General features: G+C 64.0%; 45 protein-coding genes (1 of these 45 cut by a window edge). 25 read left to right on the top strand and 20 right to left on the bottom strand.

Features of this window, described 5'->3' with window-relative positions:
- Positions 1–114: 114 nt before the first annotated feature.
- Positions 115–750 carry a J domain-containing protein gene (locus tag IVB27_RS17810; protein ID WP_247340098.1) on the bottom strand — a complete coding sequence of 212 codons (636 nt, stop codon included), beginning with the start codon at positions 748–750 and terminating at the stop codon, positions 115–117.
- Between the two features lie 159 nt (positions 751–909).
- On the opposite strand from IVB27_RS17810, the gene IVB27_RS17805 reads away from it, so the two are divergent.
- A complete protein-coding gene (locus tag IVB27_RS17805) occupies positions 910–1,185 on the top strand; it encodes a BolA family protein (protein WP_247444677.1) in 276 nt (91 codons plus the stop codon).
- Between the two features lie 142 nt (positions 1,186–1,327).
- Here IVB27_RS17805 and IVB27_RS17800 read toward each other — a convergent pair whose 3' ends face one another.
- The 3 genes from IVB27_RS17800 to IVB27_RS17790 all read right to left on the bottom strand — a co-directional run bounded on the left by IVB27_RS17800 (position 1,328) and on the right by IVB27_RS17790 (position 4,493).
- Positions 1,328–2,632: an HlyC/CorC family transporter gene (locus IVB27_RS17800; protein WP_247444676.1), complete on the bottom strand. Its 1,305-nt coding sequence runs from the start codon at positions 2,630–2,632 to the stop codon at positions 1,328–1,330.
- Between the two features lie 92 nt (positions 2,633–2,724).
- The gene (aroB, locus tag IVB27_RS17795) at positions 2,725–3,873 is read right to left on the bottom strand and encodes a 3-dehydroquinate synthase (RefSeq protein ID WP_247444675.1); all 1,149 of its coding nucleotides are present in this window, start codon (positions 3,871–3,873) and stop codon (positions 2,725–2,727) included.
- Complete coding sequence (locus IVB27_RS17790) at positions 3,870–4,493, bottom strand: shikimate kinase (protein WP_247444674.1); 624 nt, start codon at positions 4,491–4,493, stop codon at positions 3,870–3,872. Before IVB27_RS17790 ends, aroB begins: the two co-directional genes overlap by 4 nt.
- A gap of 174 nt (positions 4,494–4,667) precedes the next feature.
- Here IVB27_RS17790 and IVB27_RS17785 point away from each other — a divergent pair, with 174 nt between their 5' ends.
- The 7 genes from IVB27_RS17785 to IVB27_RS17755 all read left to right on the top strand — a co-directional run bounded on the left by IVB27_RS17785 (position 4,668) and on the right by IVB27_RS17755 (position 10,418).
- Positions 4,668–4,814: a histidine kinase gene (locus IVB27_RS17785; protein ID WP_247340106.1), complete on the top strand. Its 147-nt coding sequence runs from the start codon at positions 4,668–4,670 to the stop codon at positions 4,812–4,814.
- Positions 4,815–4,831: 17 nt separating this feature from the next.
- The gene (gene xerD, locus IVB27_RS17780; RefSeq protein ID WP_247444673.1) at positions 4,832–5,812 is read left to right on the top strand and encodes a site-specific tyrosine recombinase XerD; all 981 of its coding nucleotides are present in this window, start codon (positions 4,832–4,834) and stop codon (positions 5,810–5,812) included.
- Between the two features lie 313 nt (positions 5,813–6,125).
- Positions 6,126–7,088, top strand: a complete 963-nt coding sequence (locus IVB27_RS17775; RefSeq protein ID WP_247444672.1) for an acetyl-CoA carboxylase carboxyltransferase subunit alpha — start codon at positions 6,126–6,128, stop codon at positions 7,086–7,088.
- 462 nt (positions 7,089–7,550) lie between these two features.
- A complete protein-coding gene (locus IVB27_RS17770) occupies positions 7,551–9,089 on the top strand; it encodes a L,D-transpeptidase family protein (RefSeq protein WP_247444671.1) in 1,539 nt (512 codons plus the stop codon).
- Between the two features lie 96 nt (positions 9,090–9,185).
- Positions 9,186–9,680 (top strand): hypothetical protein, encoded by a 495-nt coding sequence (locus IVB27_RS17765; RefSeq protein WP_247444670.1) that lies wholly within the window; start codon positions 9,186–9,188, stop codon positions 9,678–9,680.
- A gap of 106 nt (positions 9,681–9,786) precedes the next feature.
- Entirely contained in the window at positions 9,787–10,017 is a 231-nt protein-coding gene (locus tag IVB27_RS17760) for an AbrB/MazE/SpoVT family DNA-binding domain-containing protein (RefSeq protein ID WP_247444669.1), read from the top strand.
- A complete protein-coding gene (locus IVB27_RS17755) occupies positions 10,014–10,418 on the top strand; it encodes a PIN domain-containing protein (protein WP_247444668.1) in 405 nt (134 codons plus the stop codon). Before IVB27_RS17760 ends, IVB27_RS17755 begins: the two co-directional genes overlap by 4 nt.
- Positions 10,419–10,456: 38 nt before the next feature.
- Here the strand turns inward: IVB27_RS17755 and IVB27_RS17750 are convergent, their stop codons facing one another.
- From IVB27_RS17750 to IVB27_RS17720, 7 genes are all read right to left on the bottom strand, one after another.
- Entirely contained in the window at positions 10,457–11,152 is a 696-nt protein-coding gene (locus tag IVB27_RS17750) for a branched-chain amino acid ABC transporter ATP-binding protein (protein WP_247444667.1), read from the bottom strand.
- Complete coding sequence (locus IVB27_RS17745) at positions 11,145–11,879, bottom strand: ABC transporter ATP-binding protein (protein WP_247444666.1); 735 nt, start codon at positions 11,877–11,879, stop codon at positions 11,145–11,147. The genes IVB27_RS17750 and IVB27_RS17745 overlap by 8 nt, the downstream gene beginning before the upstream one ends.
- A complete protein-coding gene (locus IVB27_RS17740) occupies positions 11,866–12,972 on the bottom strand; it encodes a branched-chain amino acid ABC transporter permease (RefSeq protein ID WP_247444665.1) in 1,107 nt (368 codons plus the stop codon). Before IVB27_RS17740 ends, IVB27_RS17745 begins: the two co-directional genes overlap by 14 nt.
- A 6-nt stretch (positions 12,973–12,978) precedes the next feature.
- The gene (locus tag IVB27_RS17735; RefSeq protein ID WP_247444664.1) at positions 12,979–14,199 is read right to left on the bottom strand and encodes a substrate-binding protein; all 1,221 of its coding nucleotides are present in this window, start codon (positions 14,197–14,199) and stop codon (positions 12,979–12,981) included.
- 2 nt (positions 14,200–14,201) lie between these two features.
- Entirely contained in the window at positions 14,202–15,059 is an 858-nt protein-coding gene (locus tag IVB27_RS17730; protein ID WP_247444663.1) for a branched-chain amino acid ABC transporter permease, read from the bottom strand.
- A gap of 36 nt (positions 15,060–15,095) precedes the next feature.
- The gene (locus IVB27_RS17725) at positions 15,096–16,610 is read right to left on the bottom strand and encodes an amidase (RefSeq protein WP_247340135.1); all 1,515 of its coding nucleotides are present in this window, start codon (positions 16,608–16,610) and stop codon (positions 15,096–15,098) included.
- A gap of 160 nt (positions 16,611–16,770) precedes the next feature.
- Positions 16,771–17,955, bottom strand: a complete 1,185-nt coding sequence (locus IVB27_RS17720) for a substrate-binding domain-containing protein (protein WP_247444662.1) — start codon at positions 17,953–17,955, stop codon at positions 16,771–16,773.
- Between the two features lie 178 nt (positions 17,956–18,133).
- On the opposite strand from IVB27_RS17720, the gene IVB27_RS17715 reads away from it, so the two are divergent.
- A complete protein-coding gene (locus tag IVB27_RS17715; RefSeq protein ID WP_247444661.1) occupies positions 18,134–18,568 on the top strand; it encodes a MarR family winged helix-turn-helix transcriptional regulator in 435 nt (144 codons plus the stop codon).
- A gap of 174 nt (positions 18,569–18,742) precedes the next feature.
- On the opposite strand, the gene secA is transcribed toward IVB27_RS17715, so the two are convergent.
- A complete protein-coding gene (gene secA / locus IVB27_RS17710; RefSeq protein ID WP_247340140.1) occupies positions 18,743–21,583 on the bottom strand; it encodes a preprotein translocase subunit SecA in 2,841 nt (946 codons plus the stop codon).
- Positions 21,584–21,938: 355 nt separating this feature from the next.
- Between secA and IVB27_RS17705 the strand changes: the two genes are divergently transcribed.
- Both IVB27_RS17705 and argJ read left to right on the top strand, forming a co-directional pair.
- A complete protein-coding gene (locus IVB27_RS17705) occupies positions 21,939–22,892 on the top strand; it encodes a peptidylprolyl isomerase (protein ID WP_247340148.1) in 954 nt (317 codons plus the stop codon).
- A gap of 128 nt (positions 22,893–23,020) precedes the next feature.
- Positions 23,021–24,262 (top strand): bifunctional glutamate N-acetyltransferase/amino-acid acetyltransferase ArgJ, encoded by a 1,242-nt coding sequence (gene argJ, locus IVB27_RS17700; RefSeq protein ID WP_247340150.1) that lies wholly within the window; start codon positions 23,021–23,023, stop codon positions 24,260–24,262.
- A 95-nt stretch (positions 24,263–24,357) separates the two neighbouring features.
- On the opposite strand, the gene IVB27_RS17695 is transcribed toward argJ, so the two are convergent.
- Positions 24,358–25,707: a TadE/TadG family type IV pilus assembly protein gene (locus tag IVB27_RS17695; RefSeq protein WP_247353126.1), complete on the bottom strand. Its 1,350-nt coding sequence runs from the start codon at positions 25,705–25,707 to the stop codon at positions 24,358–24,360.
- A gap of 136 nt (positions 25,708–25,843) precedes the next feature.
- Between IVB27_RS17695 and IVB27_RS17690 the strand changes: the two genes are divergently transcribed.
- Entirely contained in the window at positions 25,844–26,254 is a 411-nt protein-coding gene (locus IVB27_RS17690) for a (deoxy)nucleoside triphosphate pyrophosphohydrolase (RefSeq protein WP_247444660.1), read from the top strand.
- Positions 26,255–26,388: 134 nt separating this feature from the next.
- Here the strand turns inward: IVB27_RS17690 and IVB27_RS17685 are convergent, their stop codons facing one another.
- Positions 26,389–27,237, bottom strand: a complete 849-nt coding sequence (locus tag IVB27_RS17685; protein ID WP_247444659.1) for a methyltransferase domain-containing protein — start codon at positions 27,235–27,237, stop codon at positions 26,389–26,391.
- Positions 27,238–27,380: 143 nt separating this feature from the next.
- On the opposite strand from IVB27_RS17685, the gene IVB27_RS17680 reads away from it, so the two are divergent.
- From IVB27_RS17680 to IVB27_RS17665, 4 genes are read left to right on the top strand one after another with little or no spacing between them, the layout of a single operon-like run.
- Positions 27,381–28,175 carry a ComF family protein gene (locus tag IVB27_RS17680; RefSeq protein WP_247444658.1) on the top strand — a complete coding sequence of 265 codons (795 nt, stop codon included), beginning with the start codon at positions 27,381–27,383 and terminating at the stop codon, positions 28,173–28,175.
- A 47-nt stretch (positions 28,176–28,222) separates the two neighbouring features.
- A complete protein-coding gene (gene grxC / locus IVB27_RS17675; protein WP_247444657.1) occupies positions 28,223–28,498 on the top strand; it encodes a glutaredoxin 3 in 276 nt (91 codons plus the stop codon).
- Positions 28,495–29,373 carry a carbon-nitrogen hydrolase family protein gene (locus IVB27_RS17670; protein WP_247444656.1) on the top strand — a complete coding sequence of 293 codons (879 nt, stop codon included), beginning with the start codon at positions 28,495–28,497 and terminating at the stop codon, positions 29,371–29,373. Before grxC ends, IVB27_RS17670 begins: the two co-directional genes overlap by 4 nt.
- Positions 29,370–29,852, top strand: a complete 483-nt coding sequence (locus IVB27_RS17665; protein ID WP_247444655.1) for a DUF1178 family protein — start codon at positions 29,370–29,372, stop codon at positions 29,850–29,852. The genes IVB27_RS17670 and IVB27_RS17665 overlap by 4 nt, the downstream gene beginning before the upstream one ends.
- Here the strand turns inward: IVB27_RS17665 and IVB27_RS17660 are convergent.
- The 3 genes from IVB27_RS17660 to IVB27_RS17650 form a co-directional block, all read right to left on the bottom strand.
- Positions 29,849–30,748 carry an EamA family transporter gene (locus IVB27_RS17660; protein ID WP_247444654.1) on the bottom strand — a complete coding sequence of 300 codons (900 nt, stop codon included), beginning with the start codon at positions 30,746–30,748 and terminating at the stop codon, positions 29,849–29,851. The two genes, IVB27_RS17665 and IVB27_RS17660, sit on opposite strands and share 4 nt — an antisense overlap.
- A 172-nt stretch (positions 30,749–30,920) precedes the next feature.
- Complete coding sequence (ubiG, locus tag IVB27_RS17655) at positions 30,921–31,694, bottom strand: bifunctional 2-polyprenyl-6-hydroxyphenol methylase/3-demethylubiquinol 3-O-methyltransferase UbiG (protein ID WP_247444653.1); 774 nt, start codon at positions 31,692–31,694, stop codon at positions 30,921–30,923.
- A 13-nt stretch (positions 31,695–31,707) separates the two neighbouring features.
- Positions 31,708–32,175: a PH domain-containing protein gene (locus tag IVB27_RS17650; RefSeq protein ID WP_247444652.1), complete on the bottom strand. Its 468-nt coding sequence runs from the start codon at positions 32,173–32,175 to the stop codon at positions 31,708–31,710.
- A gap of 149 nt (positions 32,176–32,324) precedes the next feature.
- Here IVB27_RS17650 and IVB27_RS17645 point away from each other — a divergent pair, with 149 nt between their 5' ends.
- The 3 genes from IVB27_RS17645 (at position 32,325) to prfA (ending at position 37,275) form a co-directional block, all read left to right on the top strand.
- A complete protein-coding gene (locus tag IVB27_RS17645; protein WP_247444651.1) occupies positions 32,325–33,581 on the top strand; it encodes an aspartate kinase in 1,257 nt (418 codons plus the stop codon).
- Positions 33,582–33,864: 283 nt separating this feature from the next.
- Entirely contained in the window at positions 33,865–36,132 is a 2,268-nt protein-coding gene (ptsP, locus tag IVB27_RS17640) for a phosphoenolpyruvate--protein phosphotransferase (RefSeq protein WP_247353110.1), read from the top strand.
- 57 nt (positions 36,133–36,189) lie between these two features.
- Positions 36,190–37,275: a peptide chain release factor 1 gene (gene prfA / locus IVB27_RS17635; RefSeq protein WP_247444650.1), complete on the top strand. Its 1,086-nt coding sequence runs from the start codon at positions 36,190–36,192 to the stop codon at positions 37,273–37,275.
- Between the two features lie 36 nt (positions 37,276–37,311).
- On the opposite strand, the gene IVB27_RS17630 is transcribed toward prfA, so the two are convergent.
- Both IVB27_RS17630 and IVB27_RS17625 read right to left on the bottom strand, forming a co-directional pair.
- Complete coding sequence (locus tag IVB27_RS17630) at positions 37,312–37,788, bottom strand: MarR family winged helix-turn-helix transcriptional regulator (protein WP_247444649.1); 477 nt, start codon at positions 37,786–37,788, stop codon at positions 37,312–37,314.
- A gap of 113 nt (positions 37,789–37,901) precedes the next feature.
- Positions 37,902–38,486 carry a hypothetical protein gene (locus IVB27_RS17625; RefSeq protein WP_247444648.1) on the bottom strand — a complete coding sequence of 195 codons (585 nt, stop codon included), beginning with the start codon at positions 38,484–38,486 and terminating at the stop codon, positions 37,902–37,904.
- A 269-nt stretch (positions 38,487–38,755) separates the two neighbouring features.
- Between IVB27_RS17625 and IVB27_RS17620 the strand changes: the two genes are divergently transcribed.
- From IVB27_RS17620 to IVB27_RS17605, 4 genes are all read left to right on the top strand, one after another.
- The gene (locus tag IVB27_RS17620) at positions 38,756–40,090 is read left to right on the top strand and encodes a substrate-binding protein (protein ID WP_247444647.1); all 1,335 of its coding nucleotides are present in this window, start codon (positions 38,756–38,758) and stop codon (positions 40,088–40,090) included.
- A 98-nt stretch (positions 40,091–40,188) separates the two neighbouring features.
- The gene (locus tag IVB27_RS17615; protein ID WP_247444646.1) at positions 40,189–41,064 is read left to right on the top strand and encodes a branched-chain amino acid ABC transporter permease; all 876 of its coding nucleotides are present in this window, start codon (positions 40,189–40,191) and stop codon (positions 41,062–41,064) included.
- A gap of 11 nt (positions 41,065–41,075) precedes the next feature.
- Positions 41,076–42,923, top strand: a complete 1,848-nt coding sequence (locus tag IVB27_RS17610) for a branched-chain amino acid ABC transporter ATP-binding protein/permease (RefSeq protein ID WP_247444645.1) — start codon at positions 41,076–41,078, stop codon at positions 42,921–42,923.
- Entirely contained in the window at positions 42,920–43,618 is a 699-nt protein-coding gene (locus IVB27_RS17605; RefSeq protein WP_247444644.1) for an ABC transporter ATP-binding protein, read from the top strand. Before IVB27_RS17610 ends, IVB27_RS17605 begins: the two co-directional genes overlap by 4 nt.
- On the opposite strand, the gene IVB27_RS17600 is transcribed toward IVB27_RS17605, so the two are convergent.
- Entirely contained in the window at positions 43,615–44,034 is a 420-nt protein-coding gene (locus tag IVB27_RS17600) for an HIT family protein (RefSeq protein WP_247444643.1), read from the bottom strand. The genes IVB27_RS17605 and IVB27_RS17600 overlap by 4 nt on opposite strands.
- 90 nt (positions 44,035–44,124) lie before the next feature.
- Here IVB27_RS17600 and prmC point away from each other — a divergent pair, with 90 nt between their 5' ends.
- Entirely contained in the window at positions 44,125–45,021 is an 897-nt protein-coding gene (prmC, locus tag IVB27_RS17595) for a peptide chain release factor N(5)-glutamine methyltransferase (protein ID WP_247444642.1), read from the top strand.
- Positions 45,022–45,480: 459 nt separating this feature from the next.
- Positions 45,481–46,016 carry the 5' portion of a DUF4167 domain-containing protein gene (locus tag IVB27_RS17590; protein ID WP_247444641.1) on the top strand. 250 nt of this gene lie beyond the right edge of the window, so only the first 536 of its 786 coding nucleotides appear in the window; it begins with the start codon at positions 45,481–45,483; the stop codon falls past the right edge of the window.

Raw genomic sequence — 46,016 nt, 5'->3', positions numbered from 1 at the left:
TGCGGCGCTGCGCTAGCGCAGCGCCGCAGCCGACCAAATCATGAACCAGTGTCACCCATCCATCCGGGCTGTTCTGTTACCCATCCATCCGCTGGACAAAAGCGAGCGCGAGGCCTACGCCTCGCGCACCACGGTCTTCAGATAATTATACGCCTTGATGATCTCGATCAGGCGATCCTCTGTGGAGCGGTCGCCGCCGTTGGCATCGGGGTGGTGCTGCTTCACCAGCGACTTGTACTTGGACTTGACGTCGGCGAGCGAAGAGTCGGGGCCGAGGCCCATCACCTGGAGCGCCTTGCGCTCGGCGTTCATGATCTTGCGCGTCTCGGCCTTGGGCGCGGCCTGCGGGCCGGCGCGCCAGCCGGAGCGGCCGTTGAGCTCCTGGAACATGCTGAACGGATCGAAGGCGCCGTCGATCTCGGCCTCCGCGCCTTTCTTGACGCCGCCATTGGCGCCCATCTTCCAGGTCGGACGGTGGCCGGTCAGCGCATCTTTCTGATAACGCGCGACCGCGTCGGCATTCATGCCGGAGAAGAAATTGTAGTTCTGGTTGTACTCGCGCACATGGTTCAGGCAGAAGTGCCAGTATTCACGCTGGTTGTCGCGACCCTTGGGCGCACGATGGGCGCCCTTGTTCTGACACCCGGTCCATTCGCAGTTGGCCACGGCGTCGCGCGGCTTCACTTCCGGCTGCTTGCCTTTCGGCTTGACCCGGATGGAGTCGAAGAACTTTGATGAATCGATCGGCATGACTGACTTTGACTACGCAATGCAAAAACCTTCAAGTCTTGACATTGCAATTAGCTGAAAACACATAGCCAAAGCTCGGCTTCGGCGTTCTCAAGAACGGTCGCCAGAGGCGGCCTGCGCAAATAACGGAGAGCGATCTCGCACCTTAATGGCACATCCATGGCTATGACAGATACTATCAGCAACAAGTTGCAGGAAGCTTTCACGCCGGAAAGCCTGCAGGTCGTCGACGAGTCACATTTGCATGAGGGCCACGCCGGCCATCGGCCGAGCGGCGAGACGCACTTTCGCGTATATATCGTGTCTCAAGCCTTCAAAGGGAAGGGCCGCGTCGATCGTCACCGCATGATAAATGCGGCGCTGGCCGCGGAACTCTCCGGCAGCGTGCACGCGCTGGCCATCCACGCGCAGGCGCCGGGGGAAGGCGCGACTTAGCTCGCCAATTCTCATCCTGAGGAGCGCGCATTTGCGCGCGTCTCGAAGGATGCAGGCCGCCGTTGCGGCGTCCTGGCCTGCATGGTTCGAGACGCGCCTTGCGGCGCTCCTCGCCATGAGGGGCAACAGGGTCACGCGAATCCTAAAACGACGTCCCGGCCCTTCTCGGCTTCGCCTCGTCCACCTCCGACTCGCGCGGCACCGGTGAAATACGGAGCGCGGTGATGCGGTTGCGTTCGCGGCGGAGGACGCGGAAGCGGAAGCCGTGGAAGGTGAAACTCTGGCCGCGGTCGGGGATCGAGCGCGCCTCGTGAATGACGAGGCCGGCAACCGTGGTTGCCTCTTCGTCGGGCAGATGCCAGTCCAGGGCGCGGTTGAGGTCGCGGATCGGCACCGAGCCGTCGACGACGACCGAGCCGTCCGGCTGGGCGCGCACGCCCGCAACCACGACGTCATGCTCGTCGGAGATGTCGCCGACGATCTCTTCCAGAATGTCTTCCAGCGTCACAAGACCTTCAACTTCGCCGTACTCGTCGACGACCAGCGCGAAATGGGTCTTGCGGCGGCGGAACGCCTTGAGCTGCTCGGACACCGGCCGCATCTCCGGCACGAACCAGGGCGGCAGCGCGATGGTGGAGACGTCGATGCGCGAGGTGTCGCCGTCCGAGGCGCGGATCGCGCGCAACAGATCCTTGGCGTGGAGCACGCCGATGATGTTTTCCGACTTCTCGCGCCACAGCGGGATGCGGGTGTATTCGGTCGCCAGCACCTCGCGCACCAGCTCTTCCGGCGGCAGATCGGCGTTGATCATCATCATCTCGGTACGATGGATCATGACGTCGGAAACCTGAAGCTCGCGCAGATCGAGCAGGCCGCCGAGCATGTCGCGATCCTGCTTCTCGACCTTGCCCTCGTGATGCAACAGGTCGACCGCGCCGCGCAGGCGTTCGGTCGGCGACAGGATCGCCTGGTGCTCGCCAGCGAGGCCAAACATGCGCATCAACAGACGCACGATGACTTCCACGATTCTGAGCAGCGGCCCCAGCACGTACATCGTCATCCGCATCGGGCGCGCCACCGCAAGCGCCATGCGGTCGGGCGCGTTGATGGCGATGGTCTTCGGCAGCACCTCGGCGAAGATCACCACCAGCACGGTCATCACGCCGGTCGCATAGAGCACGCCGACATCGCCGAACCAGGACGTGAAGATGCTGGTGGCAAGGGCGGATGCACTGATATTGGCGATGTTGTTGCCGAGCAGCAGCGCGCCGATCAGGCGCTCGCGCATGGCGAGCAGTCGCGAGACCACGCCGGCGTCGCGGTTGCCCTGCTTGGAGAGCCGCAACATGCTGGCGCGCGAGGCGCCGATCAGCGCGGTCTCGCTCGCGGCAAAGAAGCCCGAGACGAGCAGGCAGAGGACGACGATGGTGAATCCGAGCCAGTCCATGAACCACTCTGGTTTCTTGTTTTGACGCGTTTTCTTGACGCGAACCGGTACCCACTTCGCTCGAAAACGCTCTCACGCCGTTCAGCCGCGTATCACGCCTTGAGGGCGAGCTTGTCCTTGAGGAAATCGCGCACCGGAGCCGGCTCGACGTCCTTCGCGATGACGGCGCGCCCCACGGCCTCCAGCAGGATGAAGGTGAGCTTGCCGCGCTCAACCTTCTTGTCCTGTGACATCAGCGCCATCAGCGCATCGGCATCGGCAAGCCCTTCCTGCGCGAAGCCCGCGATGTCCTGCAAACGCGTCGGCAGTCCGGCCTCAATCAGATGCCGCTCGACGCGCGCCGCATCGGCTTCGCCGATCATGCCGAGCCTGGCCGAGAGCTGCGCTGCCAGCGTCATGCCGATCGCAACGCCCTCGCCGTGGAACAGACGATCGGAGAACCCAGTCGCCGCTTCCAGCGCGTGACCAAACGTGTGGCCGAGATTGAGCAGCGCGCGCTCGCCGGTCTCACGCTCGTCGCGCGAGACGACGCCGGCCTTGGCGCGGCAGGACGTCGCGATCGCATGCTCGCGCGCCGCGCCGCCCCTGGAGATGTCGGAATGGTTGTTCTCAAGCCAGGTGAAGAAGGCCTCATCACCGAGCACGCCGTATTTGGCGACCTCGGCATAGCCGGCGCGGAATTGCCGCGGCGACAGCGTGTCGAGCACGGCGGTGTCGGCGACGACAAGCACCGGCTGGTGAAAGGCGCCGAGCAGATTCTTGCCCTGCGGCGAGTTGATGCCGGTCTTGCCGCCGACGGAGGAATCGACCTGTGCCAAAAGCGAAGTCGGGACCTGCACGAAATCGACGCCGCGGCGCAGGATCGCTGCCGCAAAGCCGGCGAGATCGCCGACAACGCCACCGCCGAGCGCGATGACGAGATCGTTGCGCTCGATCTTTGCGGCGATCAGGGCCTCGCTGACCTTTTCCAGGCCAGCATAGGTTTTCGAGATCTCGCCTTCCTCGACGACGATGCGCGATGTCGGAATGCCGGCCGCTGCGAGCGAAGCCTCGGCGGGTTCGAGCCAGTATTTTGCGACGGTGCGATCGGTCACGACCGCGGTGCGCACGCCGGGACGTAAACGCGCGACCCGTTCGCCCAGCGAGGCCAGCACGCCGCGGCCGATGACGATGTCATAGGCGCGATCGCCGAGCGCGACCTCGACGTTGACGGGGTCGGAATGTTTCAAAGGCGCGGTCATCGTGCGGCACTCGCGACGTCGGCTGGTGGCGGGGACGCCTGTTCGCCGCAGAGATGGGCGCGCAGCGTCTCGATGGTCTCCTCGACGATCTTGTCGTGCGGCACGTCGCGCGAGGCGATGGTGAGGTCGGCATGGCCGTAGACCGGCTCGCGTTCGATGAGCAGGCGCGTCACGGTTCCTTCGGGATCGGCGGTCTGGAGCAGCGGACGGTCGGCGCGCCGGCGCACGCGGCGCACGATGACGTCAGCATCGGCCTTGAGCCAGATCGAGATCGCCTTCGCCGCGATGCGGCCCCGCGTCTCCTCGCGCATGAAGGCGCCGCCGCCGGTTGCCAGCACGATGGGGCCGCCGTCCAGCAGACGCGCGATCACACGGGCCTCGCCGTCGCGGAAATGCGGCTCGCCGTGGCGCTCGAAGATTTCCGGTATGGTCATGCCGGCCGCCGCCTCGATCTCGGTGTCGGCATCGACGAAGGGCAGCTTGAGCCGGATCGCCATGCGGCGGCCGATGGTGGATTTGCCTACCCCCATCATGCCGACGAGCACGATCGAGCGCGCGCCCAGCGCCGACAGGATGTCGGCCTCGGGCGAAGCTTGGATCGGCAACGCGGCGTCGGACATTTGTCTCGCTCGAATGGGTCTCGCTCGAACTGCCGCCAAAGGCGGCATGCTTTGGCCACCTATACGACCCCAAAGGGGGCCTCGCCAGAGGACTCTTGCCACGAAACGGCGAACATGTTGGATGATTTCATTGGTTAATTCGGCCGCCCGAGACCCTCTCCGAGACCTTGCCCGATGCCCAGCCTGTTCCGCTTCCTGACGGTCGTCGCCGTGATCGCCGGCATTGTCTATGGCGTGGTCTTCGCGCTGGCGAACTTCGTCAATCCCAAGCCGCGGGAAATGACGGTGACGATCCCGGCGGACAAATTTCTCAAGAAATAGGAGCTAGGCTGCCGGGCATGCGTGCCAGATCTTCCGCTAACAAGCCCTCAGATGCCAAGCTCACCGGCCTGTTCCTCGACATGCTCGCCGCGGAACAGGGCGCCGGCCCCAATACGCTCGATGCCTACCGCCGCGACCTCACCGATTTCTCGGAATTTCTCGGCCGCGTCGGCCATACATTTGCGGACGCCGAGACGCAGACGCTGCGCGACTATCTCGCCGACCTCGACACGCGCGGCTTCAAGTCCACCAGCGTCGCGCGGCGGCTGTCGGCGATGCGGCATCTCTACCGTTTTCTCCTCAACGAGCGCATCCGGACAGAGGATCCCGCGGCGATCCTGTCCGGCCCCAAGCGCGGCCGCGGGCTGCCAAAGGTGCTGTCGATCGCGGATGTCGACCGCATGCTCCGCCGCGCCATGGAATTGAGTACGGCGGAAGATGCCTCGCCCTCGAAACGACTGCGCGCTTTGCGGCTCTATTGCCTGCTCGAGGTGCTCTACGCCACCGGCCTGCGCGTCTCCGAACTGGTGGCGCTGCCGCGCACCGCCGCGAAGCGCGACGCCCGCATGATCGTGGTACGCGGCAAAGGCAACAAGGAACGGCTGGTGCCGCTCAACGAGGCCTCGCGGCAGGCGATGGCCGATTATCTCGCCGCGACGGAAGCCGCCACGGAAAACAACAAGACGGACAAGAACAGCGTGGCGGCCTCGAAATGGTTGTTCCCCTCGTTCGGCGAGAGCGGGCATCTGACGCGGCAGCATTTTGCCCGCGACCTGAAGGAGCTCGCGGTCGCTTCCGGCCTGCAGGCCCGGTTGGTCTCCCCACACGTGCTGCGCCATGCGTTTGCCAGCCACTTGCTTCACAACGGTGCCGATTTGCGGATCGTGCAGACGCTGCTCGGCCACACCGACATCTCGACGACCCAGATCTACACCCACGTGGTCGAGGAGCGGCTGAAGAGCCTCGTTCGCGACCTGCATCCGCTGGCGGAGAAATAGGGCTCGTGCCCCGGACGCAGCGCAGCGTGAAACGGTGCGCTGCAGAGCCGGGGTCCATGCCGCTTGCTGGGTCCGGGCTCTGCGCAGCAGCGCTATAGAAGCGCTGCAGCGCGTCCGGGACACGAGAGCCAGCCGGGACGACGATGAAACCGCCTTGACTTCGGCCACATCTCCGCAGAAAGAGCCGGGGCCTCACGATTGATTTGGCGGGCGGCCTAAGAGTGCACAAGCCAACTCATTGAAGAAGCTACACTTCTTTCCGAAGGCTCGAATCTGCTTCGCCGCCTCGCCCCGCCCTCCCTATATTGAGTTGATGCCAGACCAGATGCGCAGCTATCTCGATTTCGAAAAGCCCGTCGCCGAGCTCGATTCCAAGCTCGACGAATTGCGAACGCTTGCGGCCTCCGGCAGCGACATCACTGATGAGATCGGGCGAATCGAGGACAAGGCAGCGCAGGCGCTGGCCGACCTCTATCTGAACCTGACGCCGTGGCAAAAGACGCTGGTCGCGCGGCATCCGCAGCGGCCGCATTTCAACGACTTCATCAAGGGCCTGATCACCGAGTTCACTCCGCTCGCCGGCGACCGCAAGTTCGGCGAGGACGAGGCGCTGGTCGCCGGCTTCGGCCGCTTCCGCGGCGAGGCCATCTGCGTGATGGGCCAGGAAAAGGGCGATTCCACCGAGAGCCGCATCAAGCATAATTTCGGCATGGCGCGGCCCGAGGGCTATCGCAAATGCGTGCGGCTGATGGAGATGGCCGAGCGCTTCGGCCTGCCGGTGCTGTCGCTCGCCGATTCCGCCGGTGCCTATCCCGGCATCGGCGCGGAAGAGCGCGGCCAGGCCGAGGCGATCGCGCGCTCGACCGATGCCTGTCTGGCGCTGACCGTGCCGAACGTCGCCATCATCACCGGCGAGGGCATGTCGGGCGGCGCCATCGCCATTACCACCGCCAACAAGGTCCTGATGCTGGAGCACGCGATCTACAGCGTGATCTCGCCCGAGGCAGCCTCCTCGATCCTCTGGCGCGACGGCTCCAAGGCGCAGGAAGCCGCCAACAACATGAAGATCACCGCCCAGGACATGCTCCGGTTCGGCGTAGTCGACAGCATTCTGAAGGAGCCGGTCGGCGGCGCCCATCGCGATCCCGCCGCCATGATCGCCACCACGGGCGACGCCATCGCCAAGGCTTTTGACGAGCTCCGCGGCCTCGACGGCGGCGCCGTCCGCAAGCACCGACGGCAGAAATTCCTCGATATCGGCCGGAAACTGGGCTGATTGGGGCGATTTTTCGTGTCCCGGACGCGGTGCCGCTCCGCAGAGCCGGGACCCAGAAAGTTCCGGAGATCGCCTCAAGCATGGGCCCCGGCTCCGCAACGCACCGCTGAAGGAGCGCTGCGCTGCGTCCGGGGCATGAGAGACCTGTCCCGAGCCCCCGGTAACCCCGCATTAACCCTTTTTTTGCCCAAATCGGCGATCTCAGTACCAGTTTGGCCTGAGGGCCCAAGTAAAGCCTGAAGTTTAAGTCTTCGTTGACCACACCTTTGGGCCAACGGGCTCGTGATCCCCGCTCGGGTTGCGACCACATGCCCCAGAGGTTAGAATTTTAATCAATGGCTTCCGGGCATAAGCGCTGGAGCGTGATTTCGAAAAAGCCCGTTGCGACGGGCCCGGATGGCCGGTCGGATCATGCTTCAAGATTGGGGTTTGCGCGATGCCCGGCACGGTGTGGGGTCCATCTTGATTTCTCGTTCGCTTGCTCGCGCGGTTTTGGCTTCGGTTGCGCTTGCCGCCAGCATTGTGCTGGCTGGCTGCGACACCGATCAGGTCTCGCTCGCGACCAACGCCAAGGCCAACCAGCCGGTCCCGCCAAAACTTCTCGCCGCGATGGTCGAAAAGGACATGGACCTGCAGTCGCCGATCCTGGTGCGCCTGTTCAAGCAGGAGGCCGAGCTCGAGATCTGGAAGCAGGCCCGCAACGGCCAGTTCGCGCTGCTCAAGACCTATCCGATCTGCCGCTGGTCGGGCGATTTAGGGCCGAAGGTCCGCGAAGGCGACCGCCAGGCGCCAGAGGGATTCTATTCGATCAATCCCGGCCAGATGAATCCGCAATCGGCCTATTACCTCTCGTTCAACACCGGCTTTCCCAACGCGTTTGATCGCGCGCTCGGCCGTACCGGCTCGCAGCTGATGGTGCATGGCGATTGTTCTTCGCGCGGTTGCTACGCGATGACCGACGAGCAGATCGCCGAGATTTATTCGCTCGGGCGCGAGTCCTTCTTCGGCGGCCAGAAAGCGTTCCAGTTCCAGGCCTATCCGTTCAAGATGACGCCGGTGAACATGGCCAAGCACCGGAACAATCCGAACATGCCGTTCTGGAAGATGATCAAGGAAGGCTATGATCATTTCGAAGTGACGCGGCAGGAGCCGAAGGTCGATTTCTGCGAGAAGAAATACGTCTTCGACGCAACCAAGGCGCCCGACGCCAAGCGTGATCCGGTGTTCGACGCCTTGGCAAAATGTCCGGCCTATGTGATCCCCGAGGACATCGCCCGCGCCGTGCGCGAGAAGGATGCGCGCGACCAGGCCGAGTACAACAAGCTGGTTTCGCGCGGCACACCGGTGGCGCGCATGAACACCGGCATCGACGGCGGCATGAACAAGATCTTTGCCGCGAAGATTCCGGAAGGCTCGACCGGTCTGTCCGAGGGCGCCGAAGGCACGACCTTGCAGATGCTGGCGATGGCGAAGGCGCCGGGCACGATCCCCGGCCACGTCAATCCGCCGAAGCCGAATCTCGACGCAGCCGCGCCCTCGCCGCAGGCAGAGCCGGTCGTCGCCGTCAGCGCGCCCGCCAACGCCCGTGTCGCCAACGCCGCGCCGGCTGAGAAAGCCGGCTTCTTCTCCAACCTCGGCCGCAAGATGGGCATGGGCACCGCCGATACCACGGCGACCACGCCTCCGCCGCAGGCCACCGCGTCCGTCGCCCCGGCCGCGCCGTCGACAACGCCGCCCACCGCAGCGTCGAGACTGAAAGCCGCAGTGACCCGGTTCGTGCCGGGACACGACAAATCCAAAGATACGGCCAAGGAGGCGCCGAAGCCGATCGTGGCCGCCAAACCCGCCGAGCCGGCGAAGCCCGACACCCGCCTCGCCGCGACGCGCCCGGGGCTGAAGCCGTCGGTATCGGATGGTGCAGGTGAAGCGACACAGATCATGGGAGCTGCGCCGGTGGTGTCATCGAACTCGTTCGACAGCCGCTTTGGGGCGGTGAAGTAGGACGAATCTAATCGCTTACAACGGTTTCCTGCATTTTAGGTGCCGCCGTTGCGCCAGCAGCGTGCCTGATACTATTCAAGTCCAAGAAGCTGAGACTTGGACCGGGAGCAAACCGAGGAGATCGCTGGCACACTTTGGACGGAGAGCGAGATCTCCGCAGTGGTCGATAGCTATTTTCAGATGTTGACCTCCGAGAGGGCGGGCGTTGCCTACAGCAAGGCGCAGAATCGGCGCCAGCTCATGACGACCGTGCATCGGTCTGAAGGCTTGATCGAACGCAAGCTTCAAAACATCTCCGCCGTTCTCGATATGCTCGGAACGCAGTGGATTAACGGCTACAAGCCGTTAACGCACGATCAGGATGCTTTGGTGGCTGCCATCGAGCGTAACGTCGGACGAGCGCCGGATTTTCTTTGCCCTGCGAGCATCGACATTCAACCGCTGACGCTCAACGATGATGCCGTCTTCGTTGCTCCGCCATCTGTTGCAGACTTCGATAAGACAATGACACCCGCCGGCTGGTCGGAAAGTTGGTCCCAGCCGAGCGCGATGCCAGGAATCGTCAATTGGGGAAAGCCCCCTGGCGGATGACGTTCGCTGGGTTTCCGACCAGCGTTTTGGCTCATGTCTGGGCTACTTGCACTTGATGATATCCTGCTTAAGATATACAAATATATTGTATATCGTGGAGCAAGCAATGTTGGTTTCCAAATGGGGCAACAGCCTTGCGGTTCGCTTGCCCAAGAGACTCGTTGAAGCCTTGAACCTCGCCCCCGGCGACGAACTCGACGTCGTGAAGGCCTCGAAAGGCCAGATCGCGGTGGAGAAGATCGACAATCGGGCAGAATTTCTCAAGCAGGCGGAACAGTTCCAATTTCCCCTGCCCGAAGGCTACGAATTCGACCGCGACGAGGCGAACGAGCGGTGAGCGCTTTCTTCGACAGCAACGTCCTGATCTATGCCTTTTCGACCGACGTCCGGCGGCAGCGCGCATTGACCACGATTGCCGGCGGCGGTGTCATCAGCACACAGGTGCTGAACGAGTTCACCAACGTGTTGCGCAAGAAGCAGAAACAGGATTGGCCTGTGATCGAAGCTGCGGTGCAATCGATCCGGTTTCGCTTTCCGGATACTGCACCGCTCACCGCCGACACGCACGCCGCGGCGCTTGCGCTTGCCCGCGACCACACGCTTGCTTTTTACGACGCGCTGATCATTGCCGCTGCGATCGAAGCCGGATGCGACACGCTCTACAGCGAGGACATGCAGCACGGCCGCAGCATCGGCGGACTCATCATTCTCAATCCGTTTCTCGGAAGCACGCCGTGAACGCCCCACACCAAGCGATCTGACAGTCCGCAAGTTATCTACGGCGCCAGATACCGCAGCAGCTCCGGATTACCCCTCACCTCACCTGCCTCGCCTTGCAGCGCGACGCGGCCGCGGTCGAGCACGTAGGCGTAATCGGCGACGCGCAGCGCGAGATCGAGGTGCTGCTCGACGATGATGATAGCGATGTTTTTCGCGAGCTCGATCAGGCGTTCGGTGATCTCCTCGATCACGCCGATCCAGACGCCTTCGGTCGGCTCGTCCAGCAGCAGCAGTTTTGGATCGCCCAGCATGGCGCGGCCGATCGCGAGCATCTTGCGCTCGCCGCCGGAAAGCGTGCCGGCGGGCTGGTCCAGGCGCTGGCCGAGCTTCGGGAAGATGGTCAGCACGTGGTCGACCGCGTCGGCCTTCCTGCTCGCAAGCGAGCCGACCGCAAGATTGTCGCGCACCGACAGGCGCGCGAACACCGAATGCTCCTGCGGCACGTAGCCGATGCCGGCGCGCACGCGCTCCTGGGTGGCGCGGCGGCTGATGTCGCGGCCGTCGAAGGCGAGTTCGCCCTTCCACGCCGGCAGCTCGCCGACGATGGTCTTCATCAACGTGGTCTTGCCGGCGCCGTTGCGGCCGAGCACGGCGACGCCGCCGCGCCAGGGGATGCCGAGGTTGACGTCGAACAGGACCTGGCTGCGGCCATAGCCCGCGTCGAGATGCTTGATGTCCAAAAATTCAGGCACGGCGCAGATAGATCTCCTGGACGGATTTGTTGGCCTGGATCTCCGACACCGTGCCTGACGCCAGCACCTTGCCCTGGTCGAGCACGGTGAGACGGTCGCAGATATCGCGGATGAAATCGAGGTCGTGCTCGACGATGACGAGCGAGCAATGCTTTTTGATCGGCTGCAACAATTCGCCGGTGACGCGGCGCTCCTCCAGGCTCATGCCGCCGGTCGGCTCGTCGAGCAGCAGGAGTTTCGGCTTGCCGGCAAGCGCCATCGCGATCTCCAACCATTGCTGCTGGCCGTGCGACAGCGCCGCCGCTGCATCGAAAGCGCGGTCGGCAAGGCGAAATTGCGTCAGCATGGTCATGACCTGGTCGTGCAGCGCGCCCCGGGTGCGCGAGAAAACGAGGTCGAACAGCGAGGACTGCGCCTGGAGCGCGAGCAAGATGTTGTCGTAGAGCGTCAACGACGGCAGCACGCTGGTGATCTGGAATTTCAGGCTCATGCCGGCGCGGGCACGCTCGGTCGGCGTGAACGCAGTGATGTCGGTATTGACAAAGGAGACCTTGCCCTGCGTCGGCACCTCGGCGCCGGCAATGCACTTCATCAGCGTGCTCTTGCCGGAGCCGTTCGGGCCGATCAGGCCGTGAAACTCGTTCTCGCCGACGGTGAGCGCGGCGCCATCGAGCGCAGTGAGCTTGCCAAAGATTTTTTTGACGCCGGCGGCTTCAAGGAGCGGCATTGCGCTTCTCCTTTTCGGTCTCCCTGGGCCTTGCGCCAAAACTGCCGACCCGCTCGCGCTCGCCGAGCACAAAGCTGATCAGGCCGAGCGGCCGGAACAGAATCACGAGCAACAGCAGCACGCCAAGGATAATCGGCCAGACCTCGCGGTAATTGTCCGACAGCCAGAAGCTGACACCCTCGACGATGACGGCGCCGATGACGGCGCCGATCAGCGTGCCGGAGCCGCCGAACAGCACATAGAGCACGACTTGCGTCGAGACCACGACGCCGACCATGTTGGGCCAGACAAACCCTTCGTGGAAGGCATAGAGGCTGCCGGCGAGCCCCGCGACGGCGCCGCCGATCGCGAAGATGATCGCCTTCAGATGCTGCGCCTTGTAGCCGAAGAAGGCGATCCGCTGCTCGTTTTCGCGCAGGCCCGCCAGCGCAAGGCCAAACTGCGAGCGCACCAGGAAGCGGCAGAGGAGATAGACCACAATGAGGATGCCGAGCACGAGATAATAGAAGGACGGCCCTTCCGAGAATTCGTAACTGCCGAGCGTCATCGACGAAATCGAGGGGATGCCGTTCTGGCCGCCAAGATAGTACCAGCCGCGGGCGAGGCGATCGGCGGCGTAGGAGCCGGTGAGCGTGCCCAGGGAGACGAAGATCACGCTGGAGGGATGCCGTCCCAGCAGCAGGAAGCCCCCGAGCAACAGCGCGAAGGTCAGGCCGATCAGCGTTCCCGCGGGCAGCACCAGGAAGATGTTGGTGATATCGAGGTCGCGCGCGAGCAGCGCCACACCGTACCCGGCTGAGCCGAAGAACAGCGCCTGGCCGAAACTCATGATGCCGGCATAGCCCCACACCAGATCGAACGACAGCGCGAACAGCGCGAGGATAATCACGCGCGTAGCGAACACCGTGAGGTAGTCCTGCAGCACCAGCGGTGCGAGCAGCGCCGCGACGAGCACGACGCCCTCCACGATCGGCAGGACCTTTCGTCCCGAAGCGGCCTGCCCTGCCGTCCCGCTGCTACCCATTGCGACGTCCGCCTCCCCGCCGATCTCAGCGGGGATCGCCTGTTTTACTGCGCCCATCGATTTCGGCATTCGACCTTAGCATTCCTTGGGATCGACGAGCCCGTCGCTGCGTCCGACGATCTCGTAGTTTCCAGCCTTGGCGACCGCGGTGTACATCTTCATCTTGCAGTGCCGCTTGCCCGGCACCATCTCGGCCGGTCCGCCCGGCCCTTCAGCGATCTTGGCGTGGTCGAGGGCTGCGGCCACCGAGTCGCGGTCGACCTTGCCGGCCTCCTTGACGGCCGCTTCCCACAGCTTGAGGCCGCGATAGGTGCCGGTCGCGGCACTGCCGGCCGCGAACAGGAAGTTACCCGGAAAATCCTTCTCATAGGCCGCCTGGATCTTTGCGTCGAACGGGTTATCCTTGGTCAGCACCTTGAAATAATCGAGACAGCTTGCGAGCCCCTCGATCTCGGCGGCCTGGTTGATGTTGAGCGTGTTCTCGTCATAGTAGACGCAGGCGAGACGCCCACCGTTCTTGAGGAAGCCCGCTTCATAGAGCTGCTTGAAGAACGGGCCGACGCCGGGCGGAATGACGGTGTTGAAGACGACGTCGACCTTGTTGGAGATGATGCGGTTGACGGTCGAAGAGAAATCGACCTGGTCAAGCGGGTAGTATTCCTCGAACACGACCTCGCCGCCGTTGGCCTCGATCACCTTGCGGGCGTAGACGTTGAGCGTGTGCGGCCAGACATAGTTGGCGCTCGGCAGCGCGAATTTCTTGCCGCCGTTCTTGATCAGCCAGGGAATGAATTCGTCGCACTGCTGCGCCGGCGTCGGCCCGGTGCAGAACAGATAGGGCGTGCACTCCTTGCCTTCATAGAGCTGCGGATAGATGTAGAGCGTCTTGCCGCGCGCGACGATCGGATCCTTGATCGCGTTGCGCATCGACGAGGTGATGCCGCCGAGCACCATATCGACCTTGTCGCGCTGGATCAGCTTTCGGACGTTGCCCACCGCGACCGATTCGTTCGACGCGGTGTCCTCGATGTAGAGCTCGAGCGGACGGCCGAGCAGGCCGCCGGCATCGTTCATCTGCTTGACCAGCATCTTGGCGACGTTGGCGTCCGCCGTGCCGGCGTACGCAATCGGGCCGGTGAGGTCCGTCGCTATGCCGACCTTGATCGGACCTCCCGCTGCATTGGCCCAGGGCGCCGGAATCACCCAGCTGCCGACACCGGTCGCGACTGCGCCGGTTGCGAAGGCGAAATTGGAGAGGAAACGACGTCGGGTGAGATTGGTGCGTTCTGCAAACATATTTAAACCCCTCTTCCAGCGATGAGGCCCTGTGGCCGGAATTTGATGAAAACAATGGCGAGCACGAAGACGAGAACATCGGCGACGACGGGCGCCATCACCCAGGGCAACGCGGCGCTGAGCGTACCGATGACACCGGCGCCCGCGACCGGCCCGATGAAGGAGCCGACGCCGCCGACCATGACGGCGACAAATCCCTGGATCAGGAAGCGCAGGCCGAGATCGGCGTAGAGACTGAACACGGGGACGATCAGTGCACCGGCAAGGCCGGCAAGCGCGGAGCCGAACGCGAAGGTGGCGCCGTACATCAGCGGCGTTGAAATGCCCGAGGCGCGCGCCAGCGACGGGTTTTCCAGCGTGGCGCGCATGCGCAAGCCGAAGTTCGTGCGCGACAGCAGGAGATAGCAGCCCGCCATCACCAGCAGCGTGATGACGATGATGGTGAAACGCCAGGCCGAGATGTGCATAGCGCCGATGTCGATCGAGCCGCCGATCGGCTCCGGCACGGTGAGATAGAAGCCGCCGATCAGTCCGCGCACGGTCTCACGGATGATCAGGCCGAGCGCATAGGTGCCGAGCATGGCCACGATCGGCGCGGCGTAGAACCGGCGAATGATCAGCGCCTCCAGCACGAAGCCGAGCGCGCCGACCACGAAGGGCGCCGCGACCATGCCGGCCCAGATCGGCAGGCCCTTGGCGTAGGCGAGATAGGTGATGTAGGCGCCGAGCAGGACGAACTCGCCCTGTGCGAAGTTGAAGATGCCCATCATGCTGGCGATGATCCCGAGCCCCAGCACGATCAGGACGATGATCGCACCAAAGCTCAGGATCTCGAACGCCGCGACGAACGCGTTAGCCATGCGCTAAAATCCCGCTCGTCTGCATCCATGCCTCGCTCACATCTTCTTCCAGTCGCCGATCTGCTCGAAGGCGTGGGCGGCGCGGTAGATGGTGGTTTCCTCGAACATGCGGCCGACCAGCATCAGGCCGACGGGCAGGCCGTCGACCATGCCGCAGGGCAGCGACATCGCGGGATGGTGGGTGATGTCGAACGGCGCGGTATTGGAGATCATCTCCAGCGCGCGCGCGACGTAGTCTTCGCGGCTGGCCGTGGGCTCCGGCAGCTTGGTCGCCTTCATCGGTGTGGTCGGCAGCAGCAGCAAATCGTAGTCCTTGAAGGCCTTGTCGTAGGCCGCGGTCAGGCGTCGGGAGATGTTGAGCGCCTTGCCGTAATAGCGGGGACCAAAAGTGTTGTTGATGTAGGTGCCGAGCAGCAGGAACAGTTTTGTGGTCTCGGACAGGGAATCCGCCTGCCGCCGCCAGCCACGATGGAAATCCATCAGCGTGGTCGAATAGAGGTCGGACCGGCTCAGGCCATAGCCGTCGCCATACATCATGGTCTGGGTCATGCCCTCGGTCCCGATCGGCGTCCAGATCGCGGGGCCGACGAGATGCATCGGGATCGAGACGGTCTCGACCGTGGCGCCGAGGTCCCTAAAGCGTTTTGCGGCTTCGCGAACGCTTTCGTTGACGGCGGCTTCCGCGGTCGCCTGCTCAAAGCCTTCCTTGAGGATGCCGATCTTCATGCCTTTCACGCCCTGGCCGAGCGCCTTGGTGTAGTCCTCGACCTTGGGCGCCTTGATGCGCGGATCGTAGCCGTCGTCGCCGGCAAGCACTTCGAGCAGCAGCGCATTGTCGGCGACGGTTGCGGTCATCGGGCCGGTGTGATCGACGAAAACCTCGATCGGCATGATGCCGGTGTAGGGCACGAGGCCCCAGGTCGGCTTCATGCCGTAGGTGCCGCAGAACGAGGACGGCATGCGGATCGAGCCGCCCTGGTCGCCACCGATCGCCATGTCGACCTCGCCGAGCGCGACGACGACGCCTGAGCCCGAGGACGAGCCGCCGGCCGAATAGCCCATCTTGTGCGGATTATGCACCGCGCCGACCGCGTTGGTGTGGCTGCCTCCGGACATGCAGAAAGATTCGCAATGCACTTTTCCGGCGATCTCGGCGCCGGCATCTAGCATACGGGTGACGATGGTGGCGTCGAAATCGGGAACGTAGCCTTCGAGTGTCGCCGAGCCGTTCATCATGGGAACGCCGGCGAGCATGATGTTGTCCTTCAACGCGACGGTCTTGCCCTTGAGCTTGCCGCTGGCAGCGCCCTTCACGGTCGACTTGCGATACCAGGCGTTGCGCGGGTTCTCTTCCGGTGAGGGCCGATAGCCCGGCGTGCGCGGATATTTGACCTCCGGCACCTCGTCCGGCATGGCGCCGACGAGATTGTAGGCTTCGATCGAGCCCTGCATCAGGCCGCGGAACGAGGCGACATCGTCGTCGGTCAGTGAAAGGCCGCACTGGTCGGCGACACTGCGAAGTTGGGCTGGCGTGGGAAGGACAACTGTCACGGCGCTCTCCTCAAAGGCTTCTTGATCCCTGGCGTTGGATCCTCATGGGCGCGCGTGCACGGCGCGGGCCGGTCGGCTCCACTTCGATATTACAGACGGAAATATTTTCCTTTTCAAGTATTATTTCGCAAATGTGCCGGACCGGAGGGAAGACGTGAGGTCAGAGCGTCTTGATGAGCTTGAAGTCGAGGCCGTCCGCTTCGGCGAGGTACATCGGCATCTCGGCGCGGCCATCGCGGATGGTGACGGGACCGCGGCCTGCCGAATAGACGGTGTTGCGTGCCGCCTTCAGCAGCGGACGCAAGGCCAACGAGCCGGCACGGTTGGCGACGGACTCCAGGAACCGCAGCCCCTCATAGTTCGACTGACCGACCGAGCCGACCGGCGGCGCGTGCGGGCCGAACATGGCCTGATAAGCGCAGAGGAATTCGTCATTGGCGCGCGAGGCCATGCAGTTGAAATAGCCGGAGGCGCAGAACAAGTTCTCGGTGTTGTCGGCGCCGATGCCGAGCAGCACGGTCTCGTCCATCGCGCCCGCGAGCCGCAGCGTCGAGGTCGCGAGGCCCGCTTCCGCGAAGGCGCGGTTGAAGGTGATGCTGTCGGTGCCGATCAGCGAGATCAGCACCACGTCCGGCTTGGCAGCGCGGATGCGCGCCAGATGCGCCTCGTGATGGTCTTCGCCGACGGGGACGAACTCCTCGCCGACGACCTGGCCGCCGGCTTCCTTGATGTAGCGCTTCACCGCGCGATGCGACAGCCAGGGCCAGACATAGTCGCTGCCGATCAGATACCAGCGCGCCGCCTTCTTGACGTCCGCGAGCCAGTGGATCGACGGCCGGCTCTGCCAGCGCGGCGTCTCGCCGATCGCCATCACGCCCGGCGTACGCTCGCCGCCCTCATAGACCGGCGTGTAGATATAGGGGATCCGATTGCCGGTGACCTTGCGCAAGGCAACACGCACGGCGCTGATATGCGAGCCCATGATGAGGTCGACCTCGTCGAAGGCGATCGCCTGCTCGGCGCGCCGCACCACCTCGTCAATCGGGCCGCCGGAATCGTAGATCGACAGCTCGAGCTCGCGACCCAGAATGCCGCCGCGCCTGTTGATCTCGGCAACCGCCAGCATTGCGCTGTTGGTCGAGGTCGGGCCCCAGATTCCGGGCGAGCCGGTGAAGGTGAGAAAATTGCCGATGCGGAGCTTGTCGCGCGCGCCGCGGCGCTTCATGAAATGCGCGTCGATCGGAGACAGGTCGAAGTCGGTCGCGACGGGCGACAGATTCCGCAACAGCATGGACGGCGGCAACGCCGGACCGCCGTGAGCCGGGAAGTTTACCGTCGTGTGCACGCCAACTCCTGTCTGGCACCAGACCTGAAAGCACATTGAGCAGGCGGCCGCGGCATCCGCCCTTTTGTTAGGCAATATCCTATTTTGAAAATATTGAATATTCAAGAATTGAAGTGCATATAGATGCAGCATCGATTGCAAGACATTCACTCATTTGGGTCAAGACAAAGTCTTAGCCGTGGCAAAACCAAACTCCCCGATCACCGAACACCTCGCCTACCTGCTCGCGCAAGCTAACCGGGAGATCAACCGGCAGCTCGAACTGCGGTTGAGCAAGGAAGGCGTGCCCGTCGAGCAATGGCGCATCCTGAAAGTGCTGTCGGATGGCAACGGCCATTCGATGGGCGAGCTTGCGGATGCTGTGCTGCTCAACCATCCGACGCTGACCAAGATGATCGACCGCATGGTCTCGGACACGCTGGTCTACCGCGTGCAGGACCCGAACGATCGCCGTAAGGTTCTGATGTACATCTCCGATCGCGGCAAGGTGCTGAGCAGGAAGCTCAACTCGCTCGCGGTCGACCAGGAGGAGCACATCCTGGAAAGCTACGGCGACAAATCGACCAGCGAGTTGAAGCGGCTGCTGGAGAGCTTGATCGATAGCTCGAATTGAGCTGCGAACTCTCGTCGTCCCGGCGAAACGGGGCAAGCCGCGCGGCACACACTCAGTCGTTATCGCCCGCGAAAGCGGACGATCCAGTATTTCAGAGATAGTAATTTCTGAACCGAGAGGTTGCGGCGTACTGGACGCCCGGTCAAGCCGGGCGACGACAGCGTAATTTAAAGGCTAAGCATACCGCCCATGGCAGTGCTTGTACTTCTTCCCGGAGCCGCACGGACAATCCTCGTTGCGGCCGATCTTGCCCCAGCTTGCCGGGTTTTTGGGATCACGCAGCGCCGCATCGGTGGCCTGCGCTCCGAGCGAGACGTGGGCGAGCGCCATTTCGTCCTCGCCGGTGTTCGGATCGAACTTGTGCGCTTCCATCTGCGGCAGCACCGGGGCTTCCTGCTCCGGCGGCACGATCTCGACCCGCATCAGCTGCGCGGTGACGGCCTCGCGCAGATGCGCGCTCATCTCCTGGAAGAGATTGAAGGCCTCGGTCTTGTACTCCTGCAACGGATCGCGCTGGCCGTAGCCGCGCAGGCCGATGACCTGGCGCAGATGGTCGAGCATGATCAAATGCTCGCGCCAGAGATGGTCGAGCGTCTGGAGCAAAATGGTCTTCTCGACGTAACGCATCACGTCGGGGCCCCATTGCCCGACCTTGGCGGCCATGTGCTCGTCGGCGCGGGTCTCGATGCGCGTGAGCAGCTCTTCGTCGGCGATGCCTTCTTCCTTGGCCCAGTCCTCGACCGGCAGGTCGAGATCGAGCACGCGCTTGAGCTCTTCCTTCAAGCCCGCGACGTTCCACTGCTCGGCATAGGCATGCTCGGGCACATGCTTGGCGACGAGGTCGTCGATGAAGGCGTGACGCATGTCAGTGACGGTCTCGGCGACGCTGTCGTCCTTCATCAGGTCGACGCGCTGGTCGAAGATCACCTTGCGCTGATCGTTCTGGACGTTGTCGAACTTGAGCAAATTCTTGCGGATGTCGAAGTTGCGGGCTTCGACCTTCTGCTGCGCCTTCTCAAGCGCCTTGTTGATCCAGGGATGGATGATGGCCTCGCCCTCTTGCAGGCCGAGACGCTGCAGCATGCTGTCGAGGCGATCCGAGCCGAAAATGCGCATCAGATCGTCTTCCAGCGACAGGAAGAACTTCGAGCGGCCGGGGTCGCCCTGACGGCCGGAACGGCCGCGGAGCTGGTTGTCGATGCGGCGGGATTCGTGGCGCTCGGAACCCATGATGTAGAGGCCGCCGGGCTTCTTCACGGTCTTGGCGGGCTTCGAACCCTTCGCCGGCTCGATCTCGACCTCTTCCTCGGCCTTCAGCACGATGTCGCGGAAGTGCTCGATATCGGCCTTGATCTGTTCGATCTTCTTGGCCTTCTCGGCCTCGTCCTCGATGCCCCCGGTCTCCTGAAGGATCCGCATATCGAGCGAGCCGCCGAGCTTGATGTCGGTACCGCGGCCGGCCATGTTGGTCGCGATCGTGATCGCGCCGGGCACGCCGGCTTCCGCGACGATATAGGCTTCCTGCTCGTGGAAGCGCGCGTTCAGCACCGCGAACAGCTTGGCCGGCTTGCCGGCGCGGGCGGCGGCGTACAGCTTCTGCATCGAATTTTCGTTGCCGAAATCGATCTGCCGGTAGCCGTGCTTCTTCAGATATTCGGCGATCACTTCCGATTTTTCGATCGAGGCGGTGCCGACCAGCACCGGCTGCAGTCGCGCATTGGCGCGCTCGATCTCGGCCAGGATCGCGGCGTATTTCTCGTTCTGGGTGCGATAGACCTCGTCGTCCTCGTCCAGACGAGCGACCGACAGATTGGTCGGGATTTCCACGACCTCGAGCTTGTAGATGTCGAACAATTCGTCGGCTTCGGTCAGCGCCGTACCGGTCATGCCGGCGAGCTTTTCGTACATCCGGAAATAGTTCTGGAAGGTGATCGAGGCCAGCGTCTGGTTCTCCGGCTGGACCTGGACGTGCTCCTTGGCTTCCAGCGCCTGGTGCAGGCCTTCGGAATAGCGCCGGCCCTGCATCATGCGGCCGGTGAACTCGTCGATGATCACGACCTCGTCGTCGCGGACGATGTAGTCCTTGTCGCGGGTGAACAGCGTGTGGGCGCGCAGCGCCTGGTTGATGTGGTGCACGACGGAGACGTTCTCGACGTCGTAGAGCGACTCGCCCTTGAGCTGGCCGGCATCGCGCAGCAGCGTCTCGATCTTCTCCATGCCGCCTTCGGTGAGCGTCACGGTGCGCTGCTTCTCGTCGACCTCGTAGTCGGTCTTGTCGAGCTTGGGCAGGAAGCCGTCGATGGTGTTGTAGAAGTCGGAGCGGTCGTCGAGCGGGCCGGAGATGATCAGCGGCGTGCGCGCTTCGTCGATCAGGATGGAGTCGACTTCGTCGACGATCGCATAGAAGTGCGGCCGCTGGACCATGTCCTCGAGCCGGTACTTCATGTTGTCGCGCAGATAGTCGAAGCCGTATTCGTTGTTGGTGCCGTAGGTGATGTCGCAGGCATAAGCCGTCTTGCGCTCGGAATCGTCCAGGCCGTGGACGATCACGCCGGTGGTCATGCCGAGGAAGCCGTAGATCTGGCCCATCCAGGCGGAGTCGCGGCTGGCGAGGTAGTCGTTGACGGTGACGACGTGGACGCCCTTGCCGGCGAGCGCGTTGAGATAGACCGCGAGCGTCGCAACCAGCGTCTTGCCTTCGCCGGTCTTCATCTCGGCGATGTCGCCCTCGTGCAGCACCATGCCGCCGATCAGCTGGACGTCGAAATGGCGCTGGCCGAGCGTGCGCTTGGCGGCTTCACGGACCGTGGCGAAAGCGGGGACCAGGAGGTCGTCCAGCGTTTTGCCCTCAGCGATCTCTTTCCTGAAGTCGGCGGTGCGGGCCTTGAGTGCCTCGTCGGAGAGTTTCGAGACCTCGGGCTCCAGCGCGTTGATCGCGCTGACGCGGGACTGATATCCCTTCACCCGCCGGTCGTTGGCGGAGCCGAAAAATTTGCGGGCGAGCGCGCCGATCATGCCTGGTTCCTGTGTTCGCGATTCAACCGCGTTGCAGCCGAGAGGTTGTCACCCGCCTGCCCATCAACTCACCGTGACGCCTGGTGGCGCCGGAGCCCGGACTGCGGGGGGTCCATCCGCCATATGGGTGGGAGTTGGGCAAGTCTGGGTTCAACGGCCAAAAACGCAGCAAAATAAACGCCATCGCCATGGACGCGACCGGGCAGAGATATGGCCCGGTCAGGGCCTTGTCAACGGCGGGCGCATTGCGGCTAATTCATCATTTTGACAGACTTTTCGCGTTGCCAAGGCCCCCTGAATTGGGCGAGTGTCCGCCCCGCTCGAGCAGCCCCCTGCTTCAACAAAAGGATTTTCCATGACCACCTCGTTCCCGGTAACAACCGGCCAGCGTTTCCGCCACGCGTCCGCCCTGGCTGGCTGCCTCGCTTTGGCGCTGTCCCTGGCGTTCGCGGGTCCGCTCCGGGCCGCCGACGATCCGGTACTGGCGAAGGTCAATGGCGCGGAAATCAAGAAGAGCGACGTCGCCATGGCCGAGGAGGAACTCGGGCCGAGCCTCGCCCAGATGGACCCGGCGACCAAGGACGAGAACGTCCTGTCCTTCCTGATCGACATGAAGATCGTCGGCAAGGCCGCCGAGGACAAGAAGGTCGCCGACGGCGAGGAGTTCAAGAAGCGCCTCGCATTCGCCCGCAACCGCCTGCTGATGGACAGCCTGCTCGCCGGCGAGGGCAAGGCCGCCATCACCCCGGACGCAATGAAGAAGGTCTATGACGAGGCCTCCAAGCAGATCACCGGCGAGCAGGAAGTTCGCGCGCGCCACATCCTGGTCGAGACCGAGGACGAGGCCAAGGCGGTGAAGGCCGAGCTCGACAAGGGTGCCGATTTCGCCGAGCTCGCCAAGAAGAAATCCAAGGATCCGGGCTCGGCCGACGGCGGCGACCTGGGCTTCTTCACCAAGGAGCAGATGGTGCCGGAATTCTCGGCGGTCGCCTTCGCGCTCGAGCCGGGCAAGATCTCCGATCCCGTGAAGTCGCAGTTCGGCTGGCACGTCATCAAGGTCGAGGAAAAGCGCAGCCGCAAGGCGCCGGACTTCGAGCAGGTCAAGGCCCAGATCGAGCAGTATGTCACCCGCAAGGCCCAGGCCGACTACGTCGCCAAGCTGCGCGCGGAAGCCAAGGTCGAGCGGCTGGACCAGCCGGCCGATGCGGCAAAGGACGCCAAGCCGGCTGATGCGGCCAAACCTTCCGATGCCAAGCCCTCCGATGCGAAGCCCTCCGACAGCAAGATGGCGCCCCCGGCGAAGAAGTAAGAATTCGCTGTCACTTCACGGACGCCAATAGTATCTAACGTCGCAATGGCCGGGCCAAAAGTGCGAAGCACGTCTTCGCACTGGATGTCCCGGCCATCTGCATGTCCAGACCTCACCAAGGCGCCCCGATGTCCTCCTCCGTTTCTCCCCTCGCCCCGAAAAACGTTCCCGACATGCCCGTGATCGCGGGCGTCCGCCTTGCGACGGCCGAGGCCGGCATCCGCTACAAGAACCGCACCGACGTTCTGCTCGCGGTGATGGACAAGGGTACCGCGGTCGCAGGTGTCTTCACCAAATCGAAATGCCCGTCCGCGCCGGTGGAATGGTGCCGCGCCAAGCTGAAGGGCGGCAAGGCGCGGGCGCTGGTGGTCAATTCCGGCAATGCCAATGCCTTTACCGGCAAGACCGGCCGCAGCTCCACCGCGCTGACCGCGAAGATCGCGGCCAAGGCCGTCGGATGCCCCGAGGGCGAAATCTTCCTGGCCTCGACCGGCGTGATCGGCGAGCCGCTGGATGCGACCAAGTTCGACGGCGTGCTCGGGCGTCTCGCGGAAACCACCGAGGCCGGCGATTATCTGGCGGCCGCCAAGGCGATCATGACCACCGACACCTTCCCGAAGGTCGCGACCGCGACCGTGAAGCTCGGCAAGGCCAAGGTCACGATCAACGGCATGGCCAAGGGCGCCGGCATGATCGCGCCCGACATGGCGACGATGCTGTCGTTCGTCTTCACCGACGCGCCGATCGCGCCCGCCGCGCTGCAGGCGCTGCTCAAGAGCGGCGTCGAGGACACCTTCAACGCAGTGACGATCGACGGCGACACCTCGACCTCGGATACGCTGCTGGCCTTTGCCACCGGCGCTGCCGCCGAACACGGCGCGCCAAGGATCAGCCGCGCCGGCGACCCGCGCCTGAAGGCCTTCGTCAAGGCGTTCAACCAGGTGCTCGCCAGTCTTTCCGAGCAGGTGGCCCGCGACGGCGAAGGCGCGCGCAAGCTGGTCGAGATCACGGTCGAGGGTGCCAAGACCAAGACGTCGGCACGCAAGATCGCGATGTCGATCGCCAACTCGCCGCTGGTGAAGACCGCGATCGCCGGCGAAGACGCCAATTGGGGCCGCGTGGTGATGGCGGTCGGCAAGGCCGGCGAACCGGCCGACCGCGACAAGCTCTCGATCTCCTTCAACGGCATCCGCGTCGCCAAGAGCGGCGCGCGCGATCCGTCCTATGACGAGGCGCAGGTGTCGGAGGCGATGAAGGCACCGGAGATCTCGATCAAGGTCTCGCTCGGCCTCGGCAAGGGCCGCGATCGCGTGCTGACCTGCGACCTCACCAAGGAGTATGTCGCGATCAACGGGGATTACAGGTCGTAGCCCATCTCCTCGCCCCGTTCTTGCGGGGTGAGGGGCCGCTGCCGCATCGACGCTGACAACCGGACTCGCGGAGAGTCCCTCTCACCCGGATCAAATCACCCCGAGATCCGTGCGTCCGCGAGCGCCTTCCGGAACAGAGCGTTCATCGCGTCCGAAATGCCCTGGGTGGGGCTAACCTCGAAATAGAATCCTGGCGAAGCGCAGCTCTCCATGTTCTGCGCGATCTCGCTGTTCGGGGACGGCCCCCATGTCCCGGCGTTGAAGGGCGCGATCCAGTCCTTGTACCAGCTGTCAGTAGGAGGCTGATACGTTGTGTACAGCACCGCGACCTTGATACCGCGGTTCTTCAACGTCGTGCACAGCGCGGGATTGATAGGTGACTGACAGCGCGGCGCTATGTTTCCCCAATTCTTATTGTACATCGTCTTCAGGCAAGAGGCATTGCTTTCATCGGCGACGCCGTCCGATACAAAAAACAAATACTTCAGGGGGGCGGAAGATGTGCCGACTCCCGGCGAGGCGATTGCGCTATTGATTGCGGGAAAGATGGCGGTGAAGGGAGTATCCTTATCGGCAGTAAAAGCGTCATTCTGACCGGCGACCGACATCAGGTCGATGTTTCCCGCCGCAGTCTTGGCGGACGTCAGGCTCGACGAGAGCGAAAACAGATTTCTCAATCCGATCGTCGCTGACGCAGCGCCGAAATCGTAGATCGCCATCCTGAACTGGTTCGTGTAGGTCTGCGTGTTCCGGGCTGTGTCCATCAAGTTCGCGCTCGCCTGGCGCACCACGTCGATTCGGGTAGTGATGCCATTTGCTTTGGCAATGTCGTAGTTGCTTGTGCCGGCCTTCTTGGAGGTGTCGTGACACGCGAATGCGCATCCACCGGTCTTTGCCTGCAAATTCGTTATGTCGGTCGGTGTCGCTGCGACACCCATCGACGGAGAATTGTCCAACAGGAGATAGAAGTCGATATAGAGCGGCATGTTGGCCGTGGCCGTGGAAGTGCCCGACATCGCCACCGTGCTCTTGCCGATCACGCCGAGAAACATCGTGTTGATGGTCGCGGAAAAATTGACCGTCGAGGTTACCGTGGAGCCAGTCTTTGAGACGACCGGCGTCACGCTGGTGAGCGTGTATCCGTTCTGATTTGCCCGGTTGGCGTCGAAGATGTTCTTGGCGTCGGTGACTCCGGCCGCAATGGATCCGTCCGCCATCATGGTGCCAGCCGCGAGGTACGCCGGCGAATTCTTGGCAATCGAACCGACGCTGGCGGCGTCCGCCGCAGCCTGCAGCTTGGATCTGATCTGCGTCGCCCGCGAATAGTCGATCCCGCAGCCGACCGCGGTGATCAGCGGGACGCAGGTCAGCGCGAAGATCACTGCGATATTGCCGCGTTGATCGAGACCGAACCGTTGGAGAATTGTGCGAAGCGCGGCACGCATAGGTGGGGATCCCGGAATCTGAGCTTTTCCACTCTAGGAACCGTCGATTAAATATGACTTATGGAGACCTCGGAAACCGGGCCGTAACGGGTTAACGGACCGTTACGGATGATCTTCAGCGAGCGACATTCCAGGCATGGCCGATCTCAAACTGACACTGGTGGTGGCCTGCGCGCTTGTCGATGCCGACAAGCGCGTCCTGATCGCGCAGCGCCCCGAGGGCAAGACGCTGGCCGGCCTCTGGGAATTTCCCGGCGGCAAATGTGAACCCGGCGAGCGGCCGGAGCAGAGCCTGATCCGCGAGCTCCACGAGGAGCTCGGCATCACCGTCGCCGAACCCTGCCTGGCCCCGCTGACCTTTGCGAGCCACGGCTACGAGACCTTTCATCTGTTGATGCCGCTCTTCATCTGCCGGCGCTGGGAAGGCATTGTGACGGCGCGCGAGGGCCAGAATCTCGCCTGGGTTCGCGCCAACAAGTTGCGCGACTATCCCATGCCGCCAGCGGACATTCCGCTGATCCCGCATCTGATTGATCTGCTGATGTGAGGCCGCGCTGGTGCCCCGGACGCAGCGCAGCGCTCCTTCAGCGATGCGCTGTTGAGCCGGGGCCCATGCTTGCCGCAGGGCTGGGTCCCGGCTCTGCGCAGCAGCGTAAGAACGCTGCAGCGCGTCCGGGACACTCAGTCCCCTCTCGCCTTCTTCACCGCCTCCGCCAGGCTTGCCTTCGCCGACCCCGGCTTCAGCGGCTGCTGCTGGCTCGCATGCGGGGCCCAGCCCGAGAGCCAGATGATGTCGAATGTCGCGCGAATGCGGCCGTCGGCATCGGCAAAGCGTTCGGCATAAATCTCGGCCATCCGCAGCAGCGTCGCGCGCCGCGACAACGTGCGGCGCCGCTCGATCAGCACATTGGCCGCGCCCATGCGGCGGAGATCCTGCATCAGCGCGAATGCATTGGCGTAACGCACCACGACGCGGTCGACATCGGTGACCGGCAGCGCAAAGCCTGCCCGCTGCAACAGCGCGCCGACGTCGCGCAAGTCAGCGAACGGCGCCACGCGCGGCGACACGCCACCTTCGCATTCAGCTTCCGCCGTGGCGAACGCCTGCCGCAGCTCGGTCAGGCTGTCGCCACCGATCATCGCGGCGAGCAGCAGACCATCCGGCTTCAGCGCACGACGGATTTGCGCGAGCACGCCTGGCAGATCGTTGACGAATTGCAGCGCCAGCGCCGACACGACAAGGTCGAGGCTCTCCGGTGCAAAGGGAAGTGTCTCCATACCCGCTGCGTCGAGCGCGATCCGCTCGACGCAAGGCAGTCGCGTGCGCAACGCCGCAAGTCCCTCGCCGGGCGTCCAGAGATCGGCTCCCGCGTGAAACTCGCGCATCACAGCAGCCAGCCGGTCCGACATGTCCTCGGCGACCCGATCGAGCAGGAAGGTGACCTCGCCCTGCGCCTGCGCGCGCCGCTGCCGCGCATGCAGCAAGGCGCGATCGAACAGAGCGGGCGGGGTCTGGGAGGGCTGAACCATGCCGCTGGTTACGCCGATCCAAGTCGTTCTGGCAATCGTCTCTCTCGTGTCCCGGACGCGGTGCGGCACGCAGTGACGCTCCGCAGAGCCGGGGCACGAGAGTGCTGCTTGAGCCGACAAGCGCGGAACGCTAGCTTCTCCCCATGGACGCCTCCGCTCCTTCCCGCTCACTTTCCGCACCCTTGCGGGCCGCATGGACGGCCGGCCGCCATGCCCTGTCGCGTGCGGCGCGGCTCGCGCTCGACATCGCGCTGCCGACCTTGTGTGTGTCCTGCCGCGAGCCGGTCGATGGCGAGGGCGTGTGCGCGGCCTGCTGGGCGCGGCTATCGTTCATCGAACGGCCCTACTGCCCGCGGCTCGGCATTCCCTTTGTGTATGACCCCGGCCCCGACATGCTGTCGATGGAGGCGATCGCGAGCCCACCGGCCTACCAGCGGGCGCGCGCCGCGGTACGTTATGACGACGTCGCGCGCACCCTGGTGCATGCGCTGAAATACCAGGACCGCACGGATTTGGCGCCCGCCATGGGCCGCTGGATGGCGCGCGCGGGCGACGAGCTGCTCAGCCAGGCCGATATGCTGGTGCCTGTTCCCCTGCATTGGCGAAGGGCCTGGCGCCGCCGCTACAACCAGTCCGGGGCGCTGGCGCGGATTATCGAGAGGCAGAGCGGAGTGAAAGTGAAGGCCGAGGTGCTGCGCCGGGTACGCGCCACCGAGCAACAGATCGGCCTGTCGCGGGCCCAGCGCGCCACGAATGTGCAGGGCGCATTCCAAGTATCGCCCGACCGTCAGGCGGAGGTCCAGGGTCGGCGCATTGTCCTCATCGACGACGTCCTGACCTCGGGTGCGACGCTGGATGCCTGCGCGCGGGCCCTACTCCGCGCCAAGGCGGCCCAAGTGGACGTGCTGGTCTTTGCCCGGGTTGTCGAGAGCCGGTGAAGTCCCATATAATTCAATGAATTCATGACAAGAGAGCGCCAGACAACATGACCGCTGCTGTCGAGATCTACACAAGGCCGGGCTGCGGCTATTGTTCCGCCGCCAGGTCCCTGCTGACCCGCAAGAAGGCGACCTTCACGGAGTTCGATATCGCCAAGAACCCGTCCTGGCGCCAGGAGATGTACGATCGCGCCGGCGAAGGCACGACCTTCCCGCAGATCTGGATCGGCGGAACCCATGTTGGGGGCTGCGACGAACTCTATGCGCTCGACCGCGGCGGCAAGCTCGACGGCATGCTTGAACCTGTGAAGGCGGAGTCATGAACGAGATCGGGACCTTCACCGCGGCCATGGTGCAGATGCGCACCGGCCTGATGCCCGAGCCGAGCCTCGCGCAGGCCACCAAACTGATCCGGCAGGCTGCGGCCAATGGCGCCGACTACGTGCAGACGCCCGAAGTCAGCAACATGATGCAGGTCAACCGCAAGGCGCTGTTCGAGCACCTCCAGAGCGAAAACGACGACAACTCGCTGAGGGCCTACCGGGCGCTCGCGGCGGAGCTGAAAATCCACATCCATGTCGGCTCGCTGGCGCTGCGCTTCTCAGAGGAGAAAGCGGTCAACCGCTCCTTCCTGATCGGGCCCGAGGGCAGTGTGCTCGCGAGCTACGACAAGATCCACATGTTCGACATCGAGCTGCCGGACGGCGAGAGTTATCGCGAATCCGCCAATTACCAGCCGGGCGAGACCGCCGTGATCTCCGACCTGCCCTGGGGCCGCGTCGGGCTGACGATCTGCTACGACGTGCGCTTCCCCGCGCTCTACCGCGCGCTGGCCGAGAGCGGCGCATACTTCATCACGGTGCCCTCGGCCTTCACCCGCAAGACCGGTGAAGCGCATTGGCACGTGCTGCTGCGTGCACGCGCGATCGAGACCGGCTGCTTCATCTTCGCCGCCGCGCAGGCCGGCCTGCATGAGAACAAGCGCGAGACCTATGGCCATTCGCTGATCATCGATCCCTGGGGCGAGATCCTCGCCGAGGGCGATGTCGAGCCGGGCATCATCATGGCCAGGATCGATCCGGCCAAGGTCGAGACCGCGCGCCGCGCAATCCCCTCGCTCCAGCACGGCCGCCGCTTCGGCGTCGCCGATCCCAAGGCCGGGCCGGACCATCTGCACCTCGTGCGGGGATCGGCATGATCCGCTACGCGCTCCACTGCGACCGGAACCACGACTTCGAGAGTTGGTTCCAGAGCTCGTCGGCATACGATTCGCAGGTGAAGCGCAAGCTCGTGACCTGTCCGATCTGCGGCTCGGCCAGGATCAACAAGGCGATCATGGCGCCTCGCATCGTCGGCAAGAAAGGCCGCGGACCCGCGACGCCGCCCCCGGAGCCCGTGGCTGCGACCACGCCCGAGGCTACACTGTCCGGACCGACCTCGCTGATGATGGCGCAGGAGAAGGAGCTTCGCACCAAGCTCAAAGAGCTGCGCGATCACATCGTGAAAAACGCCGACAATGTCGGCGAGCGTTTTGCGAACGAGGCCCGCGCGATGCATTACGGCGACAAGGAGCACCGTCCGATCTACGGCGAGGCTTCGCCCGACGAAGCCAAGTCGCTGATCGACGAAGGCATCGAGGTGTTGCCGCTGCCGACGCTGCCGGAAGACCGGAACTAAACTGCCACCAGCACCGCCACGCCGACCACGATCAGCCCGATGCCAAGAATCTCGCGTGCCGCGATTGGCTGCTTGAACGAGTAATACGCCACGGCCTGCGCGAACAGCACCTCGATCAGAGCGAGCGTGCGGACGTTGGCGGCGGCCGTCAGCGCGAACGCGAGGAACCAGAACTGCGAGGCGAACGCGCCCATGAAGCCCGCGAGCAGCGAGGGCTTCCACAGCCCCAAAATCGCCTGAAGCACCTTCGGCGCGCGCCAAAGCAGATAGATCGTCAGGATCAGCGTCTGCACGAACAGGCCGAGCACCAGCGTGAACGATGCTGCCGTTACAAAGGACACGCTGGGCACGTTGATGATAGCACCGCGGAAACCGACCGCTGACAACGCGAACGCCGCCGCGGCGACCAGACCGGTGATGGTCGGCTTGAGTTCGGCAAAACTCTTCTCACCGCCGGGCCGCAGCGCGGTGACGACGACGCCGATGGTCGCGATCACGATCGCCAGCACCTTGAGCCAAGTCAGGTGATCGCCGAGGAAGACGAAGCCGAAGATCGCCGTCTGGATCGCCTCGGTCTTCAGGTAGGCCGTCGTCACCACGAAGGACCGGTCATTCATCGCCAGCAGCATCAGGCCGGTCGCCACGATCTGGCTGAGCGCGCCGAGCAGCAGCCACGGCCAGAACACGGTCGGCGGCATGCCGAGATAATCGCCGGTCGCGACCAGCACCACGGCGAGAAACAGCAGCGAGAACGGGAAGCCGAACAGGAAGCGGATATTGGTCGCGCCCCAGGTCCCCAGCGGCTTCGTCAGCGACCGCTGCATCGCATTGCGCGCGACCTGGCCGAGCGCGGCAATGACGGTGAAGGGAATCCAGAGGCTGGCGATGGTGAACATGGGGGATGGCGAGTGGGTGAGAGAGGAAGTTGAGGCAACGTGCCGCTAGCGCTCAAGCAGGTCAATCACGCGGATGTCATGGGTGCGATGCTTGCGCGGCAAATTCAGTGTCGTCCTGGACAAGCGAAGCGCTGATCCAGGACGACGCCGAATGCTTGGAAGCGGCGTGGCCTCACACCATGCCTTCCGCCACGACCATGTAATTCACGTCGATGTCGGACGAGAGCGTCCATTTGTCGGCGAAGGGGCTGTAGACGACGCCGGTCTGTTCGGTGATGACGAGACGGTTATCGAGCAGGTATTTCGTCAGCTCGTCGGGAGTGACGAACTTGTTCCACTCATGAGTGCCGCGCGGCAGCCAGCGCAGGACGTATTCGGCTCCGACGATGGCGAGCGCGAAGCTCTTCCAGTTCCTGTTCAGCGTCGAGACCACCATCAACCCGTTCGGCTTCAGCATCGCGGCGCAGCACTTCAGGAAAACGCCGACATCGACGACGTGCTCGACCACCTCCATCGCCAGCACGATATCGAAGCGCTCGCGCGGGTCGATCTCTTCCACCGTGGTGCAGCGATAGTCGATCGACAGATGCGCCTTGTCGGCGTGCAGCTTCGCGGCGGCGATGTTGCTGACCGACGGATCGACGCCGATGACCTGCGCACCCAGGCGCGACAGCGGCTCGCACAACAGGCCGGCGCCGCAGCCGATGTCGAGCACGCGCAGGCCGCCGAGGCAGTTCAGGCTGCGCAAATTGCGTTCGAACTTGCGGCAGGCCGCATCGCGGATGTAGCCGAGCCGCAGCGGGTTGATCCGGTGCAGCGGGGCCATCTTGCCGTTCGGGTCCCACCATTCGGCCGAGAGTTTTGAGAACTTTGCGATCTCGGCGGCGTCGACGGTCGAGCCCGGCTGGGCGCTGTCGGTTGCGGAAGTATTTTGCTGCATGCTCATCGTAAGCGCGGTCCTACCGCGCGGTGATCGAATTACGGAAGGCGAGCGGCGAGGCGATCGTCTTGATTCTCTCAAAGCCCTTCCCAACGCCGCGGATCGTCACGTCGCCATAGTTGAGAATACGTCCAGGAATCGACTGATCGACGTCGACGCTCTCGACCTTGTCGAGACTCATTTCGAAGGTCTTCCGGGTAATAAAACCGGTCTTGTGCACAACCCTGAGGTTGGTGACATCGGTCTCGGTGGTCCAGCGATGGAACCAAGCCTTTACGGTCCAGTACAGTGCTCCCAGAGCCGCCAAGCCGGCCCCGACGAGAAAGAGCAGCACGAGCCCTTCGACAATGGTCTGCCGTGACAGGACGAACAGGGCCAGAGCCACGATCCATGCGAGGATGGCCGGAAAATAGAAGATCCAGTGCGCATTGGTCGAATACAGCACCCGCTCGCCCGGTTGCAGGATTTCGTCGATATAACGCGCCATAACCTCGATTAACCCATTGCCCGGATTGGCCCGCGCAGGAACCCGCTTGCCCCCGGCCCCGCCCCTCTGTATACGCGCGGTCGGTATCGCAGGCACCCGTCCAGCGCGGGTCACCATACTTATCCTTATGAGGGAATGCACGCGTCGTCATGAGCCGCCTCGTGATGAAATTCGGCGGCACATCCGTCGCCAACATCGAACGTATCCGCAACGTCGCACGCCATGTGAAGCGTGAGGTCGACGCCGGCCATGAAGTGGCAGTGGTCGTCTCGGCGATGTCCGGTAAAACCAACGAGCTGGTGGCCTGGTGCACCGAGGCCTCGCCGATGCACGATGCGCGCGAATACGACGCCGTGGTCGCCTCGGGCGAACAGGTGACGTCCGGCCTGCTTGCCATCGCGCTTCAGGGCATGGGTATCCAGGCCCGCTCCTGGCAGGGCTGGCAGATCCCGATCAAGACCAGCGACGCCCATGCCTCGGCCCGGATCGAGGACATCGACGGCAACGAGATCATCAAGCGCTTCAGGGAGCGCAAGGAGGTCGCCGTAATCGCCGGCTTCCAGGGCATCAACCCCGAGACCAATCGCATCACCACGCTCGGCCGCGGCGGCTCCGACACCTCGGCTGTGGCGATCGCCGCCGCCGTCAAGGCGGACCGCTGCGACATCTATACCGACGTCGATGGTGTCTACACCACCGATCCGCGAATCGTGCCGAAGGCGCGCCGGCTCGACAAGATCGCGTTCGAAGACATGCTGGAACTGGCCTCCCAGGGCGCAAAAGTGCTCCAGGTCCGCTCGGTGGAACTCGGCATGGTCCACAACATGCCGATTTTCGTCCGATCGAGCTTCGACAAGCCCGAGGATATCGACCCGCATGCCAACCAGCCGCCCGGCACGCTGATCTGCAGCGAGGAGGAGATCATGGAAAGCCACGTCGTCACCGGCATCGCCTTTTCGAAGGACGAGGCCCAGATCTCGGTACGCCAGATCGAAGACAAGCCCGGCGTTGCGGCGTCGATCTTCGGCCCGCTCGCGGATGCCAACATCAACGTCGACATGATCGTGCAGAACGTCTCCGAGGACGGCAAGACCACCGACCTCACCTTCACGGTCCCGGCTGCCGACTACACAAGGGCCAAGGAGACGATCACCGCGGCCAAGAGCCAGATCAATTATGCCCGGCTCGACACCGCCACCGACGTCGCCAAGATCTCGGTGATCGGCAGCGGCATGCGCAGCCATGCCGGCGTCGCCGCCCAGGCATTTTCGGCCCTCGCCGGACGGAATATCAACATCCGGGCCATTACAACCTCCGAGATTAAATTCTCCGTCCTGATCGATACCGCCTATACCGAGCTTGCGGTGCGGACCCTGCACACGCTCTACGGTCTCGATCAGGCATAGGCTAATTTTCTCTTAGCGGTCGCAGCAAACGCGAAGGTGTACACAGCTTCGCGTTTGGCAGGCGTTTTGCTTGGCAAAACAAGCCCTAATTCGCTATACGGCGAAGAGGGTGGGCTGCCGCAAACTGTGCCCCAGTTGAGGCGGTGCTGATTCGGCTCAGGTGACGGCTCCAGCGGATCGGCTGGGCCGGCGCCGGACGAGCAAATTCGTTGTTTTTCTGGATTTCTGGGCGAGCCGCCGCGGGCCCCTTCGGCCCCGGCAGACGGTGGAGGGTTGACGGCACATGCGGAGCGCGTCGGGAGGTCCCCGCGTCTTGTTGAGACGGCTCCGCGAAACCATGGCGGAGCAGGTCTCGGCCCAGGAGCGGCTGGACAAGATCGTGGTGCTGATCGCCGCCAATATGGTGGCCGAGGTGTGCTCGGTCTATGTGCTGCGCGTCGACAACACGCTCGAGCTCTATGCCACCGAAGGCCTCAACCGCGAGGCGGTGCACCACACCGTGCTGACGGCCCATGAGGGCCTGGTCGGCCTCGTCGCCAGCGAGGCGACCCCACTCAATCTGAACGACGCACAGAGCCACCCGGCGTTCTCGTTCCGCCCCGAGACCGGCGAAGAAATCTATCACTCCTTCCTCGGCGTGCCGGTCCTGCGCGCCGGCAACACGCTCGGCGTGCTGGTGGTGCAGAACCGCGCCAAGCGCAACTATGTCGAGGAGGAGCTCGAGGCGCTCCAGACCACCGCGATGGTGCTGGCGGAGCTGATCGCCTCCGGCGAGCTGTCCGCGCTGGCCCAGCCCGGCCAGGAGCCCGCCGCGCGCCATTCGGCGCAGAAGGTCGGCGCCATCCTGTCGGAAGGCATCGCGCTCGGCCACGTCGTGCTGCACGAGCCGCGCGTCGTCATCAAGGACTACATCGCCGAGGACCTGCCCAAGGAGATCAAACGGCTCGACACCGCGCTCGCTAAGCTGCGCGCCGACCTCGATCGCATGCTGGAGCGCGGCGACGTCGCCGAGGGCGGCGAGCATCGCGAGGTGCTGGAAGCTTACCGCATGTTCGCCAACGACCAGGGCTGGTCGCACAAGCTGCACGAGGCGGTCGCCACCGGCCTCACGGCGGAAGCCGCCGTCGAGCGCGTGCAGTCCGACACCCGCGCGCGCATGCTGCGCTCGACCGATCCCTATTTGCGCGACCGGCTGCATGATCTCGAGGATCTCGGCTATCGCCTGATGCGGCAGCTGGTCGGCCAGGATCACGCGCCTTCACGTGAACAATTGCCCGACAACGCCATCGTCATCGCGCGCGCGATGGGCCCGGCGGCGCTGCTCGACTACGACCGCAAGCGCCTGCGCGGCATCGTGCTGGAGGAAGGCACCGCCAATTCCCACGTCTCGATCGTGGCGCGTGCGCTCGGCATTCCCGCGGTCGGCGAAGTGCCGAACGCACCTGGTATCGCCGATCCCGGCGACGCCATCATCGTCGACGGCACTTCCGGCTCGATCTATGTCCGTCCGTCGCAGGAGGTCGAGGCCGCCTTCGCCGAGCGCGTGCGCTTCCGCGCCCGCCGCCAGGCGCAATATCTGGCGCTGCGCGACCTGCCCTGCGTCACCAAAGACGGCCAGAAGGTCGAGCTGATGATCAATGCGGGTCTCGCCATCGACCTGCCGCATATCGAGGACACCGGCAGCGCCGGCATCGGCCTGTTCCGCACCGAGCTGCAATTCATGGTCGGCCAGAGCCTGCCGCGCACCAGCGACCAACTCGCGCTCTATCGTACCGTGCTGGATGCCGCCGGCACCAAACCCGTCACGTTCCGCACCCTCGACATCGGCGGCGACAAGGCGCTGCCTTATATGGAAGCGGTGATCGAGGAGAATCCCGCGCTCGGGTGGCGCGCGATCCGGCTCGGGCTCGACCGTCCCGGCCTGTTGCGCGGCCAGATCCGCGCGCTGCTGCGCGCTGGCGGCGGCCGTGCGCTGCGCATCATGTTCCCGATGATCTCGGAGGTCGGCGAATTCGATTCGGCGAAGGCGCTGGTCGAACGCGAGCTGACCTATCTGCGCCAGCACGGCCACACCCTGCCGGAGCGGATCGACATCGGTACCATGGTCGAGGTGCCGGCGCTGCTCTATCAGCTCGACGAGCTTCTGAAGAAGGTCGACTTCATTTCGGTCGGCTCCAACGATCTGTTCCAGTTCCTGTTCGCGGTCGACCGCGGCAACGCAAAGGTCGCCGGGCGCTTCGACACCATGTCGGCGCCGATCCTGCGTGCGCTGCGCGACATCGCGCGCAAGTCGCAAGCGGCAAAGAAATCGCTGTCGCTCTGCGGCGAGATGGCGTCGAAGCCGATCGGCGCGCTGGCGCTGATCGCGATGGGCTACCGCTCGCTGTCGCTTTCGGCGACCGCGCTTGGCCCGGTCAAGGCGATGGTGATCGATCTCGACGCCAAGAAGGCCGAAGCGATGCTCGGCCCCTTGCTGGACGCCCCCGCCGGGAGCGTCTCGATCCGGCAGAAGCTGACGGAGTTTGCCGAGGCCGAAGGCCTGGCGTTGTAGCGGGCCTGTCGCCCCTTCCTGCCGCCTCGCCCTTTTCCGCATCTTGAGACTGAACCGATGTCGTCACTGCCCGAAGCCAAACTGGACGTCCTGCTCGCGCATCACGCCTCGCTCGAGGCCGAATCGCTCGGTCAGCTCGCCTCCGAACGCTATGTGCAGATCACGCGTGAACTCGCCGAGCTCACGCCACTGATCGAAGCGGTCAAGGCCTATCGTTCGGCCGTCAAGGAGCTCGCCGACACCGAGGCACTGATCGCCGATCCCGCGACCGATCCCGAGATGCGCGGCATGGCGGAAGCCGAGCGCAGTGAGTTGACGCCAAAGATCGAGGACCTGGTCCAGAATATCCGCCTCGCTCTGCTGCCCAAGGACGCCATGGACGACCGCAACGTGGTGCTGGAAATCCGCGCCGGCACCGGCGGCGACGAGGCCTCGCTGTTCGCCGGCGATTTGTTCCGGATGTACGAGCGGTTCGCGAGCCTTCAGGGCTGGAAGGTCGAGGTGATCTCGGCGAGCGAAGGCAGCGTCGGCGGCTACAAGGAAATCATCGCGGAGGTGCAGGGCCGCGGCGCGTTCTCGAAGCTGAAATTCGAATCCGGCGTGCATCGCGTGCAGCGCGTGCCCGACACCGAGACGCAGGGGCGCATTCACACATCCGCCGCGACCGTCGCCGTGATGCCGGAGGTCGAGGAGGTCGACATCGACATCAAGAACGACGATTTGCGCATCGAGACCATGCGCGCGGGAGGCGCCGGCGGCCAGCACGTCAACAAGACGGAATCGGCGATCCGCATCACACATATCCCGACCGGCATCGTGGTGATGATGCAGGACAGCCGCTCGCAGCACAAGAACCGTGCCTCCGCCATGAACATCCTGCGCTCGCGCATCTACGATGCCGAGCAGCAGCGCGTCGATGCCGCCCGCTCGGCCGAGCGCAAGGAGAAGGTCGGGTCCGGAGATCGCAGCGAGCGCATTCGCACCTACAATTTTCCGCAAGGACGCGTCACCGATCACCGCATCAATTTGACGCTGTACAAGCTGCCGCAGGTGATTGCCGGAGAAGCGATCGGGGAACTGATCGACGCACTGACCACCGAGCACCAGGCCGCGCAGCTCGCCGCCCAAGGCGCGGCGGCGTGACCGGCGCCGCGGCCTGATTGGCCGAAATCCCCCCGCTCAGGACTGGCTCGATTGCCGGAATGACTTCAACAAGCGGCTCAACGCCGGGCTCGCAGCGCGACGGAGCTCCTCGAGATTTTTCCTTGAGAGTGCCTGGAGCTTCTGCTCGCCTTTCCTCGTCAGCCTGAGATGAACACGCCTGGCGTCCTCGGGGTCAGTGACTCGGCCGACCAGTCCCAGCTTCGCCATGCGGTTGATCAGCTCGCCGGCCGAGTGGTGTCGTATCAGCAGAAATCGCGCGACGTCACCGACGGTCGCGGGACCCGGACGGACAAAGCCCTTGATACCAAGCAGCGCCTGATGCTGCTGCGGCGTCAATCCCTGCAGGTGTGCGGCCGCCTCACTGAACGTCAGGAAACTCCGGATTTGATAGCGGAACTGCGCAAGCGCCGCGTAGTCGGCCTCGCGCATCGCGCCGCCCTTTGTGGGCACAGCACGCGCCGAGCGTGTCGTCTGCCGCTTCGATGGAGCCATATCCTGCCTGCGACGTCGAACCGGCCGATGGAACGGGCGGCATCACCGAGACTAGCAAGGAAGGCCAGGCGGAACCAACCGACCGGCGCCGCGAATACACAAATATCGCCGCCCTATTCGAAGTTGGACAGCAGGATCTTCACCAGGATGACCTGAAACGCAATCGGGATGCGGACGCTCTTTCGCCGGATCGAGCGCTGGAGCGCGCTGGCAATCTCGGCGCTGGTCAAGGCACCGGCGGATGCGTTGGTAATCAACTCCGCCCACATCTGCGACAACGAGCCGCCGTGCGGGATCACCGGCTTGATGGTCACGCCACAGCCCTGCGCCCAGTCGACGATCTCCCGCATCGTGTGAGGACCGCAATTGCGCGCGGTCGCGAGACGTTCAGCCGTCAGCGCGCGCAGCAATTCGCGCGAGGGCGACCAATTCCCCTTCGGCGGCTGCTCGGCAGTGAGCTCGACCGCGAGCTCCTTGAGGACGTTCTGGGCACGCACGCTCAGCTTCTTCATCGGGCCAGGTACGCGCTTCGCCTGAACGGGGCCGACGATAGGCCCGCGCCGGCGCGGATCGGGCAGGCGCGAGGCATCGCCGGACTGCGGTGTCGCCCGCTGGCCGTTGACCTCTTCCGCCGGCCACGCCGCCTCCGGCCGCTCCGCTCCCTGCGGCCAGGACTGTCGCTTCCGGGCACCTGTCACTGTCGTCTGCCGCGCCATTTCTCTCGCCGAACCCGCCAGTCTCGTACTCACAAAGACTAATATATATCGTGATCCGATATGTTTTCACGAGATAATTTTCGTTATTCGACCAAAGGCGAAATTGACAGAAGGCGTTCACAAGCAATGTCTACGTCCAAGAGCTACACGCGGACGTGACGTGCCCGGCGCAGCAGGCCAGCGAGGTCGGCGGCGCCGGACAGGTCGTGCTCGCGCCTGCAAACAAGAACAAATGTTCGGAGGAAACGATCATGACTGACAATCTCATCCGCCGCGGCCTCTCGCGCCGTGGCCTGCTTCAGACCACCGCGGGTCTCATCGGCGGCGCGGTTCTGCCCGGGATGCCGGCGTTTGCCGAGGACAAGCCGGCGATCGGTTCCTACCCCGCGGGGGTCTCGGGTTCCACCGCTTTCATCGGCATCTCGGTGCCGCGCACCGGCACCTACGCCGTGCAGGGCGAGGACGAGCTCAAGGGCTACCAGCTCGCGATCGAGCACATCAACAGCGGCCATGATCTGATCAAGAAGATATCGCCCAAGACCAGCAAGGGCGTGCTCGGCAAAGAGCTGAAGTTCGGCGTCGCCGATTCCGCGGCCAAGCCGAACGAGGCGGTGCAGGCGCAGCAGCGCTTCATCAGCGAGAACAAGGCGATCATGATCACAGGCGGCACGTCCAGCGCCGTCGCGGTCGCGCTCAACAAGCTCGCCCAGCGTGAGCACGTGCTGTTCGTGTGCGGCATTTCCGGCTCGAACGACACCACCGGCAAGGACTGCGTTCGCTACGGCTTCCGCCAGAACTTCTTCGGCCAGACCGCGGCTGCGGCGATCGGCCCGGTGATGGTGAGGGAATTCGGCAAGGGCAAGAAGGCGGCGTATCTGACGCCTGACTACACCTACGGCCACACCGTCACCAAATCCATGCAGGACTTCCTCGCGACCGCGGGCTGGACCACCGTGACCAACCAGGTCGCACCGCTCGGCGCGCCTGATTATTCCTCCTATCTGCTCAACGTCGCGAACTCCGGCGCCGACGTCCTGATCAACGTCAATTGGGGCCACGACGCCGTGCTGTCGACCCAGCAGGCCAAGCAGTTCGGCGTGCTCGACAAGATGAAGCTGATCGTTCCCTACCAGGTGCCGTTCATCGCGCGCGAAACCGGTGGCCTGATGCAGGGCGTCTACGCCGCCACCGACTATTGGTGGACGATCGAGGACAAGTTCCCGCTGGCCAAGATGTTCAACGAAGCCTTCGAGAAGAAGTACGGCTACAAGCCGGAATGGGGCGCGGAGAACGCCTATGTCAGCTTCGCGCATTGGGCCCACATGTGCGAGCAGGCCGGCAGCTTCAGCCCGCCCGACGTGATCAAGGCCTACGAGAAGGGCGAAACCATCCCCTCGCTGGTTGGCGACGTGCATTACCGCCCCGAAGATCACCAATGTGTCCGCCCCGTGATCATCGTCAAGGGCAAGCAGCAGAAGGACATGAAGAACAAGGAAGACTGGTACGACGTCGTCGAAATCGTCCCGGGCGAAGGCCTGATGCAGAAGCCGGACGCGTTCGGGTGCCATCTCGGCGACTACACCTGAGCCCGCACTAACCCCTGTGACGCCGCGGGCTGCACTCTGGACCTGCGGCGTCACCTTTTTTGATGCGCCCCTTCGCGTGTTACAATAGCGATCGTTGCATGATTAATTGGCCCAATCTCGTTTCGCAGCTTTTCAACGGGCTCGCGCTCGGCGCCCTGCTCGCGCTGATCAGCTCCGGCCTGACCATCATCTACGGCACGCTCGGCGTGCTCAACCTCGCGCATGGCGCGATGTTCATGATCGGCGGCTATGCCGGCTTCGTCGCCTACCAGTACACGGAGTCGTTCATTCTCGCCGTCATCGCGGGCTCGCTGTTCGTGATGCTGCTCGGCGTCGTCATGGAACGCGTCATCATCCGCCATTTCTATCACCGCCCCCACGAGGATCAGCTGCTCGTGACCTTCGGGCTCGGCATCTGCTTCGTCGAGCTGGTGCGCCTGATCTTCTCGAGCCAGTCGCAGCTGGTGCCGCCGCCGGCGCTGTTCCAGGGCATCACCAATCTCGGCTTCATGTTCTATCCGACCTACCGCCTCGCCGTGGTCGGCATCGTCGCGATCGCGCTCGGCGCACTGTTCATCATCCTCTACCGGACCCGGCTCGGCATGATCGTGCGCGCCGGCATCGAGGATTCGGTGATGGTCGATTCGCTCGGCATCAACGTTTACCGCGTCTTCATGGTCGTGTTCGGCATTGGCGCAATGGCCGCCGGCTTTGCCGGCATCGTCAACGCGCCGGTGGCGTCGCTGACGCCGGGCATCGGTGACGACATCCTGGTCCAGACCTTCGTGGTGGTGGTGATCGGCGGCGTTGGCTCTTTCCCGGGCGCGATCCTCGGCGGCCTGATCGCCGGCGAGATCATCAGCGTCACCTCCATGTTCAACCCCGGCTATGCCTATGTGATGCTGTTTGCAGCGATGGCGCTCGTACTCGTGGTGCGACCGCATGGCCTGCTCGGCGTCCAGGGCCGCGAGTAAGCGATTTCCTGATGTTCAAGCAACGCCCGTTCCTGATCGAAGCCCTGACTGCGATCGGCTTGATCGCAGCCCCCTTCGTGCTGCCCCATCTCGGCTTCGCGCCGAACACCGTGAACCGGATCCTGGTCTGGGGCCTGTTCGGGCTCGGCTTCGACATCCTGTTCGGGTTCACCGGCTTGCTGTCGTTCGGTCAGTCCGCCTTCTACGGCACCGGCGGCTTCGTCGCCGCCTACCTCCTGACCCGCGCCGGGTTCAGCAACGTGCTGGGCGCGCTAATCATCGGCATGATCGCAGCCGCCGCGACCGGCTACCTGATCGGCCTCATCGCGTTGCGCCGCACCGGCATCTATTTCGCCATGATCACCGTGGCGATCGCGGAAGTGTTCTTCTTCGTCGAGTTCAATCCACTCTCCGATTTCACCGGCGGCGAGAATGGCCTGCCCGGCGTGCCGACGCCGAGCTTCAATCTCGGCTTCACCACCATCCACTTCACCAATGGCTGGTCGCTCTATCAGTTCATCGCGCTGTGCTATTTCATCGGCGTCGTCATTGCGCTCAGGATCGTACGCTCGCCGGTCGGCGCCATCTTCAGCGCGATCCGCGACAATCCGCTGCGCGCCACCGCCGTCGGCCACAACATCCACGGCTACAAGCTGACCGCCTTCGTGATCGCAGCCGCTTATGCGGGCTTCGCCGGCGGCCTGCTCGGCGTGCTCCAGGCCTTCATGCCGCCCGACGCCTTCACCTTCGATACCTCCGGCCAGCTCGTGATGCAGACGGCCATCGGCGGCCGGGGCACGCTGTTCGGACCGCTGGTCGGCGCAACTGTTTGGCTCTTCCTTCAGGATTTCCTCCAATCCGCGCTGGGTCTCGGCGCAGCCTGGAAGCTGGTGCTGGGTGTCGTGTTCGTGCTGCTGGTCTGCTTCCTGCGTGGCGGCATCATCGGCGGTCTTGCCGATCTCTACCGCCTTGTCTCGGGCAAGCAAAAGCGGACGGACGCGGAGATAGAGCAAGAGGCCGCTGACGCTGAGGCCGCGCAGCAACCCGCACCGGCGCCGAAGCAGGCCAAGGAGGCCAAGCAACCCGCCTATTCCGGACCGATCCTGAAAGCCACCGGCCTGACCAAGCGCTATGGCGGCCTCGTTGCCAATAGCGACATCGATTTCACCGTCAATCAGGGCGAGCTGCGCGGGATCATCGGTCCCAACGGCGCCGGCAAATCGACCTTCTTCAAGATGCTGACCTGCGAGATCGCGCCGACCTCCGGCCAGATCGTGTTCGAGGGGCGCGACATCACGGGATTGAGGGTCACCGAGGTTTGCCAGCTCGGACTGACCAAAAGCTACCAGGTCAACCAGCTCTTCACCGGATTGACGGTACGGCAGAACCTGACGATCGCCGCGCTCGCCGAGCTGCGCGGAAAATTCCGGCTCGACTTGTTCCGCAAGCTCTCCGGCGTCAAGGGCCTGACGGAACAGGTGGAGCACACGCTTGCCCTCGTCAACCTGACCCGCCGTGCCGATACGCCCGTATCGGAGCTCGCCTATGGCGAGAAGCGCAGGCTGGAGATCGGGCTCGCGCTCGCGACGTCGCCGCGCCTGCTGCTGCTCGACGAGCCGCTTGCCGGCATGAGCCCGCGCGAGCGGGTCGAGACCGTCAAGCTGCTCAAATCGATCGCGCGCGGGCGCACCATGATTATCATCGACCACGACATGGATTCGCTGTTCGAACTGGTCGAGCGCGTGACAGTGCTCCAGGAAGGCAAGGTGCTGCTCCACGGCACGCCCGAGGAAATCAAGTCCAACGCCGCCGTGCAGGAAGCCTATCTCGGCGGTGTTCACGGAGAGATCGCCGCATGAGCCTGATCGAGGTCAATGGCCTGAACAGCTATTACGGGGACTCCCACATCCTGTTCGACGTCGCCATGCGTGTGGAGCGTCATGAGGTGGTGGCGTTGCTCGGCCGCAACGGCGCCGGCAAGAGCACCACGCTGAAGAGCCTGATGGGCGTCGTGACGCCCCGCAGCGGCAGCGTGAAGTTCGACGGCATCGACATCGCCGGGCGCAAGAGCCACAGAATCGCGCAGGCCGGCATGCAGCTGGTGCACGAGGAACGCCGCATCTTCGGCGGCCTGTCGGTGGAGGAGAACATCATCCTCGCCGGGATCACTGCGCCGAAACGCTGGCCGCTCCAGCGCATCTACGAAATGTTTCCGCGGCTGAAGGAGCGGCGCAACAACCGCGGCACCGAGCTCTCCGGCGGCGAGCAGCAGATGCTCGCGATCGCACGGGCGCTGGTGCGCGATCCCAAGATCGTGCTGCTGGACGAGCCGTTCGAGGGGCTTGCGCCCGTCATCGTCCACGATCTCGTCAAGGCCTGCCGCGAGCTCGCGGCCGCCGGCCAAACCATCGTGCTGGTCGAGCAGAACCTGGCGGCCACGCTGGCGCTGGCGACGCGGATCTACATCATCAACAACGGCCACATCGTGCACGAGGGGCCGGCGCAGGAGCTCAAGGCCCAGCCGGAGCTGCTCCAGCGCTATCTCGGCGTCTAGATCGCGGCGATCATTCGCCTGGCGTGATCGGCGAGCACGGCCATGTCTTCCTTGCGCGTCTGCGCCGGCAGCAGCTCGATTCCGGCCCTGACCGGCATGACGTGCATGTGCAGGTGAAAGACCACCTGACCGCTGGCCGGCTCGCTGAACTGCTGAAGGATGATGCCTTCGGCGCCGAAGGCCTTCATCGCGGTAACCGCGATCCGCTTGGCGGTTCGGGCGACCGCGGCGAGGTCGTCATCCGCGATATCGAGGATGCCACGCGCCCGCGCCCTGGGAATAACCAGCGTGTGTCCGGGCGAGCGCGGCATGATGTCGAGGAAGGCGAGGCTGCGCTCGTCCCTGAAAACCTCGAAGCAGGGGATCTCGCCGCGCAGGATCTTTGCGAAAACGTTCTGATCGTCATAAGGCGCCATGGATCCCTCCTTCGCTGCGAGGCGCGATCTGACGCGCTCGTTTCCGTTGACGCAAGCAAGCCCGCCGATCTATCCACGGTACCAGGCAGGATGGTTCCATTGGCGGCCGATTTCGAACCCGGACACAGCATCGAGAGTGCGCGGCGCGCGCTTGCGGCACGGCTGCAATCGGCCGGCATCGAGCAGCCCGCCCTTGATGCGCGCCTGCTCGTCGGGGCTGCGCTCAAGCTTGATCTGACCGGCTTGGTCACGCAGGCAGCCCGGCAACTCACAGCTGAAGAGGCCGCGCGGCTCGAAGCATCCGCGAAGCGCCGGCTCGCCCATGAGCCGGTCGCCCGCATCCTCGGCGCTCGGGAATTCTGGGGCCTGCCGTTCCAGCTATCCGAGGCGACGCTGGTGCCGCGGCCGGACACCGAGACCGTGGTCGAACTGGCGCTCGAGATCTTTCGCGGGCTCACGATATCGGGGCAGCGCCCGCGCATCGCGGATATCGGCACCGGATCGGGCGCTATCCTGCTCGCGCTGCTGCACGAAATTCCCGGCGCCTTCGGTGTCGGCACCGATCTCAGCTTGACCGCGCTCAAGACGGCCAGAGACAACGCGGCAGCTCTGGGTCTCGCCGACCGCGCAAGCTTCGTCGCCTGCTCCTACGCGGCGGCGCTTCGCGGCCCGTTCGACCTCATCGTCTCGAACCCGCCCTACATCCCGTCGGCCGAAATTCCGAAACTGAGCATCGAGGTGCGCGAGCACGATCCGCATCTGGCGCTCGATGGCGGCAATGACGGTTACGACGCCTATCGCGCCCTGACCCCGCAGGCCGCGGAACGTCTCGCCCCCGGCGGAGCACTGATCGTCGAGGCCGGACAGGGCCAGGCCCGAAATATTGAAACCTTGATGACGGCCGCTGCGTTGGTGGTGGACAGTTCGCCCAAGGTCGATCTGGCGGGCATCCCGCGGGCGGTTTCGGCCCGAAAAATGCCCCCATAAAAGCCGGATTGGGCTGCAAAAAACCTCTTGGAATATCCCTTGGGAACGACTACCTTCTGATCAACAGATCGGTGCCGGCCCCGTAGACCTACGGGCGAAAGCCGGGCTCTCTCGAGCGAGAGCCTACCGATAAAGGTTCCAAACCGCAGGTCCTGTTGAGCGCGATGGCCATTGAGCTGCGCTGCTTACCGACCGCAACGTGAACGAAAGCCTGATATTGAGCTTTAAGACTTACGCAACAAAGCTAGGCTTGTTTCGGCAGGCGATATGAATGGGTTCGCTGGCGATAGATGCTGGCGGTGGGGAACGCGTCTTTGTTGAACGCGACGGTCGACGAACATCGGCAGGGATCAATCTGTTTGCGTGCGGTGCGCGCGAGCGATGTGAGCCGCTGTCATCAGGTCACTCTCAGCAATCAGTGATGCGTGCAACCTTTAGGGCTGGAATTAAAGGCAGGACATGAGAAACGGTCAGAACAAGCAGCGGATGCGCAACCGCAACAACAATAGTAGCAACAATAACAACAACAATAACCGGCGCGGCCAGAACCCGATGACCCGGGTCTACGAGTCCAACGGACCCGACATCAAGATCCGCGGCACGGCTTCGCATGTCGCTGAAAAGTATCTTCAGCTCGCGCGTGACGCGCGCTCCTCCGGAGACCCCGTTGCGGCCGAGAACTACTACCAGCACGCCGAGCATTATTTTCGCCTGATCGCGACGGCTCAGGAGCAGTTCCGCCAAAACCAGCAGCCGCGCGGCGACGAGCCCATCAGCAACAGCAGCGGCGACGACAGCGAAGACGACGGCGAGAATTTCTCGAATTTTGGCCAGGAGCCGGGTTTCGTCCCGCAGCCGCCGCAGCCGACTTTCGTGCGCGACCGCGATGGCCAGCGAGATCATCAGCAGCGAGATCATCAGCCGCGCGACAACCAGCCTTATCAGCGCGACAACCAGCAGCCGCGCGAACATCGCGAGCGCGACCATCGTCCGCA

The sequence above is a fragment of the Bradyrhizobium sp. 197 genome (assembly GCF_023073375.1).
Lineage (GTDB): Bacteria > Pseudomonadota > Alphaproteobacteria > Rhizobiales > Xanthobacteraceae > Bradyrhizobium.
This window is presented reverse-complemented; position numbering and strand designations above follow the sequence as displayed.

Excerpts from the sequence above, each read along its gene's own strand:
- IVB27_RS17650 (WP_247444652.1), bottom strand. The coding sequence starts at position 32,175 with ATGGCGCGTTATATCGACGAAATCCTGCAACCGGGCGAGCGGGTGCTG.
- prmC (WP_247444642.1), top strand. The coding sequence starts at position 44,125 with ATGGTTCCATTGGCGGCCGATTTCGAACCCGGACACAGCATCGAGAGT.
- IVB27_RS17645 (WP_247444651.1), top strand. The coding sequence starts at position 32,325 with ATGAGCCGCCTCGTGATGAAATTCGGCGGCACATCCGTCGCCAACATC.
- IVB27_RS17785 (WP_247340106.1), top strand. The coding sequence starts at position 4,668 with ATGCCCAGCCTGTTCCGCTTCCTGACGGTCGTCGCCGTGATCGCCGGC.
- IVB27_RS17630 (WP_247444649.1), bottom strand. The coding sequence starts at position 37,788 with ATGGCTCCATCGAAGCGGCAGACGACACGCTCGGCGCGTGCTGTGCCC.
- IVB27_RS17620 (WP_247444647.1), top strand. The coding sequence starts at position 38,756 with ATGACTGACAATCTCATCCGCCGCGGCCTCTCGCGCCGTGGCCTGCTT.
- IVB27_RS17690 (WP_247444660.1), top strand. The coding sequence starts at position 25,844 with ATGGCCGATCTCAAACTGACACTGGTGGTGGCCTGCGCGCTTGTCGAT.
- IVB27_RS17775 (WP_247444672.1), top strand. The coding sequence starts at position 6,126 with ATGCCAGACCAGATGCGCAGCTATCTCGATTTCGAAAAGCCCGTCGCC.
- IVB27_RS17810 (WP_247340098.1), bottom strand. The coding sequence starts at position 750 with ATGCCGATCGATTCATCAAAGTTCTTCGACTCCATCCGGGTCAAGCCG.
- IVB27_RS17745 (WP_247444666.1), bottom strand. The coding sequence starts at position 11,879 with ATGCCGCTCCTTGAAGCCGCCGGCGTCAAAAAAATCTTTGGCAAGCTC.
- IVB27_RS17615 (WP_247444646.1), top strand. The coding sequence starts at position 40,189 with ATGATTAATTGGCCCAATCTCGTTTCGCAGCTTTTCAACGGGCTCGCG.
- ptsP (WP_247353110.1), top strand. The coding sequence starts at position 33,865 with ATGCGGAGCGCGTCGGGAGGTCCCCGCGTCTTGTTGAGACGGCTCCGC.
- IVB27_RS17610 (WP_247444645.1), top strand. The coding sequence starts at position 41,076 with ATGTTCAAGCAACGCCCGTTCCTGATCGAAGCCCTGACTGCGATCGGC.
- IVB27_RS17680 (WP_247444658.1), top strand. The coding sequence starts at position 27,381 with ATGGACGCCTCCGCTCCTTCCCGCTCACTTTCCGCACCCTTGCGGGCC.
- IVB27_RS17760 (WP_247444669.1), top strand. The coding sequence starts at position 9,787 with ATGTTGGTTTCCAAATGGGGCAACAGCCTTGCGGTTCGCTTGCCCAAG.
- IVB27_RS17730 (WP_247444663.1), bottom strand. The coding sequence starts at position 15,059 with ATGGCTAACGCGTTCGTCGCGGCGTTCGAGATCCTGAGCTTTGGTGCG.
- IVB27_RS17740 (WP_247444665.1), bottom strand. The coding sequence starts at position 12,972 with ATGCCGAAATCGATGGGCGCAGTAAAACAGGCGATCCCCGCTGAGATC.
- IVB27_RS17600 (WP_247444643.1), bottom strand. The coding sequence starts at position 44,034 with ATGGCGCCTTATGACGATCAGAACGTTTTCGCAAAGATCCTGCGCGGC.
- IVB27_RS17685 (WP_247444659.1), bottom strand. The coding sequence starts at position 27,237 with ATGGTTCAGCCCTCCCAGACCCCGCCCGCTCTGTTCGATCGCGCCTTG.
- IVB27_RS17800 (WP_247444676.1), bottom strand. The coding sequence starts at position 2,632 with ATGGACTGGCTCGGATTCACCATCGTCGTCCTCTGCCTGCTCGTCTCG.
- IVB27_RS17660 (WP_247444654.1), bottom strand. The coding sequence starts at position 30,748 with ATGTTCACCATCGCCAGCCTCTGGATTCCCTTCACCGTCATTGCCGCG.
- secA (WP_247340140.1), bottom strand. The coding sequence starts at position 21,583 with ATGATCGGCGCGCTCGCCCGCAAATTTTTCGGCTCCGCCAACGACCGG.
- argJ (WP_247340150.1), top strand. The coding sequence starts at position 23,021 with ATGTCCTCCTCCGTTTCTCCCCTCGCCCCGAAAAACGTTCCCGACATG.
- ubiG (WP_247444653.1), bottom strand. The coding sequence starts at position 31,694 with ATGAGCATGCAGCAAAATACTTCCGCAACCGACAGCGCCCAGCCGGGC.
- aroB (WP_247444675.1), bottom strand. The coding sequence starts at position 3,873 with ATGACCGCGCCTTTGAAACATTCCGACCCCGTCAACGTCGAGGTCGCG.
- IVB27_RS17670 (WP_247444656.1), top strand. The coding sequence starts at position 28,495 with ATGAACGAGATCGGGACCTTCACCGCGGCCATGGTGCAGATGCGCACC.
- IVB27_RS17790 (WP_247444674.1), bottom strand. The coding sequence starts at position 4,493 with ATGTCCGACGCCGCGTTGCCGATCCAAGCTTCGCCCGAGGCCGACATC.
- IVB27_RS17705 (WP_247340148.1), top strand. The coding sequence starts at position 21,939 with ATGACCACCTCGTTCCCGGTAACAACCGGCCAGCGTTTCCGCCACGCG.
- IVB27_RS17735 (WP_247444664.1), bottom strand. The coding sequence starts at position 14,199 with ATGTTTGCAGAACGCACCAATCTCACCCGACGTCGTTTCCTCTCCAAT.
- IVB27_RS17665 (WP_247444655.1), top strand. The coding sequence starts at position 29,370 with ATGATCCGCTACGCGCTCCACTGCGACCGGAACCACGACTTCGAGAGT.
- IVB27_RS17805 (WP_247444677.1), top strand. The coding sequence starts at position 910 with ATGGCTATGACAGATACTATCAGCAACAAGTTGCAGGAAGCTTTCACG.
- grxC (WP_247444657.1), top strand. The coding sequence starts at position 28,223 with ATGACCGCTGCTGTCGAGATCTACACAAGGCCGGGCTGCGGCTATTGT.
- xerD (WP_247444673.1), top strand. The coding sequence starts at position 4,832 with ATGCGTGCCAGATCTTCCGCTAACAAGCCCTCAGATGCCAAGCTCACC.
- IVB27_RS17605 (WP_247444644.1), top strand. The coding sequence starts at position 42,920 with ATGAGCCTGATCGAGGTCAATGGCCTGAACAGCTATTACGGGGACTCC.
- prfA (WP_247444650.1), top strand. The coding sequence starts at position 36,190 with ATGTCGTCACTGCCCGAAGCCAAACTGGACGTCCTGCTCGCGCATCAC.
- IVB27_RS17695 (WP_247353126.1), bottom strand. The coding sequence starts at position 25,707 with ATGCGTGCCGCGCTTCGCACAATTCTCCAACGGTTCGGTCTCGATCAA.